This is a genomic window from Xanthomonas sp. NCPPB 1754 (assembly GCF_041475725.2).
GTDB classification, from domain to species: Bacteria; Pseudomonadota; Gammaproteobacteria; order Xanthomonadales; family Xanthomonadaceae; genus Xanthomonas; species Xanthomonas euvesicatoria.
The window spans coordinates 4139774-4196012 of sequence record NZ_CM192982.1 but is presented as its reverse complement, the minus strand read 5'-3'; the positions used below and the strand labels follow the sequence as shown (position 1 = coordinate 4196012).

Genomic DNA, 56239 nt, shown 5'->3' with positions numbered 1-56239 from the left:
GGACCGCCGATGGGAAGGTCGCAGGGTGCGACAAAATGCGTACAAAAGCAGGAGCCCCGGTCTCCCAGGGCTCCCAGACGCGGCCTGCGGCGCTACCTTTCGACGAGGATGTGCAGGCCTCGCAAGTTCTGACCGCTGGTTTGTGGCAAAGTTCCCACCCGCGACGGGGGCAGCCATGTGGTGCGTTGCAGCAAGCGATGACCTCTGCCGGTTGTCTCGCAATTTGTCCCATTGCTATACTTTCGCGGCTCGACGAGGCGCAGCTGCGCTTCCCACTCATTCACACGTAAGGTAACCGTAGTGCTGAACTCCGTTGACGCGGGTCGGCGGTTGATGCTGCGCGCTGCGGTATATCCGCTTGCCGCCGTAGCTATAACCAGTCTGGGGTTGCTGTTGGTCGGTCCCCGTTACGCTGCCGGTCTGGCATTGACCGGATTTGCGACGGTGCTGGGCGGTTGGGTTGCGGCACGTACCGCGCTAGGTGGCGGTATCCAGGCAGCGGGCATCGCCATGGTGCGGCTGATCCTGGCAATGGTGCTGAAGTGGGTGTTGGTTTTCGTGGCGCTGGCGCTGGGCTTCGGCCTGTGGCGGCTGCCTCCTCTGGCTTTGTTGGCGGGTATCGCCATCGGGCTGATTTTTCAGGTTCTGGCTCTGGCCAGGCGTTGATTCGAACTTAAAGGGCTCCGGACACATGGCGGGCGAGGCAGCAACACCTACCTCCTATATCCAGCATCACTTGCAGAACCTGATCGTTCCGGTTCGCGATGGTGGCGGCACGTTTTGGACCATCCACCTCGACACCCTGATCATGGCGGTGTTGATGGGCCTGGTCATGGTCCTGGCGTTCTGGACGGCGACCCGCAATGCCACGGCCGGCGTGCCGGGCAAGTGGCAGGCGTTCGTGGAAATCTGCCTGGAGTTCGTCGACCGCCAGGCCAAGGACACCTACCACGGCAGCAGCAAGCTGGTGACGCCGATCGCGATCACCATCTTCTTCTGGATCCTGTTGATGAACCTCATCAAGATGATCCCGGCCGATTTCATCGCCATTCCGCTGGGTTGGGCCGGCGTGCACGCCTGGAAGCCGGTGCCGACCGCCGACGTCAACGCCACCTTGGGCATGTCGATCAGCGTGTTCTTCCTGATGATCGTGTTCTCGCTGCGCTCCAAGGGCGTGGGCGGCATGACCAAGGAATTCCTGACGGCGCCGTTCGGCAAGTGGATGATGCCGTTCAACCTGCTTTTGAACATCGTCGAGTGGCTGAGCAAGCCGATTTCGTTGGCGATGCGACTGTTCGGCAACATGTTCGGCGGCGAGATCGTCTTCCTGCTGATCTGGGTGCTGGGCGGTGCAGGCATCGCCGGCATGGTTGCTGGCGGCGCATTCGGCCTGGGCTGGATGCTGTTCCACCTGCTGGTGATTCCGCTGCAGGCCTTCATTTTCATGATGCTGTCGATCGTGTACCTGAGCCTGGCTGAAGACAGTCACTGAGTTTGCGTCACCCTTCATCTGCTTTATTCCGCTTCATCCATCACCCTTAGAAACTTTCGTTCGGAGATCACCATGTACCTCGCCGTCCTGACCAACCTCGCTCAAGTCCAGAGCTCCACCGTCCTCGCCGTCGGCATCATGATCGGCCTGGCCGCGCTGGGTGCCGGCCTCGGTCTGGCCATCATGGCTGGCAAGTTCCTGGAATCGGCTGCGCGCCAGCCGGAACTGATCCCGGTGCTGCAGGTTCGTATGTTCATCACCGCCGGCCTGATCGACGCCGCGTTCATCATCAGCGTCGCCGTCGGCCTGCTGTTCGCCTTCGCCAACCCGCTGGCCCAGGTGTTCATCGAGCGTCTGTCGCAGGCTGCCGGCTGATCCAGCGGTAGCAGGATGTGGATGCGGCCCTTGGCGGTTGCATCCGCGGATGAAGGTCGGAAAGCGCCGCCCGCGCGGTGGCGCTTTCACCCCTAAACAGCGATTGAGCGACCCATGGATATCACCCTTACCATCTTTGCCCAGGCGCTGGCCTTCGCCGGTCTGATCTGGATCGTCGCGACCAAGATCTGGCCGCCGCTGCTGCAGGCGATCGAAGAGCGTCAGCAAAAGATTGCTGAAGGTCTGGCTGCGGCCGACCGGAGTCAGAAGGACCTGGCGCAGGCGCAGGAAAAGGTCAACGAAGCACTGAAGGACGCACGCACCAAGGCCAACGAGATCATCGATCAGGCCCATGCGCGCGCCAACCAGATCATCGAAGCGGCCAAGCTGGAGGCAATTGCCGAAGCCAACCGTCAGAAGGATCTGGCGCAGACCGAAATCGACGCATCCGCCACGCGTGCCCGCGAGGAGCTGCGCAAGCAGGTCTCGGTGCTGGCCGTCAGCGGTGCAGAAAAGCTGCTCAAGCGCGAAATCGATGCCAACGCCCACAAGGCGCTGCTCGACGAGCTGGCGGCGGAGATTTAAGCGATGAGTCAGGCCCTCACCCTTGCCCGTCCCTACGGCCGTGCCGCGTTTGCGATCGCGCGTGAGGGCGGCAACTTCGCGCCCTGGTCCGATGCGCTGGCCTTTTCGGCGCAGGTGGCCGGCGACCCGCGCGTGGCCGCATTGCTGCTCAACCCGGCCCTTGGCCAGGAACAGGCAGTTACGCTGCTGGCCCCGCCGCAGGCGGGCGAGGACTATCTGCGTTTCCTTGGCGTGCTTGCCGATGCGCAGCGGCTGTCGCTGCTGCCGGAAGTGGCAGGCTTGTACGAACAACTGCGTGCCGAGGCCGAACATGTCGTCAAGGCGACGGTGACCTCGGCCGCTGCAATGAGCCAGACCGAACTCGACACGATCGCTGCTGCGCTGAAGAAGCGCTTCGGCCGCGACGTGGGCATCACCACCGCAGTCGATGCGTCGCTGATCGGCGGCGCGGTGATCGACACCGGCGACGTGGTCATCGACGGCTCGCTGAAGGGCAAGCTTGCGCGTCTGCAAAGCTCGCTCGCCCACTGAATTCACATAAACGCACGGCCCTCGCGGCCGGCACCTAGGACTGAACGATGGCAACCACGCTCAACCCCTCCGAAATCAGCGACCTGATCAAGACCCGCATCGAAGCGGTCAAGCTGTCCGCAGAGTCGCGCAACGAAGGCTCCGTGACCAGCGTGTCCGACGGCATCGTGCGCATCTTCGGCCTGGCCGACGTGATGCAGGGCGAAATGATCGAACTGCCGAACAACACCTTCGCGCTGGCACTGAACCTGGAGCGCGATTCGGTCGGCGCCGTGGTGCTGGGCGACTACGAAAGCCTGCGCGAAGGCGACGTGGCCAAGACCACCGGCCGCATCCTGGAAGTGCCGGTCGGTCCGGAACTGCTGGGCCGCGTGGTCAACGCGCTGGGCGAGCCGATCGACGGCAAGGGCCCGCTGGGCGCCACCCAGACCGCACCGGTGGAGCGCGTTGCGCCCGGCGTGATCTGGCGCAAGTCGGTCGATCAGCCGGTGCAGACCGGCTACAAGTCGGTCGATGCGATGATTCCGATCGGCCGCGGCCAGCGCGAGCTGGTCATCGGTGACCGTCAGACCGGCAAGACCGCGCTGGCGATCGACGCGGTGATCAACCAGAAGGGCACCGGCATCAAGTGCGTGTACGTGGCGATCGGCCAGAAGGCCTCGACCGTCGCCAACATCGTGCGCAAGCTGGAAGAGAACGGCGCGCTGGCGCACACCGTGGTGGTTGCGGCGACCGCGTCCGAATCGGCTGCGATGCAGTACATCAGCCCGTACGCCGGCTGCACCATGGGCGAGTACTTCATGGATCGCGGCGAAGACGCGCTGATCGTGTACGACGATCTGTCCAAGCAGGCCGTGGCCTACCGCCAGATCTCGCTGCTGCTCAAGCGCCCGCCGGGTCGCGAAGCCTACCCGGGCGACGTGTTCTATCTGCACTCCCGCCTGCTCGAGCGCGCCGCGCGCGTGTCCGAGGAGTACGTGGAGAAGTTCACCAACGGCGCGGTGACCGGCAAGACCGGTTCGCTGACCGCGCTGCCGATCATCGAGACGCAGGCCGGCGACGTGTCTGCATTCGTGCCGACCAACGTGATCTCGATCACCGACGGCCAGATCTTCCTGGAAACCGACCTGTTCAACGCCGGTATCCGTCCGGCCGTCAACGCCGGTATCTCGGTGTCGCGCGTCGGTGGTGCCGCCCAGACCAAGATCATCAAGAAGCTGTCCGGCGGCATCCGTATCTCGCTGGCGCAGTACCGTGAGCTGGCGGCGTTCGCGCAGTTCGCCTCGGACCTGGACGAAGCCACCCGCAAGCAGCTCGAGCGCGGTCAGCGCGTCACCGAGCTGATGAAGCAGAAGCAGTACGCGCCGATGTCCATCGCCAACCAGGCGCTGTCGATCTACGCCGTCAACGAGGGCTACCTGGACGACGTGCCGGTCAACAAGCTGCTGGCGTTCGAGGAAGGCCTGCACGCGCACTTCGCCAACACCCAGGGCGAGCTGGTCTCCAAGATCAACAGCACCGGCGGTTGGGACAACGACATCGAAGCCAGCTTCAAGAAAGGCATCGAAGAGTTCAAGACCACGGGCAGCTGGTAAGCCAGTCGCCGGGATTTGGGATTGGGCATTCGGGATTCGTAGGAGCGATGGTTCGGGGCGTTGGCCGATTTCGAATCGTTGTTCCCATATCCCAGAAGTTAGGCATCCGGGGTTCGCGGAAGCGGTGAGGTAGGGAGGCTGTTGCCAATCCCCAATCCCGATTCCCGAATCTCACTAAGCGAGCGAAGCGAGCGAGTATGGCAGGCGGACGCGAAATCAAAACCAAGATCAAGAGCGTGCAGAACACCCGCAAGGTGACGCGCGCGCTCGAAATGGTCTCGGCCTCCAAGATCCGCAAGGCGCAGGACCGCATGAAGACCTCGCGTCCGTATGCGCAGGCGATGAAGCAGGTGATCGGGCATCTGGCGCAGGCCAGCACCGATTTCCAGCATCCGTTCCTGGTCGAGCGCGAACAGGTCAAGCGGGTCGGCTATATCGTGATCTCGTCCGACCGCGGCCTGGCCGGCGGTCTGAACAACAACCTGTTCCGCAAGATGCTGGGCGAAGTACGCCCGTGGCAGGACACCGGTGCCGAGATCGACGTGGTGACCATCGGCCAGAAGGCCTCGGCGTTCTTCCGTCGCATCAAGGTCAACATGGTCGGCAGCGTGACCCACCTGGGCGACAGCCCGCAGGTGGAGCAGCTGATCGGCGTGATCAAGGTGATGATCGATGCCTTCATCGAAGGCAAGGTGGACCGCGTCTACCTGGTCTACAACCGCTTCGTGAACACCATGACGCAGAAGGCCAGCTTCGATCAGCTGCTGCCGCTGCCGGCCGCCGAACACAAGGTGGCGCACCACGATTGGGACTACCTGTACGAACCCGATGCCGCCACCGTGCTGGAGCACGTGATGACGCGCTACATCGAGTCGCTGGTGTACCAGGCCGTGCTGGAAAACGTTGCGTCCGAACATGCCGCGCGCATGGTGGCGATGAAGGCCGCCAGCGACAACGCCAACAAGATGATCGGCACCTTGCAACTGGTCTACAACAAGGCACGTCAGGCGGCGATTACCCAGGAAATTTCGGAAATCGTCAGCGGCGCAGCGGCTGTATAAGTACGCCGGGATTGGGGATTCGGGATTGGTTGGAGCGCAGCGAAGTGCGCCCTTGCGAATCCCCAATCACGAATCCCAAATCACAAATTCCACGAGATGGCATCGGCCACTCGGACAGAACAAAGCTAACCGGAGCAGCAAAATGAGTCAGGGCAAGATCGTTCAGATCATCGGCGCGGTCGTCGACGTCGAATTCCCGCGCAATGAAGTGCCGAAGGTGTATCACGCGCTGAAGGTCGACGGCACCGAAATCACCCTGGAAGTGCAGCAGCAGCTCGGCGACGGCGTGGTGCGCACGATTGCGCTCGGCTCCACCGACGGCCTGAAGCGCAACCTGGTCGCCACCAACACCGAACGCGCCATCTCGGTGCCGGTCGGTGCCGGTACGCTGGGTCGCATCATGGACGTGCTGGGTCGCCCGATCGACGAAGCCGGCGACGTGCAGGCCTCGGACCACTGGGAAATCCATCGCGGCGCACCGTCGTATGAAGACCAGTCCTCCAGCACCGAATTGCTGGAAACCGGCATCAAGGTGATCGACCTGATGTGCCCGTTCGCCAAGGGCGGCAAGGTCGGCCTGTTCGGCGGCGCCGGCGTCGGCAAGACCGTCAACATGATGGAACTGATCAACAACATCGCCAAGGCGCACTCGGGTTTGTCCGTGTTCGCCGGCGTGGGCGAGCGTACCCGCGAGGGCAACGACTTCTACCACGAGATGAAGGACTCCAACGTCCTGGACAAGGTGGCGATGGTGTACGGCCAGATGAACGAGCCGCCGGGCAACCGTCTGCGCGTGGCGTTGACCGGCCTGACCATGGCCGAGTACTTCCGCGACGAGAAGGATGCCAGCGGCAAGGGCAAGGACGTGCTGTTGTTCGTGGACAACATCTACCGCTACACGCTGGCCGGCACCGAAGTGTCCGCGCTGCTCGGCCGCATGCCGTCGGCGGTGGGCTACCAGCCGACCCTGGCCGAGGAAATGGGCGTGCTGCAGGAGCGCATCACCTCGACCAAGAGCGGTTCGATCACCTCGATCCAGGCCGTGTACGTGCCTGCGGACGACCTGACCGACCCGTCGCCGGCGACCACCTTCGCCCACCTGGACTCGACCGTCACGCTGAGCCGTAACATCGCCTCGCTGGGTATCTACCCGGCGGTGGATCCGCTGGACTCGACCAGCCGCCAGATGGATCCGCTGGTGATCGGCCACGAGCATTACGACACCGCCCAGCGCGTCCAGCAGACCTTGCAGAAGTACAAGGAACTGAAGGACATCATCGCCATCCTGGGCATGGACGAGCTGAGCGAAGAAGACAAGCAGTCGGTGTCGCGCGCGCGCAAGATCGAGCGCTTCTTCAGCCAGCCCTTCCACGTGGCCGAAGTGTTCACCGGTTCGCCGGGCAAGTACGTGTCGCTGAAGGACACCATCCGCGGCTTCAAGGCGATCTGCGACGGCGAATACGACCACCTGCCGGAGCAGGCGTTCTACATGGTCGGCAGCATCGAAGAAGCGGTCGAGAAAGCTAACAAGATGAGCGCCAAGGCGTAAGAGCCGGGATTTGGCATTCGGGATTCGGGATTTGGTACGGCGGTAATTGGGGAGCGGAAACGAGGTGAGTGACCACAGTGAAAGCTGCGGTTGCCAATCCCGAATCCCGCATCCCCAATCCCCGCCTCACAGAGTGAGGCAGCATGAGCACTATCCGTTGCGACATCGTCAGCGCCGAGAAGGAAATCTTCCACGGTGAGGCGACGCTGGTCGTGGCTACCGGCGAGTTGGGCGAGCTGGGCATTGCGCCCAAGCACGCGCCGCTGATCACACGCCTGAAGCCGGGCAAGGTGGTGGTGACCACCGCCAATGGCGAACAGCTGGATTTCGCCATTTCCGGCGGCATCCTGGAAGTGCAGCCGCAGGTGGTGACCATCCTGGTCGACACCGCGGTGCGTGCGCAGGACATCGACGAGGCGGCCGTGCGCAAGGTCAAGGAAGAGGCCGAGCGGCTGCTGGCCAACCGTGGCAACACGGTGGACGTGGCCGAGGCACAGCGTCAGCTGGCCGAAGCGACAGTACAGCTGCAGGCGCTGGAGCGCTTGCGTCGCAACCTCAAGCACTAAGCGGTGGGCTGCCCACCTCCAGGGTGGGCGTGCACGTCCGACTGCTGCAAGTTCGTCTGCAGATATGAAGTTCGAAACGCCGACCATCGTGTCGGCGTTTTCGTTTTTGGAGCGCCGCGTGCGGGTGCGTGAATCCGCGGTGGCACGCGGCAGGCACACTGCGTGCCTTGGCGCACCGCTGCACCGCAGCGCTGCATGGCAAGCTTATCCCGGCACGTTGAGGAAGATGGCATGACCCGTTCGATCGATGGCATTCGCGCTTACATGGTGAGCGGCCTGTTGGCCGCCGGACTGCTGGGGTGCGCATGGCCGGCGCGCAGCCAGCCGCCGTTGGATCTGCTGATGGATCGCATCGTGCAGCGCAATGCCATTGGCGATGCGGTAGCGCTAAGCAAGTGGGACAGCGGCAAGCCGGTGCTGGATCAGGTGCGCGAGGCGGCGGTGCTGCAGAGCGTGCGCGATCAGGCGCCGGCGCATGGGCTGGATGCCGACGACGCGGCGCGGTTCTTCGGCGCGCAAATCGAGGCCAACAAGTCGGTGCAGTACGCGCTGCTCAACCATTGGCACGAGCGCGGACATGCGCCGAACACCGCACGTCCGGATCTCAGCGCGCTGCGCGCTCGCCTGGATCAACTGCAGAGCGAACTGCTCGATGCGCTGGCCGATGTGGCCTCGACGCGCAGCGCGCCCGACTGCCCGGCCAGCACCGCGCGTGCCGCTGCGCATTACGCAGAGCAGTGGCAGCTGGATGCGCTGCATCGTGCGGCACTGGTGCGCGGCCTGGGCGATTTTTGCCACTGATCCATAGCGGCAACGTGTCTGCGAGACCAACGCGCTGTCATGCGGTTGGAGCGGCCGACAACACGTGTGCGCGTTCGCTTGGTGGCGATTGCAGCGGTTTTGTCGGCCGCATCCTGGTGGATGCAGTCAGGCGTTCAGATCGAACGCTGAGCGTGTCCAAGGCGCGGTGCACTGGGCGCTCGCCAGGCGCGCCCTCAACCCGTCCTGGAAAGGCGATGACGGCATCCATGCCGTCAACTGTCATGCAATCGGCGAGGACGCTGTACGAGAAAGGTCGCTGGCAGCCTGGTTGAATGCCACGCACACCGGCCGACGCGACTGGTTTTTGTTCCCCGACCGGGTGTGGACCCGATGCAGCATGGATGCCGCATAAGAGCGACAAGGACATCCGCGCGATCGATCAGCACTGGAACAGATGCCGCGCCTGTGCTGCGCGATGTCTGCGCGCAAGCGGTGTCCCCTTTTGCGTCGTATCGCCACACGATCGAGCAATCGCTCGGCGCCTGCGCATGCCTCGATCAGCGATACACCACATGCCGGCCCAGGAAGAACGACACGACCGCCAGCCCGCCTTCGACCAGCGGTTTCGCCAGCCATGCCTGACGCAGGCCGAGTAGGTCTACCGTGGTCGAGAGCAGCCAGGTGCTGATCAGCGTGAGCGTCAGCCACATCACCGCAAAGCGGCCGAAGCGTCGCCAACCCAGTCGCGCATCGCCTTGCTGGGCGAAGGTGTAGCGGCCGTTGAGCCAGAAGCCGAGCATGGCGCCGCCGATGCGTCCGAGCAGATTGGCGGGCACCGCGGGCATGCCTGCGGCGGTTGCGGCGATGAAGATGCCGCAATCGACGACCAGCTGCAGGGCGCCAATGATCATGAACTGGCTGCCTTGGCGGAACAGACTCATGCGTGCGGGGTAAAGGAAAGGGGCGCCCATCCTAGCGGCAGCAAGGCGCAAACGTTGTTAGTGCGGGCGAACGCTGCATCCGGGCAACGACGTGAGGGGGCGCAGCGACTAGAATTTGGACATCTCCATGCCTGGAATGTCTTGATGACCCTGCCCCTGCACGTTGTGATCCTGGCCGCAGGCGAAGGCAAGCGCATGCGCTCGTCCCTGCCCAAGGTGCTGCAGCCGCTGGCGGGCCAGCCGATGCTGGCGCATGTGATCGCCACTGCGCGGCAGCTGCAGCCGGCGGCAATCCATATCGTGTACGGGCATGGTGGCGACCAGGTCCAGGCAGCCTTCGCCGATCAAAGCGATCTGCAGTGGGCCGAACAGCGCGAGCAGCTGGGCACCGGACATGCCGTGCAGCAGGCGATGCCTGCGATTCCCGATGCGGCAACGGTGCTGGTGTTGTATGGCGATGTGCCGCTGATCCGCAGCGAAAGCCTGTTGCAGTTGCTGCATGCACCGGGCCGCATGGCGGTGCTGGTTGCCGAACTGGCCAATCCCACCGGCTATGGGCGCATCCTGCGCGATGCGGAGGGCAAGGTGGCCGCGATCGTCGAGCAGAAGGACGCCAATGACGAGCAGCGCCGCATTCGTACCATCAATACCGGCATCCTCACCGCTGAATCCACTGCGCTGCGCCGTTGGCTGGCTGGTTTGTCCAACGACAATGCGCAGGGCGAGTTCTATCTCACCGACGTGTTCGCCAGCGCCGCAGCCGATTTCACGCCGGCCGACATGGTGCACGTGGCCGACCCGCAGGACGTGGAGGGTGCCAACGACCCGTGGCAACTCGCCCAGCTCGAACGTGCCTGGCAACTGCGCGCCGCGCGCACGCTTTGCCTGCAGGGCGTGCGCATGGCCGACCCGGCGCGTGTGGAGCAGCGCGGCAGCGTGCAGGTGGGGCGCGATGTGCAGCTGGATATCGATGTGATCCTGGAAGGCAATGTGACGCTGGGCGATGATGTGGTGATCGGCCCGTTCGTGCGCTTGCGCGACGTCACGCTCGGTGCCGGCACGCACGTGCGTGCGCACAGCGATCTGGAAGGCGTGGTCACCGAAGGCGCGGTGCAGATCGGCCCGTTCGCGCGTTTGCGCCCCGGCACCGTGTTGGCCGATGGCGTGCATATCGGCAATTTCGTGGAGACCAAAAAGGTCACCATGGGCGTCGGCAGCAAGGCCAACCATCTGACCTATCTGGGCGATGCGGTGATCGGCAGCAAGGTCAACATCGGCGCCGGCACCATCACCTGCAACTACGACGGGGTGAACAAGTCGCAGACCACCATCGGCGATGGTGCGTTTGTCGGCTCCAACAGCGCGTTGGTGGCACCGATCGAGATTGGCGCCAATTCCACCATCGGTGCCGGTTCGGTGATCACGAGCGATGCGCCAGCGGGCCAGCTCAGTGTGACGCGTGCGCGGCAGACCGTGATCGAAGGCTGGAAGCGGCCGACCAAGAAATAGGCTGCGGTGCACGCTGGATCGCAGGGAACAGCGCCGCATTGGCGCTGATTGCGCCTGTTGGCCCGATGCATGGGAAGTGCGCAACAGCTCCGCCGTTCTCGGAACGACGCATCAAGGCTGCTCGCGGGACCAGGCGGCCCGGCCGCTGGCGGAGCGCTGAACGTGCGGGAGCGCCCCCGGGCGCGATCGGCCGTCCATCGCGCCCAGGGGTGCTGCCATGACATGCGCGGGGCGCGTGCGCTGACGGAAGGCGTGATGCAACGCATGGATTGCATCGCAAGTCCTGCAAGCCTTGCTGCGTTCAAGCCGCCAATGGCAACAGCAAGGTCACGCACAGGCCGCCGTGTTCGCGGTTGTGCAGCGAGATGCGGCCGCCGTGCGCTTCGGCGATTTCGCGGGTGAGGGCAAGCCCAAGACCTGTGCCATTGCGCTTGGTCGAATAGAACGGCATCAGTGCGTTGTGCAGCACCGCTTCGTTCATGCCGTTGCCGCGGTCGAGCACTTCGATGCGTAGCCACTGCGGCACGCGCGTGACGCGTAGGGCGACATCGCTATTGGGCGGCTGTGCTTCGCTGCAGGCCTCGTGGGCATTTTTCAGCAGATTGAGCAGCGCCTGCTCGATCTGCGCTGCATCGATCCGGCTGGAGACATCGGTCAGCGTGCCCTGTACCTGGAACGGAATCTGCTGCTGCAAGCGCTGCAAAAACGGCGCCCATTCGATGGTCTGCAGCTGCGGTTGCGGCAATTTGGCAAAGCGCGCATAGCCGCGGATAAAGCCTTCCAGGTGACGCGCGCGTTCTTCGATGGTCTCGAACACCGTCCCCAGGCGATCGGTGCGTTCGCGGCGCAGCAGCTCGGCGCCCGAATGCGCCAGCGAGGCGATCGGTGCCAGCGAATTGTTCAATTCGTGGCTGATCACGCGGATGACTTTTTTCCAGGTCTGCACTTCCTGGCGGCGTAACTCGGTGGTCAAGGTGCGGATCAACAACAGCTCGTGCCCGCGCCCGTTGATGTGAAAGCTACGCCGCGACAGGTGATAGATCTGCTCGTCTTCTTCGTCGTCGCCATCTTCGCGTACCGCGAACAGGCAATCCCCGCCACGTGCCAGGGCGTCGCGCAATTCGGCCGGCATGCGGCCGAGCACATCGTCCAGATGCTGGCCTTCCAGCTTGCGTCCTTCGTACAGCAGCTTGCGTGCGGCATTGTTGGAAAACCCGATCCGCCGCAGGCCATCGCCGCCGGCGACCACCAGCAGCATGGCCACCGGTGTGTTCTGCAGCATGGTGTCGAGCATCAGCTCGCGCTGTACCAGATGGCTACGCTGCGCACGCAGCACATCGCCAAGCTCGGCATGCGCCTGCACCAGTTGCGCCAGTTCGTCGTTGCCGCGCCAATACACACCGAAGTTGTATTCGCCATCGCGGTAGCTGCTGGTGGTGCCGGCCAGCGCACGAAACAGCGAGCGCATCGGTGCGGTGGCGCGGTTGAGGCTGAACCACATCGCTGCCAGCAGGACGAGGACCGAAATCGCCGCCACCTGCCAGCCGTGGTCCAGCCAGTACGCCATGAACCATGGCAATGCAGCCGCCAGCGCAAGCACTGGCAGCAAGCGTAAAAACAGCGAAAACGTGAAAGAGCGGTTCCGCATGCGAAGGTTCATTCCGAGCTGATGCCGTAGCGGTCCATGCGCCGATACAGCGCCTGGCGGCTCAACCCCAGCTCGGCGGCCGCTTGTGCGATCACGCCTTGCGCGCGTGCCAGCGCCTGTTCGATACGCGCGCGATCCGGCTCGCCTGCAGCCGGCGTCGCCGGCCGTGGCGCGGCTGCACGCGGCAGGTTCAGATCGCCCGCTTCGATGCGCGCGCCCTGCGCGAGCAAGGCGGCGCGTTGCAGCACGTTGCGTAGCTCGCGCACGTTGCCGGGCCAGGCATGCCGTTGCAAGGCATCGCGCGCCTGCGCGGATAGCGGCTTTTCACCGGCAAGGAAGTGCTCGGCCAGCGGGCCGATATCGCCGGGGCGTTCGGCTAGTGCGGGCAGTGCGATTTCCACCGTGTTGAGCCGGTAATACAGATCCTCGCGAAAACTGCCGTCGCGGATCATCGCCGGCAGATCTGAATTGGTGGCGCTGATCACGCGCACCTTGGCGTGGCGTTCGCGGTTGGAACCCAGCCGCTCGTAACGGCCGGTTTCCAGCACGCGCAGCAACTTCATTTGACCCGCCAGCGGCAGGTTGCCGATCTCGTCGAGAAACAGCGTGCCGCCATCGGCCGCTTCGAACTTGCCCTCGCGCGCTTTGTTGGCGCCGGTGTAGGCGCCGGCTTCGGCCCCGAATAATTCGGCTTCGATCAATTCACCTGGCAAGGCGCCGCAGTTGAGTGCAATGAACGGGCCATGTTTGGTGGCCGAATTGGCCTGGATAATCTCGGCAATCTTTTCCTTGCCGCTGCCATTGGGGCCGGTGATCAGCACTGGCAAGTCCGAGCGTGCGACCTGGCAGGCCAGGGCGATTGCGCGCTCGCTGGCCGGATCGGCGAACACCGCGCCGCGCAGGTCGTAGCGCTGGGTCAGCTGCTCGCGGCCGCGGCGTTCGCGTTCGCGACGACGTTCCAGTTCGCGGCGTGCTTCGGACAGTTCCAGCAGGTTGTTGACCGTGGTCAGCAGCTTGGTGTCGTCCCAGGGCTTGGCGATGTAATCGGCCGCACCGGCCTTGACCAGGCCCACCGCGCTGCCCAGGTGCGTCCAGGCGGTGAGCAGGATCACCGGCAGGTCCGGATGACGCTGACGCAGTTGGGTAAACAGCGCCTCGCCTTCTTCGCCGGAGGTAGTGTCGGCGGTGAAGTTCATGTCCTGGATCACCAGATCGAACGCCTGCTCGTCCAGCAGCGCCAGCCCGGCCTTCGGCGAATGCGCGTGCCGCGCCTCGATGTCGTGCAACGAAAACAGCACTTCCAATGCAGTGGCCACGGCCGTGTTGTCGTCGATGATCAGGATGTGCGGCATCGCATTGCTCAAGAAGGCGCGGGATGGGATCGGCACAGAATACTGGCAACACGCAGCGACAACGCGCTGCTCGGCGGGGGCGGCAGATCGCCGGGCGGCAAGGTCGGCGGACTCAAGCGGCCGATGCAGGGTGCATCGGCTGTTGCCGGCACGGCGCTGGTTATGGAGCCGCGGGCGGCAACAGCGGTGTGTACGTGGCCGCTGTCCAGATCAGGTGCACCTGCACACCATCGCGCATGACATCCACAGCGATGGGGTTGCCTGCAGCAGCCTGCAGTGCGGCCAGCAATGTTGCGATTGTGGTGATCTGGGTTCGGCCTGCCGTGCGCACGCGGTCGCCACGTTGCAACTGCAGGCTGAGCGACGCGCTGGCCTGGGTCACCAGCAATCCGTCGCTACTGGCGACGAGCTCCAGAATTTGATCGTCATGGCGCCAGTTCAGCCGGGTGTCGTCGATGGCGAGCACCTCTTGCGTCGAAGTGCTGGACGAGGCCGACGCCGCGTGCGCCCGCGTTGCCGCATCGGCCTGGCCGGGGTGAAGGAGGCAGCAGGCGGTCAGGGCGATCAGTGCCGATGATGCAAGAGAGCAAGGCATGAGGGAATCCGGTTCGTAACGATGGTGGAAACGCACGGTGGATGGCGAGCCGGGTTGCTTCCCCACTGCCAAGCGACGGGGAAGCAACGCCGGCCATCATGCACTGCGGGTGGCAACAGCCGGGGGCACTGCGGCTGCGCGGCGGGCCGGCCAGAACACCGCCAGCTGGCCGAGCATCCATAGCAGCAGCGCGCCAATCGGCAGGTAGATTGCCGGCAGTCGCGGCAATTCATAGCGTGCCATCAGCCAGACGTTGATCGAGTAGGCCATCAGCATGCCGAGCACGATGCCGACCGAGGCGAGCAGGAAATTCTCGATCTGGAAGTAGCGCAGGATCTGGCTGCGCGTTGCACCCAGCGCACGGCGGATACCGATCTGCTTGGTGCGTTGCTGCACCCAGAAACTCGCCAGGCCGACGATGCCCAAGGCGGTGACGATCAGTAGTGCGATGCACACCGCTCCAAGCAGCCAGATCATGGCGCGATCATTGCGGAAATACTTTTCGCGGATTTCGGTGTAGGTCTCTTGTTTCAGCACCAACCGGCTGTTGTCCACTTTCATCAAGACCGCCACTGCCGCCTTCAGCACTTCCGCCCGACGCAAGGGATCGGTGACACGTAAGATGTATTGCCCGTTGTTATACGGTGGACGGATGGGCAGCAGCATCGAATAGTCCTTTGCCGACAGTCCATTGACATTGTTCGGCCGCGCCAGGGTGCGCACGATTCCGACGATACGCAGCGGGACATCGCCAGAGTAGATGGTCTTGCCGAGCGCGCTGTGGTCGGGGAACATCTTGTCCGCTGCCCCCTGCGTCAGAATGACCGCCGCACCCTTCTTGCGGACTTCATCGTCGTTATCAGCCTTTTCCTGGCTGATGTATTCGTCGGGGCTGAAGTCGCGGCCGGCATTCAATTGCAGACCCAGCGCGCTCAGGCTGCCTTCGCTGACCAGATACTGCGCGGCATTGAGCGTGGGGCGTTCCTGCTCCGGGGTCAGGGTCAGCCCCGTGTTGGACGAGTAATTGACGAAGGGGATCTGATTGGTGATGACCGCATTGCGCACGCCGGGTACCGCGCGTAGCGCTGCCAGATCCTCCCGGGTACGTGCATCGGCATTGGCCTGCGGGCCGATGCCGTCCAGCTGGATGCTCAGCAACTCCTGTTCGGCGATGCCGCTGGGAGTCCGGAGCGTGTCCAGACGATTGCCGATCAAAAACAGCGAATTGCAGATGATGGCGCAAGCCAGTGCGATCTCGAGCACGATCAGTGCAGCGGCCGTCTTATGGCGGCGCAAGGTGGAGATGATGGGTCGGATGTCCATGGGCTGACCTTGAAGATAGGAAGCGTGGCTCGCCGCGATGCGGCGGGCAGGAGGTTCAGGACGACTTCAACTGCAGTGCCGGTGCGACCTGGATGGCGCGCCAGGACGGCAGGATGCCGGCGAGCAGGCTCGCGGCGATCGCAATGGCGAATGTCAGCAGCAGCATCGTGATATCCAGATGCGCCAGCGCGGCGTAATCCACCGGTTGCTGACGCACGGCCCACAGCCCCAGCCACGCCAGCCCAAGTCCGCCGATGCCGCCGGCCAGGCCGATGGTCCCTGCCTCCACCAGGCACTGCGCAAAGATTGCGCCACGCGACGCGCCAAGCGCACGCCGCACGCCAATCTCTCCGCTGCGGCGCAGGAATTTCGCCAGCAACAGGCCGACCGTGTTGAGCAGGCACACCAGCAGAAAGCCCATGGCCAGCCACAACTGCAGACGGACGTCGCTGGGAACCACCTTGTTGTAGTCCAGCCACTGCATCACGTTGCGCAGGCGCACATTGTTGGGCCGGGTAAAGCGCCCGGCGGCACGTTGTTGATCGGAATAGTTTTCGAGGTAGGCCTTGTAGTCGCCCGCTTGCTTGGCATTTTCCAGCTCCACCCAGTACTGCACCCAGGTGCAGGGCGCATTCAGCGCGGTGGTGTCGCCCGCCTCGACCTTGCCGGAGCAGTTGGTCCCGCCGGCGTGGGCCAATTTCAGATCCATCGCCGTACTGAACGGCACATACAGCTGTTCGTTCGAGCCGTAGGTGTCTGTGATGTCGTAGAAGCGTGGGTCGATCTTCCAGGTATCCAGGACGCCGACGATACGGAAGGTGTTCTTGTCCACGCGCACTTCGCGCCCGACGCTGTTGCCACCGTCGAACAGCTTTTCGTTCAGCGACTTGCTGATCACCGCGACACGTTCGTGCCGCTCGTCGCTTGTGCCGGACCACGCTTGGCCGTAGAGCAAGGGCACGTCGAACATCGCAAAGAAATCGGCCGAAGTGAAACGAGCGTTTAGCTTGAAAGGACTCAATCCACTGCGCTGTGGCTCGATCGCGACACTTCCGCCTGACATCATCGCCTGACGCATGGCGCGCTTCTCACGCAGCAGCGCCTCGGCGTCGAAGCGGGTGGACTGGTAATCGGGCTCGTCTCCCGGCTGATAGCCGGACTTCGGTTCCGCATCCACCTGCACATAGAACAACCGATCGCTCTTTTGCGGAATCGGGTCGCCCGACAACACATGGAACACCGTCAGCGTGGTCATGCTGGCGCCGATACCCAGCGCGATGGCCAGCACCATCAGTGCGGTCAGCACCTTGTTGCGGCGGAAGCTGCGTACCGCAAGATTGAAGTAGTAGCCGAACATGGGTGGGCTCCTCAGTCGGCCAGGGTTGCAACGGCGGCAGGCGTGCGCATCAGGCTGGGATTGCGTTCCAGGTCGGTGGCCTGCCCGTCGACGATGTGCACGTTGCGCTGCGCGCGTGCGGCCAGTTCCGGATCGTGGGTGACCATGACGATGGTGGTGCCCTGGCTGTTGATCTCTTCCAGCAGTTCCATCACCCCGCGCGCCATTTGCGAATCGAGGTTGCCGGTGGGTTCGTCGGCCAGCAGCAAGCGTGGACTGCCGGCCAGTGCGCGCGCAATCGCAGCGCGCTGCTGTTGCCCACCGGAGAGTTCGGTGGGGTAGTGACGCAGGCGCGAGCCCAGGCCGACCTTGGTCAGTGCCTCTTCGATGCGCTGCTTGCGCTCGGCTGCCGCCATACCGCGATACCGCAGCGGCACATCGACGTTGTCGAACAGGTTGAGGTCGGGAATCAGATTGAAGCCCTGGAAGATGAAGCCGATCTTGCGGTTGCGCAGGCGCGAACGTGCATCGTCGGACAGATGGCTGACGTCTTCGCCATCGAGCAGATACTGCCCGCTGGTGAAGGTTTCCAGCAGCCCGGCCAGGTTGAGGAAGGTGGTCTTGCCCGAGCCGGAGGGGCCGGTGACCGCGACGAACTCGCCTTCGCGCACATGCAGGTCCAGCGACCGCAGCGCATGCGTTTCCACCTGTTCGGTGCGGAAGACCTTGGAGACCGCTTGCATCTTGAGCATTGCCGATTCCTTTGCGAAGAGAGTGTGCGACGAGTGGAAATGAGTGAATCAGTGGACGGTGACGCGCGGTGCGTCGCCAAAGTTGTCTGCACCGGAGACCACCACGCGGTCGCCGACCTGTAGCCCGGAGAGCACCTGCACTTCGCCCAGGCTGCTGACACCGAGCGTGACCGGGCGCCGCGCGGCGGTGTTGCCATCCATCACATAGGCATAGCTGCCGCCGGATTGTTCGACAAACGGGCCGCGTTCGACCTTGAGCACGTTGCGGCGCGTGTCCATCAACACGCGTGCGCTCATGCGCTGGCTCTGGCGCAGGCCTGGCGGCTGCTTGTCGGTGAAGCGGATGCGCGCGGTGACTTCGCCATTGACCACTTCCGGCGACACTGCCGAGATGGCGCCGGCGAACGGTTGGCCGCTGCCGCTGGTGAGCTGGGCCGGCATGCCGATCGCCAGATCGCGGGCGAAACTCTCCGGCACCTTGATCTCCACTTCGAACTTGGACAGATCCACCACGCCCAGAATCGGCGCGTTCGCCGCCACCTGGGTGTGCTGCACCGCCTGCACCTGGCCGACCTGGCCATCGAAGGGCGAGCGCAGCGTGAGCGCGTCCACCTGGCGCTGCACTTCGGCCACCACTGCGCGTTGGCGGTCTGCCAGCAGGCGCTTGTTGCGCGAATCCAGGTCCGCACCCTGGCTCTTCAACGCGGCATCGCGCTGGGCGTGCTGCAGGTCGATATCGGTCTTCTTCAAGGTGTCCTGCGCCTTGGCCAGTTCCACCTGCGGCACGGCGCCACCGTCGTAGCCGCGTTGGTAGCGCTCCAGGTCGCGTGCGGCAGCCTGCTTGTCGATCTGGGCCTGGTCGGTGAGCTTGCTGGCGTTGGCACGCGCCAGGGTGGCATCCAGGGCCGCGCGGCTGGATTCGGCCTCCAGGCCGGCCAGGGTGGCCTGCTCCTGCGCCAGCTTGCTACGCAGCTCGGGGCTGTCGATGCGCGCCAGTTCCTGGCCCTGCTTGACGACGTCGCCAGCCACCACGCTCAGCGTCACCGTGCCGGCAGAGATGGCGTACAGCACCGGGCTGTTGGCGGCGATCACGCGGCCGTCGGCGGCGATGTCGCGTACCAGGTCGCCTCGGGTGACGGTGGCAACGCGCACGCGGCTGGCGTCGAACGAGCGGCTGCCGGCGCTCCACGCAGTCACGGCCCAGCCGATCCCGGCAAGCACCGTCACCGCGGCGACGCCAGGCCACAGCCAACGGCGCCATGGCGCGCGCTGGGCGGGTGTGCGGAGAACCTGGTCCTGGGCAGAGGTATCGCGAATCATGGTCGGCTGGCTCGGTGGCGTCACTGCGATAAAGCAGGACCCGTGCCAACGTTCAAGTCATTGAAATGGATGGTTTTGTTGGCGTGGCGACCGGTGTCCGCAGTGTCCGCGGACACTGGGGGCGGACACGCTGTCCGGGCACGGTCATGCAGCGGACAAGAGCGGACACGCTAAAATGTCCGACTTCTTTTGCGAGAGCTGTCCTATGTGCGGCATTGTCGGAGCGATCGCCGGGCGCGATGTGGTCCCGGTCCTGATCGAAGGACTCAAGCGCCTGGAGTACCGCGGCTACGATTCCTCCGGCATTGCAGTGCTCGACGGCGTACAGGTGCGCCGGGTGCGCCGCACCGGGCGGGTGGCCGAGATGGCGCAGGCCGCGCAGGCCGAACAGTTCGGCGCCACGCTGGGGATCGGCCACACCCGCTGGGCCACCCATGGCGGCGTCACCGAAGCCAACGCGCACCCGCACATCAGCGCCGGCGTGGCGCTGGTGCACAACGGCATTATCGAAAACCACGAGGAGCAGCGCGAAAAATTGCGCGCGCTTGGCTACACCTTCGAGTCGCAGACCGACACCGAGGTCATCGCGCATCTGATCCATCATCATCTGGGCAGCGCCGGCGACCTGCTCACCGCGCTGCAGCGCACCGTCAAGGAACTCACCGGTGCCTATGCGCTGGCGGTGATGAGCCAGGCCGAACCGGAACGCTTCGTCTGCGCGCGCATGGGCTGCCCGTTGCTGATCGGGGTGGGTGAGGGGGAAAACTTCGTCGCTTCCGACGTGTCGGCGATCGTGCAGGCCACGCGCCAGGTGATCTTCCTCGAAGAAGGCGACACCGCCGAATTGCACCGCGAAGGCGTGCGCATCTTCGACGGCAACGATGCACCGGTGGAGCGCCCGCTGCACCTGTCGGACGTGTCGCTGGCCTCGCTGGAACTGGGCCCGTTCCGGCATTTCATGCAGAAGGAAATCCACGAGCAGCCGCGCGCCTTGGCCGACACCATCGAGGCGGCGATCGATGCCAAGGGTTTCCCGGCATCGCTGTTCGGCGCCAACGCAGAAGCGGTGTTGCGCGACATTGAAGGCGTGCAGATCCTGGCCTGCGGTACCAGCTACTACGCCGGCATGACCGCCCGTTACTGGATCGAAGCCATTGCGGGGCTGCCGTGCAGCGTGGAGATCGCCAGCGAATACCGCTACCGCGCCGCGTATGCCAACCCGAAGCATCTGATCGTGACCATCTCCCAGTCCGGCGAAACGCTGGACACGATGGAAGCGCTGAAATACGCCAAATCGCTGGGGCATTTGCACACGCTGTCGATCTGCAATGTGCCGGAAAGTGCGATCCCGCGCGCCAGCGAGCTGGTCTGCTACACGCGTGCCGGCGCCGAGATCGGCGTGGCCTCGACCAAGGCCTTCACCACCCAGCTGGCGGTGTTGTTCCAGCTCACCATGGTGTTGGGGAAGTTGCAGGGCCGCATCAGTGACGCCGAAGAAGCCGAGTATCTGGAGCAGCTGCGCTTTTTGCCCGGCAGCGTGCAGCATGCATTGAATCTTGAACCGCAGATCATGGCCTGGGCCGAACGATTTTCGCCGAAGGAGAATGCGCTGTTCCTCGGTCGCGGCCTGCATTATCCGATTGCATTAGAAGGCGCGCTCAAGCTCAAGGAAATCTCATATATCCACGCCGAAGCGTATCCGGCCGGCGAGTTGAAGCATGGGCCGCTGGCACTGGTGGATGCGGCGATGCCGGTGGTGGTGATCGCACCGAACGACCGCCTGCTGGAAAAGGTCAAATCCAACATGCAGGAAGTGCGCGCACGCGGCGGCGAGCTGTTCGTGTTCGCCGACCAGGACAGCCACTTCAGCGACTCCGAAGGCGTGCATGTCATCCGCACCCCACGCCATGCCGGCGTGCTGTCGCCGGTGATCCACACCATCCCGGTGCAGCTGCTGGCTTACCACACCGCCCTGGCACGCGGCACCGATGTGGACAAGCCGCGCAATCTGGCCAAGTCGGTGACGGTGGAGTAAGCGCTGCCGCGGTGCCGTCTGCGCGCACTGCCAGCTGCATGCAGTCGGTGCATGCACGCAGTGCATGTTCGGCTCTGTCGCTGTCATGTTCCAGGATGGCGATTGCGTGCGACGTCGTGCTGGTTGCGCTGACGCGCAACGCGCGAGGTTCAGCTCCTCGCAAAGCAGTCGCCGACGTCCTGCCTATGCACGTGGCGATGCCGCTTCCAGGAGTGGCCGTATCCGTCTGGCGAAGGCGCGGTCGCACTGCCAGCGGCCGGTCCTTAGCGCTCCACCACAGCCTCTGCCAACGCAGTGGCCCAAGTTATGCATAAGCTCCTGGCGAGGGTCCACACCACGCAGGAGGACGTATGCACGAGTCTTTCAAACAGGGGGCGCCGGCCGAGTTGTGGCAGGCGTTGGTGCGCGAGGCGGGGCAGCGGATTGCGCGTCCGCTGGACGAATCGCGCGAGCATTATCTGGTGTTCGTGTTGCTGCGCTTCCAGCGCGATGCGCATCTGCTTTCGCGCACGCAGGCGCTGGCATGGCTGCATGCGCAGGACCAGATCGGTAGCGTGCGGGCCGACGCATTGCGTGACGTGGGAGACGGTTGCCTGCTGATTGCAGGCCTGTTTCCGGGCGTGGCGCAACGCCGGCGCCTCAGTGTGGATTACTTCATCGATCTGGGCAGGGGCGCGTATTCCGAAGTGGCCGACACCCGCTGCAGCGATGCAGGTCTGTTCGCGCAACTGGCCCAGAGCTATCGCGAGCTGGTGCGTATATTGGCCGCATTGCGCACGCCACGCGATTGGCAACCAGGCCCAGGCGGAATCTTGCATGCCTAAGCAGTGAGCATCTGAGGGGCGGTCCCCACACATGCGTGGGGACTGCCCCGACTGCGATGGCGGCCGTGTGCGGGCACACTATCCCTGCAGGACGAACGGCCGGGTGCGTTGTGCCATTACCCGTCGATCAGCGCCCTGCATGTTGGAAGCCGTCGTGTGCGAGCGGTGGCGCATCGGTCGCGCTGCATGGGGGACATGCAGCGCGTCGCACTTATCCATAGGGACAGGGATTCATGAAGACGTGTATCGCGGCGGTGCTATTGGCACTGCCGGGGCTTGCTGTTGCGCAAGACGTGCCGCTGGGCTATGCCGGACAGGGCGGAATGACGCTGCAGGAGATCGACCCTGCCATTTATGCGTATCACTACGACCACGGATTCGTGGGCGAAGATGCGATGGGCTGGGATCCTGCGCTGCAATTCGCCTGGTCGCGCATCGCAGCCGCCAAGGTCTGCGCACAGCAATCGCCGTCCGATGCATTGATCGGCAAGGTGGTGGAGCAGTACGGCAAGGATGCCGGCGTGCACCAGATCAACGGCATTGGCTTCCATGAGGCACAGATGCGGGCGGCTGGTATCTTCTGTACCGCTGCGCGCGTGACCGAAGCCACTGCGGTGGTGCATGCGTTTGCAGGCGGGGATTTCTCCACGGCAACTGCATATGCGGCTGCTGCAGTTGCAGGCACTGTGGCGGTTGCCGCAACACAGGCGCAACCAAGTCTGCAGTCCGATGCAGGCGTTGCCATGACGCCCTCGGCAGATTGGGCCTTGCAGCTCCCATTGCATTCGAGCATGCGGGTGGGCTCGAACGGCCTGCCCAACGGCGACGAAATGCTGCGTGTCGTCCGCCGCGGACATACCGGGATGGTCGTCGGTTTGCAAATTGCCACCAGCCTGTTCGCGCGCGGTGTTGCGGTCTCTGCCTTCGGAAAAGATCAGCTGAAAGGCGAAAAGATGGAGGCCCTGGGGAATCCCGGCTATCAATTGCAGCGCGATGCGGTCAACGCGCATTTGAAGACCTACTTCACCGGGCATCCGCGGGCCGTACCCGCAGAACCGTTCCCGTTGCAGGTGTTGATGTCGGACTGGCTGCTGGTGTATCAGAGCCTGGCCGATACCAAGTCGCCTTACGAGCTGCGCTACGCAGTGACGATCGGTGGGGAGCGCAGCGGCTTCTTGAAGCGCAAGGCGAGCCCGGTCAGTCTGGACTGCGCGCCGACACCGCGTACTGCCTCGCTGGAAGAATGGGAAGCCAACGATTACGCGTTGGTCAAAGCAGCCGCACAAGCCTACAGCGACGAATGCGCAGCGAAATTCGCCGAGCAGTTGCCGCAGTGGTTCCCTGACAGAGAAGCTGTTGCGACGTCCAACTGACGGACCAGTGCTGGTGGCGCCGGATATCCGGCGCCCGATGTGATGGGAAACAGCGCGTAATGCAGGCGTAAACCAGAAGAGGCACCGATCCATCGATCGGTGCCTCTTCTGTGTTTGTGTTGCGCGACGATCAACCGACGCTGCGCGCCTGGCTGCGTTGTTGCTCGTGCTGATCTTGAACCTGCGTCTGCGTCTGCGCTTCCTGCCGCACAGCATTGCTGCTCTGCTCCAGCGGCCGTTCCGCAGCGGTTGCCTTGTCGGTGTAGATCCGCTGATGCGCCGGGTCGGTTGGCTGACCCTGCACGGCAAACAGTCCGTTGCCGTCCTTGCTTTGCGCCACCATGTCGATGCGTTGCATGCCGCTGACCTTGGCTTCGAAGGTCATGTGGCCGGCCGCATTTACCAACTGCTGCCGATTGGCGAAGGCATTCGGACCGAGCTGCTCCAGCTTGTTGACGGCCTGATTGAACAGCGGGTGGTCGGGATTGGTTTTCTCCGAGAGCAGGGGCGTCTTTTCCGCCTGCTTCAACGCAGCCTGCGTATCGCGGCCAACCACGCCATCGTCCTGCAGCCCATGCGCACGCTGGAATGCCTTGACCGCCTCGCTGGTCCGTTGGCCATAGGCGCCGTCAGCCTTGAGTTCGTTACCGCCTGCGTCCTTGTAACCCAGTTGCTGCAGCGCCTGCTGCAATGTGCGCACTTCTGCGCCACGCGCATTTTCGCGCAGGACACCCGGCGCATCAGCGGCGGCGTGTGCCTGGCTGGGTTTGTGCTCGGTCGCTGCGTGAGATTGCTGCTTGTTCTGGCTGCGCTCCTGCAGCAGGTCGCGCGCCTCAGACAGCGGGTCGCTCGCATACAGCTTGACGCCCTTGGCGTGCTTGCGCTCGAGGTAGGAATCCAGCGAACTGAGCTCGACACCCTCGCCGCCACGGGATTGGCTGATCTTGAGCTGGCCATCCTTGGGGTCACGCACCACCATCGTGATGTGGTCGATGCCCTTGTAGCGCCCCTTGTCCCAACTCTGCGGGCCATTGTCCTCGCCGATGATCATGCCTTCCTTGAGGGTCTGGGCAGTCACATCCTTGCCTTGGATCAGCACGCCGGAGCGCAGCTCGGCCTTGCGCAGCAGTTCGGATGCACTGTCGAAACCCGGACTGAACTTTTCGTCCTTGGTGAAGATGGCCTTGCCGGCGCCCTTGTTGATCTCGTCCATGGTCGCGTTCTGCATCTCGACCACCCAGCCAGAACAATCGACCCTGCCTTTGTCGGGATCTTTCGCGCCCAGGCCGTATTTGACGTGATCGTATTTGTTGGTGAGGTCATAGGCTGCGTGAAGCGCAATGCCTTGCGCTGCGGGTTTTTCCGGCTGGGCAGGCGCAGAGTGCGCTGGCGCAGCGTGCGAGGGTGCCTGCTGCGTGGTCGAAATCGGCTCGATGCCTTTTTCAGGAATCCGGATACGGTCCATCTTCGTATCCCAGTACTGCACGAAGGTCTGTGCCATGTCCTTGTCGGACATGCGCCGGAACGTCGCCGAATCGACGCCGGTCAGGGACTTCAGCTCTTTCTCGCCGACATTGTTGAGAATGTTGGCGCGTGTGCTTTCCAGGCCAAAAGATCCCGTGGCGATCGCGGTCTGCAAAGAGCGATAGCCACCGGCGCCTTGCTGATGGGCCAGATACATATCCAGGCCATCGGGCTCGGGCTTGCCCGAAAGGTACGGCCGCCCATCGCGTTCGTGCCGATTGACCAGGCTCGTCCGGTTGTCCAGATACAGCCGCGCTGCTGCGTCGGTATTGGCCACCGCGTCCAGCTCGCGTCCGGCAATGCCGTACTGCTGGGCAGTTGGCGGCGTGAACTGGAATAGTCCTTTCGCACCGCCGGGGCCGCGACTGGCCAACTCGTCGAAGGCGCCGCCAGTCTCTACGTGGGCAAAACGCAGGAAGTCGTCACGCGGAATATTCCGCTCGGCCGCTTCGCGTTCGATGATGTCGAGCACTTGGGCTCGTGAGTAGTTCGTCGGCATCGCTCAAGGTCCTTGATTGAGTGCTGCAGCCACGCGGCTGCAGCGGTACGCCGCCCGAACCAATTCCTTTGGTCCTGTATCAAGGGGTCGGCAAATACGATTTGCTGGCGGCATCGTAGCGGTATTCAACCGTCGCGTCACCCCCGCTCGTCGGGGGAACGGCAGAGACCGTTACCCGCAATGCGGGCAGTCCTGGCTGCTTCACGAACGCAAGCGTGCTGGTGTTCTTGACGCAGGCAATCTTGCCGGGCGCATCTTCGCCACAGTTGGCGCTGTTGTCCTCACCCGCCGGAATGTTGCCGATATAGGTCCAATGCTTGTCGTTGACGTTATCGGTTTCTTTCGGGTTGAACACGAGTGCGTCGTAGGAAAGGATGCGCACGCCCGACTGCAGGCTCCACGTCGGCACGGCCAGCACCAGCCTGCCGTCATCGGTGACAAAGGTCTGTGGTTGACGCGTCGTGTCGACGGTGTTGCCCTGCTCCATACCGCCGAATTCGCCGATGTAAGGCTCTGCGCCAAGCAGCTTCCATGGAGACTTGCTCCCCGGTTCGCTGGCCACAAACGTGGCGTGAGCAAGCGTCACCTTGGTACCAGGGGCAGCATCGTGATTCTCGCGCTCGGCGCCATAGAGCTCGGGCGTTTCCCAGGCGAAGCCGGTGTAATACCGCGTACCGCCGAGTTCGAATTGAAAGCCGTACCAATAATTGATCCAGCTGCCATTGGCGACCTCGTAGGAGGTTGCGCCATCGCCGTCCACGTTGCTGATGAAATACAACACGCTGTCGGTCCGCGGCGGCTGCAATTGCTGGGTCGATCCCTGGGTTGCGTCCTGCATGGGAGGTGCATCCTTTTCTGACGGTTTTGGAGGAGTGCCGGCCGCGGCTGCGGCGGTCTTCGGAGCGGTGGCGTCCGGTGTCGCCTGTGTGCAGGCGGCGATCGTTGCTAGCGCAAGGACAAGTGAAATCTTCCTGACGAGCATTGGGGTGCATCCATTGCGGAGGGCGGCGAAAGTCTACTCCAGCCCGCCGTTGTGTCCAGTCGTTGCACCGGGCCTGGCGGCTCCCGCACGTCGTTGCGGCGCGGGGCTTCCACGTCGCGGATGCGCTGCGTTCGGCCTGTGCATCCGCTGACGCGCCAGCTTGCCGCTGAGCGGCGGACTTACGCCAAGGGCGTATTGGAAATGATCTCCACCCAGTAACCGTCCGGGTCCTTGATGAAGGCCAGGTGCTTCATGCGGCCGTCTTCCAGGCGTTTCTGATACGGCACGTTGAGGCTGTCGAAGCGTGCGCAGGCAGCATGGATGTCTGGCACCGAGATACAGATATGGCCGAAGCCGCGTGGGTCGCTGTTGCCGTCGTGATAGACCGGGCCATCCTGGTTTTCGGTGCCATGGTTGTGGGTGAGTTCGAGCACGCCGGGGATGCCGGCCATCCACAGGCGACGCTGCGCATCGTCATCGGGAATGGCCATGTCTTCGGGCAGCAGCGCGAGAAAATACAGGCTGAATTTTGCGTCGGCAAAATCGCGTGCGTCGAGCAGGCGGAAGCCCAGGACACGGGTATAGAAATCCAGCGACTGTGTTGCGTCCTTGACGCGCAGCATGGTGTGGTTGAACACGAAGCCGTGCGTGTCGGCGGGCGCGGCATTGGCGCCTGGCACGTGTTGCAGATCGTTCAAAGGCATGGCGGTCTCCTGGTGTGGATTGCGGGTGGGGGGTGTTGCGCGAAGGGGGATGGTAGCCAGGGCAGGGTTGTCGGCGTGTCATGGCGAAATGGCAGCGGTTCGAATGCGCTGGCGTTGGAGGAGAGGGCCAACTGCATCTGCCCGTGCCACGATGCCATCGCCTCAAAACCACACGCGCACACCGGCAACAAAGCGGTTGTCGCGTGCGGGCGGATCGTCCATCGCGGCGCGTTGTGCGCTATCGCCGAAGCTGCGGCTGTGCACCCAGCCGATGTACGGCGCGAAGCGGCGGGTAATCTCGTAGCGCAGGCGCAAGCCAAGTTCCACCGCTTCCAGACCGCTGCCAATGCCGCGGCGGTTGTCGTCGGTAAGCGCGATGTCAGCTTCCGCACGCGGCTGCAGGATCAGACGGTTGGTCAGCAGTACCTCGTATTCGCCTTCCAGCCGCAGCGCCGCGCGGCTGCCAGTGCCCACATACAGCGTGGCTTCGGTTTCGAACTTGTAGGGCGCCAGGCCTTGCACGCCGAAAGCCGCCCAGCTGCGATGTTCGCCTGCACCGATGTCCTGGCGCGCGCCGATGAGTACATCCCACCATGGCGAAATGGCATGGCCATAGAACGCTTCCAGCGAGGCAGGTTCGGTGCGCCCGTCGTGCCGTTCACCCTCGCTGCGCAGCCAGAGCCGGTCGATGTCGCCGCCGATCCATGCGCGTGATTCCCAGGCCTGGCCGCTACCGCGATGCGTGTTGGACGCTTCAAGCCGATCGAGCAGGACATAGTGGTTGATACCTGCCGAGTGCATCGTATGCGTGTGCAATGGTGCGAATGCGGCGGCGATGTCGTCCGCCGTGGGTGGGGGAATGGGGTCGCGAGGGAGTGGGTGACTGCGTGTCTCGGCGGGTGATGCAGGAGTTTGTGCAGCGTGTGTGGGCTGCGTGTGGTGCATCTTGGAGTGATCCATCGACGCGTGATCCATCGCCTGGTGGTGCATGGATGCATCGCCCATGGATCCATGCTTCATCGATTCATCGTCCATGGGGCCGGTACCCGTGTCAGCGTGCGCCATGTGAGCGTGGTCCATGTGAGCGGCCTGAGATGAGGCAGGGGTCGTCTGCATGCCATCGGTCACTTGCATCGCATGGTCCTGCATGTCCTGCGGTGCGTCCTCCAGCGCATCGTGCTGATGCTCCTGCGCAAGTGCAGATGCGCTCGCCAGGAACGCAGCAGCCAACCAGGCCTGTGTGCGAAAGCGACTCATGCCTCCACCCGCACTTCGCGCATCATTCCTGCTTCCATGTGGTACAGCAGATGACAGTGATAGGCCCAGCGGCCGAGCGCATCGGCACGCACGCGGTAGGTGCGGCGGGTGCCCGGCGGCATGTCGATGGTGTGCTTGCGTACCTGGAAGTTGCCGTGTGCATCTTCCAGGTCGCTCCACATGCCATGCAGGTGAATCGGGTGCTGCATCATGGTGTCGTTGACCAGCACGATACGCAGCCGCTCGCCGTATTGCAGACGCAAGGGTTGCGCGGAAGCGAACGCGATGCCATCGAAGGACCAGGCGAATTTTTCCATATGCCCGGTCAGATGCAGCTCGATGTCGCGCCCGGGTTCGCGCCCATCCGGATCCTCGAACACGCTATGCAGATCGGCGTAGCACAGCACGCGGCGGCCGTTGTCGCGCAGGCCCACGCCGGGGTCGTCCAGGCGCGGTGCGGTGGCATTGCTGCGCATGTCGATCAGCGGGTTGCCGGTTTCGCTGGCGGGATGATGCGGCGCCTTGTCGTGTGCCTGGGCATCGTCGTGCGAGTGCATGGTGTGCGTCCCATGCGCCGCCAACATCCCGGGCGCGCCGTGCATTGCGGGTAGCGCGTGGTGCATCCCATCGCCATGTCCCATGTCCTGCATGGTCAGGATGGCGCGCCGATCCAGTGCGGGAATCGGCGCCTGCAAGCCGTGTTGCACTGCCAGCGTGCCACAGGCAAAGCCGGTGCGGCCCATGTCCTGCGCGAATAACGTAAACGCATCCTGGCCGAGCGGTTCGACGATCACGTCGAAGGTCTCGGCCGCGGCGATGCGCAGTTCGTCCACGCTGACCGGATGCACGTACTGCCCGTCGGCGGCCACCACGGTCATGCGCAGGCCGGGAATACGGATGTCGAAGTAGGTCATCGACGAGCCGTTGATGAAACGCAGCAACACCTTTTCGCCTGGCTTGAACAACCCGGTCCAGTTGCCGGCCGGCGCCACGCCGTTGAGCAGGTAGGTGTAGGTGTTGGCGTTGACGTCGGACAGGTCGGTCGGGGTCATGCGCATGCGCCCCCACATGCCGCGGTCGGCCAGCGTGGCGCGCAGGCCGTCGTCGCGCGCATCGCGCAGGAAATCGACGACCGTGCGCTGCGCGTAATTGTCGTGGCTGGGCATCTGCTTGAGCCGGCGGAACAGGGCGGCCGGGTCCAGGTCGGTCCAGTCCGAGAGCAGCACCACATGCTCGCGATCGTGCCGGTACGGCGGCGGCGTCAGCGGGTCGATGACGATGGCGCCATACAGCCCGGACTGCTCCTGAAACATCGAATGGCTGTGGTACCAGTAGGTGCCGGACTGGCGCAGCGCAAAGCGGTAGTGATACTCCTGGCCCGGCGCGATGCCGTCGAAACTCATCCCCGGCACGCCGTCCATGTTGGCCGGCAGCAACAGGCCATGCCAATGCACCGAGGTGGGTTGGTCGGTCAGCGCGTTACGCACGCGCACGCCCACCGTGTCGCCCTCGCGCCAGCGCAGGGTAGGCGCCGGCAGGCTCTGGTTGACCGTGATTGCGGAGCGGGTGTGTCCGGTGAAGTTCACCGGCAGGCGGCCGATCTGCAGCGACTGGCTGCTTCCACGTAGCACCGGCGTGGTGGCCTGGGCGGCGGCGCGCGCGTCGTAGCGCCACAGGCCGCTGGCTGCGGCGACGCCGCCCAGGGCCAGGCCCTGGACGAAGCGGCGCCGGCTCAGGCCGCTGGCGGTTGAGCCGTGGGAAAACGGGGGATCGAAAGACATGACATCTCCTGCGCGCTCCATCGGCAAGATGGAGCGCAGCGCAAAACTGAGGAAACCCGCGCAAGCACGCGCGGGGCCGAGGACGGCCAAGGCAGGGCCGTCGGCGCTCAGGCGATGGGAGGTCGTACCGGTTGGTCGGGCAGCGGGCTGCTGCGCCCCTCGGTCAGGGTGTCCGGCACCGCCGGGTGGCCGAGCAGGCCGGCGGCTACGGCAGGCAAGGTCAACAAGGCGAGGCTGGCGTGCTGCAGGCAATCGCAGCTGCCCAGCTTGCAGCAGTCGGGCGCGTGCGCACGCGTGGCCTTGTCGTGCCACTGCATGGCTGTCGGCGTAGGCATCGCCTCATGGCACGGCACGGCTGCCGGTGACTCGCTCTGGGTCGCGGCGGTGCCTCCCGCCATGGTCACGGCGGGCATCGCGCCCGACGCCATTGCCGGCATGGCCATGCCCACCGACGCCCACGCGCCGGTGGCCGTATTGGCAACCAGGCTCAGGCACAGCAGCAGGCGGAGCAGGCGATGCAGCACAGGTAGTCGCGGCAGTGACAGGTGCAGCGAGCATAGCATCGGCCCCCAGCTGTCCGCCCGATGCGCTGGGTGCGTAAGCGGGCAGGTGGGGGCGGTAGAATTGAGGCTACTTTTGCAGCCAAGTCCTGCCATGTCGCAGCGCCAGTGGGTGGCCGCCGCCATCCGGAAGATCGAGGCCGATTTCAATCGTTCGGCCGACACCCACCTGATTCCGATGGAACTGCCGGGCTATCCAGGCATCGACCTGTACTTCAAGGACGAGTCCAGCCACCCGACCGGCAGCCTCAAGCACCGCCTGGCGCGCTCGCTGTTCCTGTACGCGCTCACCAATGGCTGGCTGCGCGCCGGGCGCCCGGTGATCGAGGCGTCCAGTGGCTCCACGGCCATTTCCGAAGCATATTTCGCGCGCCTGCTGGGCGTGCCCTTCATCGCGGTGATGCCCGCCTCGACCTCGCCGGAGAAGATCGCCGCGATTCAATTCCAGGGCGGCCGCTGCCACCTGGTCGAACGCGCCTGCGACCTGGACAGCGCCTCGCACCAGCTCGCACGCGAGACCGGCGGGCACTTCATGGACCAGTTCACCTATGCCGAGCGTGCCACTGACTGGCGCGCCAACAACAACATCGCCGAATCGATCTTCAAGCAACTGGCCGAAGAGCCGCACCCGATCCCGGACTGGATCGTCTGCAGCCCCGGCACCGGCGGTACCAGCGCCACCCTGGGCCGCTACGTGCGCTATCGGCGCCATGCCACCCGCATCCTGTGCGCCGACCCGGAAGTGTCGGTGTTCTTCGACGGCTATTGCCGCGCAGTGGACGGCCAATGCCCCAAGGAGCTGGCCACCACCGGCGGTTCGCGCATCGAAGGCATCGGCCGCCCGCGGGTGGAATCGAGCTTCATTGCCAGCTGCGTGGATGTGATGATCAAGGTGCCCGATGCGCTGAGCCTGGCGGCCATGCGCCACGTCAGCGCCACGCTGGGCCGCCGCGTGGGCGGCTCCACCGGCACCAACTTCGTCGGCGTGCTGCAGGCTGCCCGGCGCATGCGCGACGAAGGCCGGCACGGTTCCATCGTCACCATCCTGTGCGATGCCGGCGAACGATACGCGCACAGTTATTACGACCCGGCCTGGTACCAGGCGCGCGCGATCGATGTCAGCGACAGCGATACAGCCATTGCGCTGGCCGTGAACGGCGGCGATTTGCCTGCCTTGCCTTGTGCGGCGCTGGAATGACCGCCATATCCGGGACGTAGGCATCAAGGCGCTGCGCTCACCGCCACGCCTGTGCGATCGGTGTTCGCAGTCGGCAGGTGAGCACGGCACCGTGCCCTCGGTGCCGTGCTCACCTGCTGACGGTTGCCTGCCACGTTTGCCGATCCTTGAATCCACTCATCCAGTCCATTGCCGGAGCGCTCCATGACCAACCCGCTGCTCGATCTGTCCGGACTGCCGTCCTTCGATGCGATCGGCCCCGAACACGTGGGCCCGGCGATCGACCAATTGCTCGCCGAGGCCGAGGCGGCGGTGAAGGCGGCCGAGCAGGTCAGCCCGGTGCGCTGGGACAGCTTCGTCACGCCGCTGGACGATGCCACCGAGCGGCTATGGCGTGCGTGGGGGCAGGTGGGTCACCTGCAGGCGGTGGTCAACACGCCCGAGCTGCGCGAGGCCTATAACAGCAACCTGCCCAAGGTGAGCCGCTTCGGCAGCGCGCTGGCGCAGAATCTGGCGCTGTATGCGCAATACAAGGCGCTGGCGCAATCGCCGGAAGCCGCACACTTCGATGAGGCGCGTCGCAAGGTGCTGGAAAATGCGCTACGCGATTTCCGCTTGGGCGGTGCAGAACTCGATGATGCCTCCAAGGCGCGGTTCGCACAGATCCAGGAAGAACTCTCGGCGTTGGCAGCCAGGTTCTCGCAGAACGTACTCGACGCCACCGATGCGTGGTCGTACGTGACCGAAGACCAGACCCAGCTGTCGGGCCTGCCGGCAGAAGTGATTGCCGCCGCACGCGCCGCCGCCGAAAAGGACGGCGTGCCGGGCTGGAAATTCACCTTGCAGATGCCGTGCTATCTACCGGTGCAGAGCGATGCCGACAGCCGCGACCTGCGCGCGCGGCTGTATCGCGCCAATGCCGAGCGTGCGTCCGAATTCGGCGATGCCACGCTGGACAACAGCGCCAACATCGATCGCATCCTGGCCCTGCGCGCCGAGTTGGCGCAGCTGCTCGGCTTTGCCAGTTACGCCGACTATTCGGTTGCCACCAAGATGGCGCAGAGCCCCGACGAGGTGATGGGCTTCCTGCGCGATCTGGCCGCGCGCGCCAAGCCGCATGCACAGCGCGACCGCGCCGAGCTGGAAGCCTTTGCGCGCGACGAGTTGGGTCTGGATGAACTGCAGGCCTGGGACCTGGCCTACGCCTCGGAAAAACTCAAGCAGGCGCGTTACAGCTTTTCCGAGCAGGAGGTGAAGCAGTACTTCACCGAACCGAAGGTACTGGCCGGCCTGTTCGATGTGATCCACAGCCTGTACGGGCTCACCGTCAAACCCGACAGCGCGCCGGTGTGGCACCCGGACGTGCGGTTCTACCGGGTGGAAGATGCGCAAGGCACCCTGGTTGGCCAGTTCTATCTGGACTTGTACGCGCGCGAAGGCAAACGCGGCGGCGCGTGGATGGACGATTGCCGCAATCGCCGCGACACCGCCAACGGCGTGCAGACGCCGCTGGTGTATCTGGTGTGCAACTTCGGGCGCGGCAGCGGCGATGCACCGGCCACCTTCCGCCACGGCGAAGTCACCACGCTGTTCCATGAAATGGGCCACGGCCTGCATCAGTTGCTCACGCAGATTGGCGAGCTGGGCGTGGCCGGCATCAATGGCGTGGAATGGGACGCGGTAGAGCTGCCCAGCCAGTTCATGGAAAACTTCTGCTGGGAGTGGGAGCGCGTGCAGGCGATGACCGCGCACGTTCAGACCGGCGAACCGCTGCCGCGGAACCTGTTCGATCGCCTGCTGGCGGCGCGCAATTTCCAGAGCGGCATGTTCACCGTGCGTCAGCTGGAATTCGCCTTGTTCGACATGCAACTGCACAGCACCTACGACCCCTCGCAGGACAACGTGCTGCAATTGATCGAGCGCGTGCGCGACGAAGTGGCGGTCAATCGGCCGCCGGCATGGAATCGCTTCCCGCATCAGTTCAGCCATATTTTTGCAGGTGGCTATGCGGCCGGCTATTACAGCTACAAGTGGGCCGAAGTGCTCAGCGCCGATGCCTATGCCGCATTCGAAGAGGCGCCCGACCAACTGGAGCAGACCGGCGCACGGTTCCGCGCCGAGGTGCTTGCGCGTGGCGGCAGTCGTCCGGCAGCGGAGAACTTCCGCGCGTTCCGCGGTCGGGCCCCGACCATCGATGCGCTGCTACGGCATAACGGCATGGCGGGCTGACGGCGCCGATGGCGCAGTCGTCACCTGCTACCGTCGCCACGGCGTTCGCATTGCATTGAGGTGAGCTGTCCTATAACCGCGACCTGGCGCCTCTTCGGGAGGCGCAGCATGCGGTGGGATAGGGCACAAGGAGAGCGCAATGCAGCGACGTTTTTCATGGAGTGCACTATGGCTGATGGCCGCGGCCCTGCCGGTTTGGGCGCAGCACACCGGCCACGCCAACGGTCTGGTTGGCCTGCGCGCCGGACCTTCCGAAGAGTACCGGCGCGTGGGCGAAGTTCAGCCCGGCGGTACGCTGCAGGTCTATGGCTGTCTCAAGAGTGGCGCCTGGTGCGATGTGCGTTCACCGGAGGCACGTGGCTGGCTTCCTGCGGCCTCGATCGTGCTCGCTCACGGCGCCCTGAATCAGGTGGTGCCGAAGCTGACGTTTTCGCTGGATGCCTACTGGGACACGCATTATCGCGGCCGCGAATGGACCGTCGAGAGCGAGCGCGCCTACTGGCGCGATCACACTCCAGGGGACTCGCTGCCACTAGAGCTGCTGGCACCTGGCGAGGGCGTGACGGCGGACGGAGTACAGTCCCTGGCAAGGCGCGCCAAGGCCGAAACACGCGCAGAAACCGAGCGCACCCAGCGCGAGCGGGCCGTGATAGACCGGGCTGCGCTGAATCGGATAGATGCCGACAGGCGGGACGACAAGATACATCGATGCGAACGCTCGGGAAGTCAGGACAGCACCGTGCAGAGCTGTATCTCCCAGGCACGCAGCGATTACGAGCAATCGGTTCGGCAACGGTGCGAAAATTCACGCAACCAGGATGACGCGCTACAGCGTTGCATCGATTAGGCACGCATCGAGTGCGACAAATTGCCTCGGCAATGGAAATTGGTGGCCGTCACGATTGCCAGCCGACCGCTCGTCGAACCAGGCCCGGCGTGCACTAGGAGGATACGCGCGGTTGGCCCCTGGGCCGGCATCAGCGGCGCAAGCGTGCGCTTGCTACGGCAGGCCTGACGCTTCGGCTGAGTGCCTGCAAGACCCTGGCAGCATTGCGTGATCTAGGCGCGCGTTGCCGCATCGCAGGCGAGCCACCGCAGCGTGATCGCGGCGGTGGCGCCAGTGGTTACACCCGGCCGAAGACCAGTGCCGCATTGGTGCCACCAAAGCCGAAACTGTTGGACATCACCGTGTTCAAGGTCGCGTCCTGTGTCTGCCGCAAGATAGGAAAGCCTTCGGCACGCGGGTCGAGTTCGTCGATATGCGCCGAGCCGGCCATGAAGCCATCGCGCAGCATCAGCAGGCTGTAGATCGCCTCGTGCACGCTGGCCGCGCCCAGCGAGTGCCCGGAGAGCCCCTTGGTCGAAGACAGCGGCGGCACGTTGTCGCCGAATACCTCGCGCACCGCGCCCAGTTCGGTGACATCGCCCAACGGCGTGGACGTGCCATGCGTGTTGAGGTAATCGATCGGGCGCTGCAAGCCATGCATGGCCATGTGCATGCAGCGCACGGCGCCTTCGCCGCTGGGCGCGACCATGTCGGCACCGTCGGAGGTCACGCCATAGCCGAGCAGTTCGGCATGGATGCGTGCGCCACGCGCGATGGCGTGGTCGTAGTCTTCCAGCACCAGCATGCCGCCGCCGCTGCCGATGACGAAGCCATCGCGCTGCGCATCGTACGGGCGCGAGGCCACGGCAGGGCGATCGTTGAAGCCGGTGGACAGCGCGCCCATCGCATCGAACATGACGCTCATGGTCCAGTGCAGTTCTTCGCCGCCACCGGCGAACATCACGTCCTGCGCGCCATGCCGGATCAGATCTGCCGCTGCACCGATGCAATGCGCAGACGTCGCGCACGCGGCCGACAGCGAGTAGCTCAGCCCGCGTATTTTGAACGCGGTGGCCAGCGATGCGGACACCGACGAACACATCGTGCGCGGCACCATGTATGGGCCTACTTTGCGCACGCCACGGTTGCGCAGCAGGTCGGCGGTTTCCACCTGCCATTGGCTGGAGCCGCCACCGGAGCCGGCAATCACGCCGGTGCGCAGGCCGCTGACCTGCTCGGCATCCAGGCCCGCATCGGCGATCGCATCGCGCATTGCCAGGTATGCGTAGGCCGAGGCATCGCCCATGAAGCGTTTGAGCTTGCGGTCGATCAGGCTGTCCAAATCCAGCGCCACCGCACCGCCGACCTGGCTCCGCAGGCCTGCTTCGGCGTGATCGGGCAGCGCGGTGATACCGGAGCGGCTCTCGCGCAGTGCGCTGGAGACGGTGTCCAGCTCGTTGCCCAGGCATGAGGTGATGCCCATTCCGGTAATGACGACGCGACGCATCAGAAATTCTCCGTTGAAGTGAACATGCCCACACGCAGATCCTTGGCGGTGTAGATCTCGCGCCCATCCACCAGCATGCGTGCATCGGTCTGCGCCATCACCAGCTTGCGGTTGATGACGCGGCTGACATCGACCTCGTAGCGCACCAGCCTGGCGCTGGGCAGCACCTGGCCGGTGAACTTGACCTCGCCGCAGCCCAACGCGCGGCCACGGCCCGGTGCGCCGATCCAGGTGAGGAAAAAGCCGGTCAGTTGCCACATCGCATCCAGGCCCAGGCAGCCTGGCATCACCGGGTCGCCGATGAAGTGGCAGCCGAAGAACCACAGGTCCGGGCGGATATCCAGTTCGGCACGAATCAGCCCCTTGCCATGTGCACCGCCGGCGTCGCTGATCTCGGTGATGCGGTCGAACATCAGCATCGGATCGTTGGGCAGACGGCCGCTGTCGGGCGCAAACAATTCCCCACGCGCGCTGGCCAGCAATTGGTCGCGCGAGTACGTACTTTGACGAGTCATGACGAACGTGTCCTGCAAGGAGCGAGAGGCGAGGCGGGGAAGGGTGCATGAGGTCGCGCGGTTCAATCAAACGTTTTATCCGTACGCATGCGTGCTGTTTTCCGCTGAGTGCCCAGTGCGCAGATGCACTGTTGCAGGCGAAGTCACGGTGCTCGGGACCGCCGTCGGCACATGCGTGGCAGGCCTGCATGGTTGGCCGTGCAGGCGCTGTCGTCGGATGCGTTACCTTTGCTATTGAGGACGCGCTCGTGTTCGCTTTGCCAATCCGTGGCGATGTCTCTCGACGCAAGGGGTGAGACGGCGCTGGCTTATCATGGGCGCAGACCTGCGACAGAGAACCCCGCTTGATGCGCAAGATCGTGCACGTGGACATGGATGCGTTCTACGCGTCCGTGGAGCAGCGTGACGACCCGGGCCTGCGCGGCAAGCCGGTAGTGGTGGCCTGGCGCGGCGCGCGCTCGGTGGTGTGCGCGGCCTCCTACGAAGCGCGGACCTTCGGTATTCGCTCGGCGATGCCGGCCGTGCGTGCCGAGCGCCTGTGCCCGGACGCGATCTTCGTGCCGCCGGATTTTGCGCGCTACAAGGCGGTGTCGCGGCAAGTACGCGAGATTTTCCATCGTCATACCGACTTGGTGGAGCCGTTGTCGCTGGACGAGGCCTATCTGGACGTCACGCACGCCAAAACCGGCATGCAGTTGGCCACCGAGGTCGCGCAGTTGATCCGTACGCAGATCCGCGAGGAAACCCAGCTCACCGCATCGGCCGGCATCGCGCCGAACAAGTTCCTGGCCAAGATTGCGTCGGATTGGCGCAAGCCCGATGGCCAGTTCGTGATTGCGCCCAGCCGCGTGGATGCATTTTTGCTGCCGCTCAAGGTCAATCGCATTCCCGGCGTAGGCAAGGTGATGGATGGCAAGTTGGCGGCGCTGGGCATCGTCACCGTGGCCGATCTGCGCCAGCGGCCATTGGAGGAACTGCAGGCGCATTTCGGCGGTTTCGGTCAGAGCCTGTATCGCCGCGCGCGCGGCATCGACGAGCGCCCGGTCGAGCCGGATCAGGAAGTGCAATCGGTCTCCTCGGAAGACACCTTCAGCGAAGATCTGGCGCTTGATGCACTGGACCCGCACATCCTGCGGCTGGCCGAAAAGACCTGGCTCGCCACGCGCCGCACCGAACGCATCGGGCGCACGGTCGTGCTGAAATTGAAGACCTCGAATTTTCGCATCCTGACGCGCTCCTACACGCCCGAGCAGCCGCCTACCTCGCAGGAGGCGCTGGCGCAGATTGCCCTGGCATTGACCCGCCGCGTGGAGCTGCCCACGCAGACGCGCTATCGCCTGGTCGGTGTGGGCCTGAGCGGTTTCAGCGATGTCGAGGATGGCGCCGTGCAGGGGCAGTTGTTCGGCCAGATGCCGCCGTTGGAGTGAGCGGCCCGTGCTGCATTGCGTCTCGCATGCGGCGATGACTGCATCTAACGCAGGTGGCGAGCAATCCACGGCGCTTGGCAGTGACACGTGCTGAATCTTGTGCTGCGTACACTGCGGCTCTCCCACGCACGAGGCCGTCCGAATGTTTCCGTATCCGCTGGTGATCTTCGACCTGGATGGCACGCTGGTGGACAGCGCACCCAATATCGCCGAGGCTCTCAACGGCACATTGCAGGAGCTGGGGCTACAGCAGTTCAGCCAAGCCACGATCCGCAGCTGGATCGGCGAAGGCGTCAAGGTATTGCTTGCCACCGCATTGCGCGAAGCCGGCAGCACGCGCGATGCCGATGCCGAAATGCCGGTGATGATGCGCCATTACGAGGCGAGCCTGCTGCACGACCCGCAGTTGTACCCGGGCGTTGCCGAGGCGCTGGCCGGCCTGCGCGATGCGGGCGCCACGCTGGCCTTGTGCACCAACAAACCTGCGCGTTTTATCGCGCCGTTGCTGGAGCATCTGGGTATCGCCGCGCATTTCAGCCGTGTGCTCGGGGGCGATTCGTTGCCACAGCGCAAGCCCGACCCGGCACCGCTGCTGCAGCTTGCCAGTCACTTTCAACGCAGCCCGCAACAGTGTCTGATGGTCGGCGATTCGGCCACCGATGCCGCCGCCGCAAACGCCGCGAACATGCCGCTGGCGATGGTGCGTTACGGCTACCTGCGCGGTTTCGATGTGCAACGCGCCGGTGCCGTGACCATCGTCGACGACATGCGTGAACTGCTCGCGTTGCGCTGACCTACGCGCGCACCACGGATCGACCGATGCGGCGGCGTGCGTTACGGCCGCAGGCGTAAGCTCGGGCGTCTGCGCTGAAGCGGGAGATTGTGCAACAGCGACCTGTGCCGCTGAGCGGCCAGCACCCAAGACACGGTGGTGAGCCATGCATGCCGACCGGTGCGTGTCGTCGCAGGACCTTGCGCTTCAGGCTCTGAAACGAGCCATGCGTAGTGCGACGCGAGGCTGCATGCATGAGCGCGCGCATGGGCCAGCTGCATCGATCAGCCGATTGCCGGGCGCTGCCGGCCGATTCAATCCTCGCCTGCTCGCTCTGCATCCGCAGCGTCGTAAAGGTCGGTTGCCGTAGCCGCGTCGCCGTGCGTATCGTCGTTGTCGGCGCGCGCATAGTGCACGGTTTCCACCGGCCCGCCGACGGCACGCCCGCGCACCGGCAGCAGCGCGCTGGCCGCTTCGTACTCGGCGAGCAAGGCATGCCGGCGCGCTTCGGGCACGTCCTGCCAATGGCAATCGGCCAACGCGCCTTCCAACGAATACAGCAGGTTGAGGCTGGGCTTGAAGCCCGCGCGGCGCACCTTGACGAATGCGCCCACCGCACCCACCGCTTGCAGGTCCTGCTGCGTGCGCAGCCCGACCTGGCGCAGCCATGCCGCGCTTTTGGGCCCGATGTTGCGCATCCGCTCGGTGGTCACGCCAGCGCGTCTACGAAGAGTTGCGCAATGGCTTCCAGGCCACGTTGATCGTCGGCATCGAAGCGGTCCAGCTCCGGGCTATCCAGGTCCAGCACGCCGATCAGCGCATCGCCTTTGACCAGTGGAATCACCAGCTCCGAGCGCGATGCCGAATCGCAGGCAATATGCCCGGGGAACGCGTCCACATCGGCAATGCGCTGGCTCTGCCGGGTGCTGGCAGCCGCACCGCACACGCCCTTGTCCAGCGGAATGCGCACGCACGCCGGCAGGCCCTGGAACGGCCCCACCACCAGCTCGCGGCCGTCGTAGAAGTAGAAGCCGGCCCAGTTGAGCGACGGCAACGAATGGAAGATCAGCGCGGCCAGATTGGCGGCATTGGCGATCCGGTCCGGCTCGCCGTGCACCAGTGCCTGGGCCTGGGCGGTGAGCTGGGCATATTGTTCCGGCTTGCTGCCGGTCAGCGAAGAGGTGGCGAACATCGGCAAAGTTTAGCAGTGGCCGTCTTGCAGCGTGGTTGCGACGGGCAGGTAACGCGCAGGAGCTTTCCAGCACTGAATCGCGATCATTGGCCAAGGCAGCCAGGGCCCCGCACAGGGGCAACGTGGCCTCGCAGGCAAACGACACCAACCGTCCTCAGCCGCACGTGCAGTGCGCACGCTATGCTGCGCGCCCTCACGGCAATGGCGGCGCGGCCGCAGGATCAGGCGTATGCAGCATCCAGCTTTTTATGTCACCGGCACCGATACCGGCATCGGCAAGACCATGGGCAGCACCGCGCTGTTGCACGCCTTGCGCGCACGCGGCCATCGCGCCGTCGGCATGAAGCCGGTGGCCAGCGGCTGCGAGCACACGCCGCAGGGTTGGCGTAACGAAGACGCGCTGGCGCTGCAGGCGGCCAGCGATCCGCAGCCGGACTACGCCACGCTCAATCCCTACGCCTTGCCGGCGCCGCTGGCACCGGAACTGGCGGCGGCTGATGTCGGCGTGACGCTGGCGCTGGAGCCCATCGCACAAGCGTTTGCGCAATTGCGCACGCAGGCCGAGGTGGTGGTGGTGGAAGGGGTGGGCGGTTGGGCCGCGCCGCTGAGCGCGACCCTGGACCAAGCCCATCTGGTGCGCGCCTTGCAGCTGCCGGTGGTGCTGGTGGTCGGCGTGCGGCTGGGCTGCATCAACCACGCGCGGCTCACTGCTGCGGCCATCGCTGCCGATGGGCTGCAGTGCATCGGGTGGATCGCCAATGAAATCGATCCGCAGATGGAGCGCATCGAAGAGAACATCGGCATGCTGCGCCAGCGCCTGGCGATGCCGTGCTGGGGCCGGATCCCGTGGCGGCCGGGCGCCGACGCTGCCGCCCAGGCACACGGGCTGCAATTGCCGCGCTAGCTGGCACGGCGCGCTCGCGCGGGCAATAAAAAAGCCCGACAGAGGGAGGGATCTGTCGGGCCGGATTGCACGGGGGGAGGGACCCATGCAAAGACGCTGAATTTATTGGCGCTTACTTACGCCGGGTCTTGCCAGATGCGCCGGCCTGGTCGCTGCCGTTTTCGAACTGCTGCTTGGCAAACTGCCCAAGCTCGCTGGACATCTTCAATCCCAGCCCGACCACTTCCTGATTGACCGAGGCCAGGCGTTCCAGGTTGTCGCGCGCAACCTGCAAGCCTTTCGGCCAGAGCGTCTGGTAGGCGCCCAGATCGCGCGCCTGCGCGAACTCGCCGAAGAAGCTGCTGGTCGCGTTGACGTTGCGTTCCAGCGTCTCCAAGGCCAACTGGTTGGCACGTGCTGCGACAGACGCGAACTGACTGGTGAAGCTGTTTTCGAACTGCGCCGACATTGCGAACCCCTTGGGGAAAGCCGTGACCGTTTGTTGCGTTGCAGCATACGCCGAAGTTGCTGCGATGCAACACGTTTCCTGAAGATTTTCCAAATGTGCGTAGAAGCGCTTTAACATCAACAGCTTAGCCGGCCGCTCAAATGAGAAAAGCCGCCAGCTGGCGGCTTTAGGTCACTCCACTGCGCTGCCGCTCAGCCGCGATAGCGACAGCCGGAGGTGCAGGTCTCGTGCACCACGATCTCGCTCAGCTGCGGCAGTGCCGGCTTGAGCTGCTGCCAGATCCAGATCGCCAGGCGTTCGCTGGTGGGGTTTTCCAACCCTTCGATGTCGTTGAGGTAATGGTGGTCCAGGCGGTCGTAGATCGGCTGGAAGGCCGCCTTGATGTCACCGAAATCCATGATCCAGCCGGTCTCGGCGCCGGGTTCGCCGCTGACATGCAGCTCAACGCGAAACGAATGGCCGTGCAGGCGCGCGCATTTATGCCCAGGCGGCACGTTGGGAAGCCGGTGCGCGGCTTCCAGGGTGAAGACCTTGAAGATGTCCATGATGGTGATTCGGCAAGCAGGAAGAAGGAGAGATGCGTGACTGCACAGGGCAGGATCCCGCAAGAGCCCGGGCAGGCCGGGACGGACAGAACAAGGGCCGCATCGCGGCCCTTGTTCTCAGCGCATGCCCAGCGCTCAGGCGCCGCGGTTGGCCGGACGGCCATTGCCGCCACGTCCACCATCGCGACGGCCTGCGCCCGCGCCAGCGTTGGCCTGACGCGGCCCGCCGCTGCGCTGGCCACCCGGCTTCTTCGGGCCGGCATGCGCATGCGCCTGACGCGGTGCATCGCCATGCGGACGACGGGCGTGGCTCTTGCGCGGCGCGCGCTCGCCACCCGGCTGCTCGGCGCGACCCGGCGCGCTGTTGCCCCAACGGATCGGGGTCTGCGGCTCGTAGCCCGGCACGTCGCGGATTTCCACGTCGCGGCCCAGCATGCGCACGATCTGGCGCAGCAGCTTGGCTTCGTCCTGCGCCACCAGCGAAATCGCCTCGCCGGTGGAGCCGTTACGGCCGGTGCGGCCGATGCGGTGCACGTAGTCCTCGGCCACCATCGGCAGGTCGTAGTTGATGACCTTCGGCAGCTGGTCGATATCGATCCCGCGCGCGGCGATATCGGTGGCCACCAGCACGGTCACGCGGCCTGCCTTGAAGTCGCTCAGCGCGCGCATGCGCTGACCCTGGCTCTTGTTGCCATGGATCGCCGCGGTCTTGATGCCGGACTTCTCCAGGAACAGCGCCAGCTTGTCGCTGCCGTGCTTGGTGCGCGCGAACACCAGGGTCTGCTCGCGGCTGTCCTGCGCCAGCAGGTGCAGCAGCAGATCGCGCTTGCGCGCGCCGTCGACCGGGTGCACGCGGTGGGTGATGCTCTCGGCCACGGTGTTGCTCGGGGTGACCTGGATCTGCATCGGGTTGCGCATGAACTCCAGCGCCAACTGCTTGATGTTCTCTTCGAAGGTGGCCGAGAACAGCAGCGTCTGACGGTCCTGGCGCGGCAGCTTGGTCAGGATGCGCTTGATCGACGGCAGGAAGCCCATGTCGAGCATGCGATCGGCTTCGTCCAGGATCAGTACTTCGATACCGGACAGGTCCACGCTGCGACGTTCGATATGGTCGATCAGGCGGCCCGGGCAGGCGATCAGCAGGTCTACGCCACGACGCAGCGCATCGAGCTGGTTGCCCATGCCCACGCCGCCATAGATCACCGCGCTGGGGATGCGCAGGTACTTGCTGTAGCCGCGCAGGCTGTCGTGCACCTGGGTGGCCAGTTCGCGGGTGGGGGTCAGGATCAGCGCGCGAGGCTTGCGCGGGCCGTTGACGGTCTGCGGCGCGGTGCCCAGGTGCTGCAGCAGCGGCAGGCCGAAGGCAGCGGTCTTGCCGGTGCCGGTCTGCGCGCCGGCCAGCAGGTCGTGACCGGCCAGCACCAACGGGATCGCCTGCTGCTGGATCGGGGTGGGGGTTTCGTAGCCCTGCTCGGCCAACGCGCGCAGCAGGAAGGGCGCAAGGCCCAGGGATTCAAAAGACATCAGGAAGCTCCAAGTAAAGCGTCGCCGCCAAGCCAAGCCCGGAGCGCAAACGCATTGCAGATGCAAGAAGGTGAGGCTCGGAGCGTTCCCGTGAACCGCGCTGCGAGATGGTGGATCAACCCGATCAAGGAGCGATGGGTTTGTCGGCACCACGAAAGGCGTCGGGTGGGGCGGGCGAGCGGATCGATCGATCCTGGCCTCGCCGGCTGTCCCTAAGGGAAACGGACGGCCGCATGCAGACCCGGCAAGTGTACTCGCGTTTGGCGCGCTGCACAAAATCGCGGTTTCGCGGTTGTGGCCACGGTCAGTTGTTTCAGGTGCAACCAGTAGTGCGGCAGGCCGTACAATCGTCCGATCAGCCACAGCACAGGATGGTCATGAAGCTAGGTTCCCTGAAGGAAGGCGGCCGCGACGGCAGCCTGATCGTGGTTTCGCGCGACCTGCGCACCGCCGTGCGCGCCACCGGCATCGCGCCCACGCTGCAGCGCGCGCTGGAGGACTGGAGCAATGTGGCGCCGCGCCTGAATGCCTTGTCGGCCTCGCTCAACGATGGCAGCGCCGACGGCGTGTTCGATCTGGATGTGCAGGCCTTGGCCGCCCCCTTGCCGCGCGCCTACGAGTTCGTCGACGGCAGTGCCTACCTGCCGCATGTGGAGCGGGTGCGCCGCGCACGCAATGCCGAAGTGCCGGAAAGCTTCTACACCGACCCGCTGATGTACCAGGCCACCAGCGCCGGCTTCTATGGCCCGCGCGATGCCATCAAGGTGATCAGCGAGGACTACGGCATCGACCTGGAGGCGGAGATTGTGGTCATCACCGACGACGTGCCGATGGGCGCCTCGCCCGAGCAGGCGGCCGCGCATATCCAGTTGGTGGGCCTGGTCAACGATGTCTCGCTGCGCAACCTGATTCCGGCCGAGCTCGCCAAGGGCTTTGGTTTCGTGCAATCCAAGCCGCGTTCGGCGATGTCGCCGGTGTTCGTCACCCCCGACGAGCTGGACGATGCCTGGCGCGACAACAAGGTGCATCTTCCGCTGGTCACGCACGTCAACGGCGCCTGGTTCGGCGCGCCCGAAGCCGGCAACGACATGCAGTTCGACTTCGCCCAACTGATCGCCCACGCCGCCAAGACCCGTCCGCTGTCGGCCGGCACCATCGTGGGCTCGGGCACCATCGCCAACCAGGACACCGCCTTGGGCGCCTCGTGTTTTGCCGAGCAACGCGTGGTCGAGACGCTGCGCGACGGCAAGCCCAGCACGCCGTTCATGGCGTTCGGGGACATGGTGCGGATCGAGATGTTCGATGCCAGTGGCGCCAGCATCTTCGGTGCGATCGAACAGCGCGTCGAGCGGCAGCCGCTGCCATGACCTGCGGCGCAGCGACGACAGGCGGTCGCGTATGAGCGCGGCCCTGGAGCTGTTTTCGTACTGGCGCTCCAGCGCGGCGTATCGCGTGCGCATCGGTCTTGGGCTGAAGGTGCTGGATTACATCGCCCGCCCGGTGCATCTGGTGCGCGATGGGGGCGAGCAGCACGCGCCGGCCTATGCGCAACTCAATCCGCAGGAACTGGTGCCGACGTTGCGGCATGGCGATGTGGTCATCACGCAGTCGCTGGCGATTCTGGAGTATCTGGAAGAGGCATTCGCGCGCACCACGGCGCTGCTGCCGCGCGCGCCTGCCGAACGCGCCCGGGTGCGCGCATTGGCGCAGCTCATCGCCTGCGATGTGCACCCGCTCAACAACCTGCGCGTCATGCAGGTGCTGGAGCGCGAGTTCGCGCTGGAGGGCGCACAACGCCAGCAGTGGACACGGCGCTGGATGGAGCGGGGCTTTGCGGCACTGGAAACGCAGCTGGCGCGCGATGCGCAGACCGGGTGCTTCTGCCACGGCGATGCACCGGGCTTGGCCGATTGCGTGCTGATCCCGCAGCTCTACAACGCGCACCGGTTCGAGGTCGATCTGGCGCCGTATCCGACCCTGCGGCGCATCGAGCAGGCCTGCCTGCAGTTACCGGCCTTCGACGCGGCGCGCCCGGAGATGCAGGCCGACGCGGTGGGCTGAGGGCAGGCTGTCACAGCCCTCATCCGCCCTTCGGGCGCCTTCTCCCATGGCACGGGAGAAGGGCAGGCAATCACCCGGTTCGGGCAGTCGGCGTCACGCCAGGCGAATAGGAATGCAAGTTTGAGAGCTTCGGCACCGGCACCTGAAAGCACCGTGCGAGCGCCGATCTCGTCCTTCTCCCGCAAGCGGGAGAAGGTGGCGCGCAGCGCCGGATGAGGGCGCCGGTTGCATCGGCATCGCGAATGCGGAGCACGTCGCAGAGTTCGCTCTTAACCACCAGGATCCAGCAGCCCCCGGTGACGCAAGATCACCGATCGTCGCCGCCAAACCGATTAGATGAACCCGTGACTGATCTTCGGTGCCGCGGCCGCTTCGTAATCCGCATACGGGTCGTGCTCGCCGGAGCCGCCCTCGGAGAGACGGAACTTCAGCGCCAGGCCGTCGCGCGAGTCGGCCGCGCGCAGTGCTTCTTCCTGCTCGATTTCGCCCGACTTCACCATCCGGAACAGGCATTGGTCGAAGGTCTGCATGCCTTCTTCCAGCGACTCTTCCATCGCTGCCTTGACCTCGTGCACCTGGCCGCGCCGTAGCAGGTCGCGGATCATCGGGGTATTGAGCAACACCTCGGTGGCGGGGCGGCGGCGCCCGTCCACGCCCTTGACCAGGCGCTGGGAGACCACTGCGCGCAGATTCAGCGCCAGGTTCATCAGCACGTTCTTGTGCGCGCTTTCCGGGAAGAAATTGAGGATGCGCTCGATGGTCTGGTCGGCGTTGTTGGAGTGCAGCGTGGCCAGGCACAGGTGGCCGGTTTCGGCGAAGGCGATCGCCGCCTCCATGGTTTCGGCGTCCAGGATCTCGCCGATCAGGATCACGTCCGGCGCCTCGCGCATGGCGTTCTTCAGCGCGCTCTGGAAGGCGTGCGTGTCCAGGCCCACCTCGCGCTGGTTCACGATCGACATCTTGTGCTTGTGCAGGTATTCGATCGGGTCCTCGATGGTGAGGATGTGCCCGGTGGTGGTGCTGTTGCGGTGGTCGATCATCGACGCCAGCGAGGTCGACTTGCCCGAACCGGTCGAACCCACCACCAGCACCAGCCCGCGCGGGGTCATGATGACGTCCTTGAGCACCTGCGGCAGGTTGAGCTCTTCGATGCTGGGAATCCGGCTGCGAATGGCGCGAATCACCATGCCCACCTCGCCGCGCTGCTTGAACACGTTCACGCGGAAACGGCCGGCATCGGGCAGGGCGATGGCCATGTTGAGCTCGAGCTCGCGTTCGAACTGCGGCACCTGGCCTTCGTCCATCAACGAGTAGGCGATTTTCTTGACCATTCCCGGCGGCAACCCCGTATTGCCGAGCGGGTAAAGCTTGCCCTCGATCTTGATGTACACCGGCGCGCCGGTGGTCAAGAACATGTCCGAGGCATTCTTTTCGGTCATCAGCTTCAGGAAGTAGCCGATATCCATGCGCAATGGTTCCCCAACAAACAGCAGCGTCTCGTTGCAAGTCCGCCGCAGGCTTCCGACAATGGCCGTGCTCGAGACTTCTCGCTACGGCTCCCCTAATGACGGCTAGCTTCGCATACTTGCGGCGATCCCTGTATGGCATCGCCTGTTTCATGGTCCTTTCCTCTCCGGCCGCCGCCCAGGTGGCACCGGAGCTCACCGCCGCCGAACAGGCCGTGCAACGCGCCACCCAGGCCGATGCCGACCAATACGCCCCGGATCTGGTCAACCTGGCCCGCCAGGAATTGATGCAGGCCCAGCAGGCGCAACTGGACAAGCGCCAGCGCAAGCAAGTGCCCCAGATCGCCTTGCGCGCCGCCGCCGACGCCGACCTGGCCAAGGCCCGCAGCGAAGAAGCGGTGGTCACCGCTCAACTGGAACAGCGCAGGAAGGAAGTGGCGCAGTTGCAGAACACCCTCAATACCGGGGAGGGCGGCCGATGAAACTGCGCCCCCTGCTGTATCTCGGTGTGTTGAGCCTGGCCACGTTGCCGCCGCTGGCGATGGCGGCCAAGGACGACCCGCAGGCCGACGCGCTCAACCGGCGCCTGGCCGCACTACAGAACGACCCGCAGACCAATGATCTGGCGCGCTTTGAGCGGCTGCAGGCGCAGCAAAGCGTGGCTGCGCTGGCCGAGGCCAAACGCCGTGACCGCGACGAGCTGGTGTTCCTGGCCGACCGGCGGGTCGAAATCGCCGAACTCACGGCCCGTACCGCGCTGGCGCGGCGCGAATTGGACCGCCTGGAAGGCACGCGCAACGACTTGCTGATCGAAGCCAGTCGCCGCGATGCCGCACGGGCGCGCCAGGAAGCCGAACGCCTGCGCGTGCAGGCGCAGATCCAGGCCGAGGCCGCCGAGCAGGCACGCCAGGCCGCCGAACAGGAAGCGCTCGCCCGCCAGGACGCCGAGCTGGCGTTGACCAGCGTGGCCGGCAAGCAGACCGCCAAGCTCAACGCGGCCCAGCAGAAGGCGGTGCAACTGGCGCATGAGGAGGCCGAGCTGGTCGCCGGGGCCAAGCTGCCGGCCGCCAAGTTCGACAGCCGCGGCGAAGTGTTTTCCCTGGGCAGTGGCGCCTTCGGTGGCAAGGCGGCGTTGTCCGGGGATGCCGCCGGGCAGGCCAAGGCATTGGCCGAATATCTGAACATCGGCAAGAAGGGCCGGGTCAGCATCGTCGGCTTCGACACCGATCCAGCCATTGCCAAGAAGCGTGCCGAAGCACTGCGCGATGCGTTGGTGGCAGGCGGCGTGTCGGCCTCGCGGCTGCAGGTCACCGGCACCAAAGGCGCGGCCAGCAAGACCCGCGCGGCCGAGGTCGTTGTCGCGCCCTGATGTCATTCGTTGCAAGTGATTGGAAGTTAAGGTCTTTTAACCCGTGCATGACGCCTGGTTGAACCGCGGTCACTGATTGAGGCAGGGAACGGCAAATGCGGCCGTTTCGGTCTTGAACCCCCTGGGCGACCGGCGTAGGGTCGTACCTCCGGGCAGCAACTCCGCGGCCCGGGAAGTACGGAGGGCCGGGCCAGTGATGCAGAGGCACGCAACGAGACAACATGGTGGAGCAGTTGTTGGTGGTTCCGCCGGTGTGTCGGCCTTTGCAACGCGTTGGTCTTCCATCCCCAAGCTGCGCCCCGTGCCTTCGCTGGCCGGGGCGTTCTTGTTTTAAGTGAAGGAGGTAACGCCATGTTCGAAGGGCAACCGCAGACCGAAATCGACGCATTGATGAAGTCCGATCCCCAGTTCAAGCAGCTCTACCAACGCCACAAGCTATTGAACAAGAAATGCATGGATGCCGAACTCGGGGTGCTCCCGATCGACGACGTGACCTTGGGCCAGATGAAGCGCGAGAAGTTGCAGGCAAAAGAAAAGCTCACCCGGATGTACGACCAGCTCACCCACTGATCCTTCCCCACCGTTAGAACAAGTTCACCGTCGCGGGCGGTGGCGGCCTCCTCGTCGGCTTGCCACCGTCCGCGTCTTTAGTTGGAGCGGCGTTTGCTGGCGGGGGCACATCGGCGAACGGTTGAGCCTGTTCGTTCATCGGCCCGTGCAATCGGTTCAATGCTGAATGAGCATTCCCCGGCGGTTCGTCGGATAATGACCGGTCTAGCCCGCGTGGCGCAGCGACGATATCCCGATGGCGATTCATTCCTCCGTACTCGAACTGATTGGCAACACGCCGATTGTCAAGGCCCAGCGCCTGGACACCGGCGTCTGCGAGCTGTTCCTCAAGCTGGAGGCGAATAATCCTGGCGGATCGATCAAGGACCGCATCGGTCTGTCGATGATCGAAGCGGCCGAGCAGCGCGGCGATCTCAAGCCCGGCGCCACCCTGGTGGAGGGTACCGCCGGCAACACCGGTCTGGGCTTGGCCCTGGTGGCGCAGCAGAAGGGCTACCAGTTGATCCTGGTGGTGCCGGACAAGATGAGCCGCGAGAAGATCTTCAATCTCAAGGCCATGGGCGCCAACGTAGTGCTGACGCGCTCGGATGTGGCCAAGGGCCACCCCGAGTACTACCAGGACCTCGCTGCCAGGATCGCAGCCGAGACTCCCGGCGCCTACTTCATCAACCAGTTCGGCAACCCGGACAACCCGGCCGCGCACGAATTCGGCACCGGCCCGGAAATCCTGGCGCAGATGGGCGGCCAACTGGACGCCATCGTGTTCGGTTGCGGCAGCTCCGGCACCATGACCGGCCTGTCGCGCGCCTTCGCCAGCGCCTCGCCCCACACCGAACTGGTATTGGCCGACCCGGTCGGTTCGATCCTGACCCAGTACATCGAAGAGGGCACGGTCAGCGAAAAGTCCGGCAGCTGGTTGGTCGAAGGCATCGGCGAGGATTTCCTGCCGGATATCTCCGACTTTTCGCGGGTCAAGAAGGCTTATTCCATCAGCGACGCGGAAAGCTTCCATACCGCGCGCGAGCTGCTGGCCAAGGAGGGCATCCTCGGTGGCTCGTCCACCGGCACCCTGCTGGCTGCGGCGCTGAAGTATTGCCGCGAGCAGACCACGCCCAAGCGCGTGCTGGTGTTCGTCTGCGATACCGGCAACAAGTACCTGTCGAAGATGTACAACGACTACTGGATGCTCGACAACGGCTTTTTGGAGCGCCCGCAACATGGCGATCTGCGCGACCTGATCCTGCGCCCTTACAACAAGCGCGACACCGTGGTGGTGGGCCCGAAGGATCTGCTGACCACCGCCTACCAGCGCATGAAGCTGTACGACGTCTCGCAGTTGCCGGTGATCGACGATGGCGAGCTGGTAGGCATCGTGGACGAAAGCGACGTGCTGCTGCATGTCTATGGCGACGAATCCCGTTTCCGCGACCCGATTTCCACTGCCATGGTCAGCAAGCTGGATCGTCTGGACGTCGCGTCGCCGATCGAAGCGCTGCTGCCGGTGTTCGACCGTGGCCAGGTCGCCATCGTCATGGACGGCACGCAATTTCTTGGCTTGATCACCCGCATCGACCTGCTCAACTACCTGCGCCGTCGCGTGCAGTGATCGTGCAGTAATCCGGCACTGCCGCGCGCTCGGATGAGACGCGCGGCACGGGCCATTCAGACCTGCTTGTTACAATCGCCCACTTTTTCGGGAACCTCCATGTCCAATCGCACCACTCATAGCCATGACGGCGAGCGCGCGCTGTCGCTCGCAACGCTGGCGATCCATGGAGGGCAGTCGCCAGATCCGAGCACCGGCGCGGTGATGCCGCCGATCTATGCGACGTCCACCTATGCGCAGTCCAGCCCCGGCGAGCATCAGGGCTTCGAATATTCGCGCACCCACAACCCCACGCGCTTCGCCTACGAGCGTTGCGTTGCCGCGCTGGAAGGCGGTACGCGCGCATTTGCGTTCGCTTCCGGCATGGCTGCCACCTCGACGGTGATGGAGTTGCTGGATGCCGGCAGCCACGTGGTGGCGATGGACGACCTGTACGGCGGCACCTTCCGCCTGTTCGAGCGCGTGCGCCGTCGCACCGCCGGCCTGGATTTCAGCTTCGTCGACCTGACCGACCCGGCTGCCTTCGAAGCTGCAATCCGCCCCGACACCAAGATGGTGTGGATCGAAACCCCGACCAACCCGATGCTCAAGCTGGTCGATATCGCTGCCATTGCCGCGATCGCGCGCAAGCACGGCCTGTTGATCGTGGTCGACAACACGTTCGCTTCCCCGATGCTGCAGCGCCCGCTCAGCCTGGGTGCGGATATCGTCGTGCACTCGGCCACCAAGTATCTCAACGGCCACTCGGACATGGTCGGCGGCATCGCGGTGGTTGGCGACAACGCCGAGCTCGCCGAGCAGATGGCGTTCCTGCAGAACTCCATCGGTGGCGTCCAGGGCCCGTTCGACAGCTTCCTTGCCCTGCGCGGCCTCAAGACCCTGCCGCTGCGCATGCGCGCGCATTGCGAGAATGCCCTGGCGCTCGCGCAATGGCTGGAAACCCACCCTGCGATCGAAAAGGTCATCTACCCCGGCCTTGCTTCGCACCCGCAGCATGCGCTCGCGAAAACCCAGATGTCCGGCTTCGGCGGCATCGTCTCCATCGTCCTCAAGGGCGGCTTCGACGCAGCCAAGCGTTTCTGCGAAAAGACCGAATTGTTCACCCTGGCCGAATCGCTCGGCGGCGTGGAAAGCCTGCTCAACCATCCCGCCGTCATGACCCACGCCTCCATTCCGGTTGCCCGCCGTGACCAGCTTGGTATCAGCGATGCGCTGGTGCGGTTGAGCGTGGGGATTGAAGATGTGGGGGATTTGCGTGGGGATTTGGAGTGGGCGCTTGCGCGTTAAGCAGCACATCCACGTAACGGAAACCTGGCGCTCATCGCGCGGCTTGGCAGTGGCCAAATGAAGGCGCGCATGTCGCGAGTTTTGCCGAGCACCGGGTTTCTACGTGCGGTCCTGGCTGGGGCAATTCGCTATGTCCTTGTGCGACCGTCGCTGAAACGCCGGTTGATGCGTGCGCTGTCAGCGACACCGGGCCTACTCATGGCGATCAAACGCCTTGGGGTACGTTTCGGATTTGGCGGCCTGATGGGGCCCGGTCACCTGGCGATCAATGGAAGGGCGAGTGGTCTGGCGTCGCAAGGACGCATGACTGCGCGTGCCGCCCGGATCTACGAAGATCTGCGTCGGGCGATGGCCGCCAGGGATCGTTGAGTCGTGCGCATCGCCATCGATCTACAGGCAGCCCAGACCGCCAGCAGGCATAGAGGGATCGGGCGTTATTCGCTTGCATTGGCTGAGGCGATGCTGCGTGAGCCGCGCGCGCATGAGTTCTGGTTGGTCATCAATGGCGATATTGCCAGCGACGCGATCGATTCGCTTGCTGCTCTGTTGCCACGCGAGCGCGTGGTGGCGTTCCGCACGGCTCAGCCCGTGCATTGGCGCGATCCGGCAAACGCGTGGCGGCGAACGGCCTCCGAGCATATGCGCGAGTCGTTCCTGCAGGCCTTGCAGCCGGATATCGTCCACGTCACTAGCGTGATCGAGGGTGCGAGCGATGGAGCGGTGACCTCCATCGGTCGTGGAACGGGGGGGGCACGCACTGCTGCAACCTTGTACGACCTCATCCCGCTCCATGATCCGCGATACATTGCCACCCCATGGGCCGCAGAATGGTATGCAGATAAGGTCGCCTCGCTGCAGCGGGCCGATGTATTGCTCTCGATCTCCGATTACGTTCGGAACGATGCAATCGAGCGGTTGTCGGTAGCGCCGGAGCGCGTGGTCAATATCTCGTCTGCGGCCTCGCAGATCTTCAGGCCGATCCATGTCGATAGCGTGCTGCGTGGACGATTTGCGCACGAGCATGGGATTGTCGGCGGGTACGTGATGTACAGCGGGGCAATGGATCCTCGCAAGAATCTCGAGGCCTTGGTCGCAGCCTATGCGCTGCTGGGTAAAGAGAAGCAGGAACGTTATCAGCTGGTGGTCACCGGCCACCTGGACGAGTTGGAGCGCGCGCGGCTTGCGCTAGTTGCGCGTCGATTGAAGTTGTCGCCGGACCGGATCGTCTGTACGGGACACGTGACTGATCAGTCGCTGGTCGAACTGTATTGCGGTGCTGAGCTGTTCGTCCTGCCTTCTTTGCAGGAAGGATTCGGCCTACCGTTGCTCGAGGCGATGGCCTGTGGAACCGCCGTGATTGGTGCACGCGCAAGTAGCATTCCGGAGGTGATCGGGCGCGACGATGCCTTGTTCGATCCGACCGATCCTGCAGCTATCGCTGGAGCGATGCGGCGCGTTCTGGAAGACACGGACTTTGCGCGCAGCCTCCGCCACCATGGGCCACAACGCGCCCGTGCATTCTCATGGGCAGGCAGTGCGTCGCGCGCGCTAGATGCGTTCGAGGCCTACGGCCAGTTACATCCGGCCGCTAAGTGGGGCTGGCGAGAGACGAGCGAGGCGTTGCAGAAAAAGCGTGCTGCGCTCGTCACGGACTTGGCGCACGCATGCGGCAGCCGCGTGCCAGTTGCGGATACGGACCTGGTGCAAGTGGCCGTCGCCATGGATGCAAATGAAGATCTGCTGCGCGACGTGTTGCGAAGGCAACATCCGCTCCCCCAGTTCCCCTCGTGGCGTGTGGAAGGGCCGTTTGACAGCAGTTATAGCCTCGCCCTGGTAAATCGTGAACTGGCGCGTGCGCTTGATGCGCAGGGGCTGAATGTGCTCTTGCATTCGACCGATGGCTCGGGAGACTTCGACGCCGATCCAGAATTCCTCGCTTCCGATCAGCAGATTGCGCGGCTTCATTCGCGCGCATCTGGAAGCGCGCCGGTTGCGGCCGACGTGTGCAGCAGGCTGCTGTATCCGCCTCGCGTTGCCGACATGGACTCCCGCTTCAACCTGCTGCATGCCTATGCCTGGGAAGAATCGGCCGTGCCCGAGGCTTGGGTTGCCGATTTCAACGAGTTCGTCCAAGGCATTTCCGCGCTTTCCACACATGTGGTCAAGGCATTGGTGGACAGTGGGGTCGCGATCCCACTCGGCGTTTGTGGCGCCGGGGTGGATCACTGGGAATCAATTGCTGCGGCAGAGGGTACTTCGTTGCAGCAACGTGGTTTCAGTTTTCTCCATGTGTCTTCCTGCCTTCCTCGCAAGGGTGTGGACGTCCTGTTGCAGTCCTACGGCGATGCCTTCAGCGATCGCGACGACGTATCGCTGATCATCAAGACCTTCGCCAACCCTCAGAACGAAGTTCGTCGTTTGCTGCATGGCGCACGACGCGCCCGGGCCGACTTTCCTCATGTGATTCTGATCGAGGAAGATCTCGACAGTGCCAGCTTGAAACGTCTTTACTCGCAGTGCGACGTGATGGTTGCGCCAAGCCGGGCCGAGGGCTTTGGGCTGCCATTGGCAGAGGCGATGTTGTCTGGTCTTGCTGTCATCACCACTGCGTGGGGTGGTCAATGCGATTTCTGCAACGACCAGACCGCCTGGTTGATTGATTACACATTCGCGCCTGCTGAGACGGTATTTGGGCTCCCTCACTCGGTCTGGGCTGAACCCTCCCGGACAGGGCTAAGCCGACTTTTGCGCGAAGTGCACCGTCTCCCCGCCGAGCAGCGCAACGAGCGGACCCGTCGTGGTCGACAGCTCCTGCAGGGCCACTTCAAATGGGCGGATGTGGCGCAGCGGCTCCTGGCGTTTGTTCGCGACCTGTGGGCTCGGCCGATTCGCACTGCCACGCCTCTCATCGCGTGGATTGCGCCCTCCGCGCCAGCTCAGAGCTCGGGTGGCGTTTTCGCTGAGCTCAGTGGCCTAGCTGGCGAGTTAACGCTATTTGAGATCGACGCATCGATCATATATTCAGGCGCGACGATGCCGGCAGGCCTGGTTTCCCTGTCTGAACCGCGCCATTGCCCAACCCGCTCCCTTCCTGTCATCGGCCATCAGCTGACCAATGCGGTGGTAATCGATTATCCTCACATCCTGCATCATGGTCATTGGTTCGCTGGCCTGTTGGAGGATCAACTCGATCGTGGTCGGATTGTCGTTGTGCTGTTGCGTCGAGTTGCCGCATCCGATCCTTGGGAGCCTGCGCTGATTCGTGCACTCAGGCGATGCGATCGCGTCCTGGTCGAGGGGTTTGCCGATCTCAATCTGCTCAAGAGCCAGGGCGTCAGTGCGAACACGGCGATCCTCCCCACCCTTGGGGACAACGTGGAGATCCAGCAATCTGCGTTGCGTGTATGGAGCATCGTCCGTGCGCTGCTGTGGCAGCGGCATGCTGATCCTTCGATTTTCTCGCCGCGGCCTGCAGAGGTAGTCTGCTCGTGACAGTCATTCTTTTCGGCCTCTCTCTTTCGGTTTCCGCGATCGTGACAATTCTGATCCCGCTCTCTTCGGTAAGCTTAATCTCATGAAAGACCTGCTGCGCCCCCTATGGGTATACCGATACTTCATCTTCTCTTCGATCAAGAACGAATTGAGGATGCGCTTTATCCAAAGCAAGCTTGGTGCGTTGTGGATGATCATCCATCCGCTGATGCAGGTACTGATCTTCGCAACGATCCTCTCCGAGGTTCTCGCGGCGAAGCTGCCTGGAATCGACAATAAATATGCCTATGCGCTGTACTTGATGTCTGGAACACTATGCTGGAGCCTGTTTAACGAGACTATCAATAAATGTGTCTCGCTATTCGTGGAAAACGGAAACCTGATGAAGAAAATGGCATTCCCAAGGATATGCCTTCCCTTCATTGCCGCAGGAGCAATGCTGGTTAACAACCTTCTGCTGCTGCTCGCCATCTTCATCGTGTTTGCGGTGC

52 protein-coding genes (1 of these 52 only partly in view) are annotated in these 56239 nt (G+C 64.3%); 30 read left to right on the top strand and 22 right to left on the bottom strand.

Going from position 1 to position 56239, the window contains the following annotated elements:
* Nucleotides 1-300 precede the first annotated feature (300 nt).
* The 11 genes from ACCQ15_RS17985 (at nt 301) to ACCQ15_RS17935 (ending at nt 8555) form a co-directional block, all read left to right on the top strand.
* Nucleotides 301-666, top strand: coding sequence for a hypothetical protein (locus ACCQ15_RS17985; RefSeq protein WP_005920882.1), 366 nt, complete (start codon nt 301-303; stop codon nt 664-666).
* A gap of 25 nt (nt 667-691) precedes the next feature.
* The gene (gene atpB / locus ACCQ15_RS17980) at nt 692-1492 is read left to right on the top strand and encodes a F0F1 ATP synthase subunit A (RefSeq protein WP_005914709.1); all 801 of its coding nucleotides are present in this window, start codon (nt 692-694) and stop codon (nt 1490-1492) included.
* A gap of 72 nt (nt 1493-1564) precedes the next feature.
* Nucleotides 1565-1867, top strand: a complete 303-nt coding sequence (gene atpE / locus ACCQ15_RS17975; protein WP_002814105.1) for a F0F1 ATP synthase subunit C — start codon at nt 1565-1567, stop codon at nt 1865-1867.
* A gap of 114 nt (nt 1868-1981) precedes the next feature.
* Nucleotides 1982-2452, top strand: a complete 471-nt coding sequence (locus ACCQ15_RS17970; protein ID WP_003483999.1) for a F0F1 ATP synthase subunit B — start codon at nt 1982-1984, stop codon at nt 2450-2452.
* Nucleotides 2453-2455: 3 nt separating this feature from the next.
* Nucleotides 2456-2983, top strand: a complete 528-nt coding sequence (locus tag ACCQ15_RS17965; protein ID WP_218489795.1) for a F0F1 ATP synthase subunit delta — start codon at nt 2456-2458, stop codon at nt 2981-2983.
* A gap of 47 nt (nt 2984-3030) precedes the next feature.
* Nucleotides 3031-4578, top strand: a complete 1548-nt coding sequence (atpA, locus tag ACCQ15_RS17960) for a F0F1 ATP synthase subunit alpha (protein WP_003484004.1) — start codon at nt 3031-3033, stop codon at nt 4576-4578.
* Nucleotides 4579-4775: 197 nt separating this feature from the next.
* Nucleotides 4776-5639, top strand: a complete 864-nt coding sequence (gene atpG / locus ACCQ15_RS17955) for a F0F1 ATP synthase subunit gamma (RefSeq protein ID WP_064510223.1) — start codon at nt 4776-4778, stop codon at nt 5637-5639.
* 142 nt (nt 5640-5781) lie between these two features.
* The gene (gene atpD / locus ACCQ15_RS17950) at nt 5782-7188 is read left to right on the top strand and encodes a F0F1 ATP synthase subunit beta (RefSeq protein ID WP_003484008.1); all 1407 of its coding nucleotides are present in this window, start codon (nt 5782-5784) and stop codon (nt 7186-7188) included.
* A 143-nt stretch (nt 7189-7331) separates the two neighbouring features.
* Nucleotides 7332-7754, top strand: coding sequence for a F0F1 ATP synthase subunit epsilon (locus ACCQ15_RS17945; RefSeq protein ID WP_003484011.1), 423 nt, complete (start codon nt 7332-7334; stop codon nt 7752-7754).
* 64 nt (nt 7755-7818) lie between these two features.
* On the top strand, nt 7819-7989 hold the full coding sequence (locus ACCQ15_RS17940; RefSeq protein ID WP_154671624.1) for a hypothetical protein: 171 nt from the start codon (nt 7819-7821) through the stop codon (nt 7987-7989).
* On the top strand, nt 7986-8555 hold the full coding sequence (locus ACCQ15_RS17935) for a chorismate mutase (RefSeq protein WP_218497227.1): 570 nt from the start codon (nt 7986-7988) through the stop codon (nt 8553-8555). Before ACCQ15_RS17940 ends, ACCQ15_RS17935 begins: the two co-directional genes overlap by 4 nt.
* Before the next feature lie 518 nt (nt 8556-9073).
* On the opposite strand, the gene ACCQ15_RS17930 is transcribed toward ACCQ15_RS17935, so the two are convergent.
* Nucleotides 9074-9457 carry a GtrA family protein gene (locus tag ACCQ15_RS17930; protein WP_008571035.1) on the bottom strand — a complete coding sequence of 128 codons (384 nt, stop codon included), beginning with the start codon at nt 9455-9457 and terminating at the stop codon, nt 9074-9076.
* Between the two features lie 144 nt (nt 9458-9601).
* On the opposite strand from ACCQ15_RS17930, the gene glmU reads away from it, so the two are divergent.
* Nucleotides 9602-10966: a bifunctional UDP-N-acetylglucosamine diphosphorylase/glucosamine-1-phosphate N-acetyltransferase GlmU gene (gene glmU, locus ACCQ15_RS17925; RefSeq protein ID WP_136733231.1), complete on the top strand. Its 1365-nt coding sequence runs from the start codon at nt 9602-9604 to the stop codon at nt 10964-10966.
* A gap of 301 nt (nt 10967-11267) precedes the next feature.
* Here the strand turns inward: glmU and ACCQ15_RS17920 are convergent, their stop codons facing one another.
* From ACCQ15_RS17920 to ACCQ15_RS17890, 7 genes are all read right to left on the bottom strand, one after another.
* The gene (locus ACCQ15_RS17920; RefSeq protein ID WP_029820332.1) at nt 11268-12614 is read right to left on the bottom strand and encodes a sensor histidine kinase; all 1347 of its coding nucleotides are present in this window, start codon (nt 12612-12614) and stop codon (nt 11268-11270) included.
* 8 nt (nt 12615-12622) lie between these two features.
* Complete coding sequence (locus tag ACCQ15_RS17915; protein ID WP_014091120.1) at nt 12623-13966, bottom strand: sigma-54-dependent transcriptional regulator; 1344 nt, start codon at nt 13964-13966, stop codon at nt 12623-12625.
* Nucleotides 13967-14126: 160 nt separating this feature from the next.
* Nucleotides 14127-14432, bottom strand: coding sequence for a hypothetical protein (locus tag ACCQ15_RS17910; RefSeq protein WP_031424968.1), 306 nt, complete (start codon nt 14430-14432; stop codon nt 14127-14129).
* A gap of 225 nt (nt 14433-14657) precedes the next feature.
* On the bottom strand, nt 14658-15884 hold the full coding sequence (locus tag ACCQ15_RS17905) for an ABC transporter permease (protein WP_372380869.1): 1227 nt from the start codon (nt 15882-15884) through the stop codon (nt 14658-14660).
* 55 nt (nt 15885-15939) lie between these two features.
* On the bottom strand, nt 15940-17241 hold the full coding sequence (locus ACCQ15_RS17900) for an ABC transporter permease (RefSeq protein ID WP_029820328.1): 1302 nt from the start codon (nt 17239-17241) through the stop codon (nt 15940-15942).
* 11 nt (nt 17242-17252) lie between these two features.
* Nucleotides 17253-17972 (bottom strand): ABC transporter ATP-binding protein, encoded by a 720-nt coding sequence (locus tag ACCQ15_RS17895; RefSeq protein ID WP_011348648.1) that lies wholly within the window; start codon nt 17970-17972, stop codon nt 17253-17255.
* A 48-nt stretch (nt 17973-18020) separates the two neighbouring features.
* Nucleotides 18021-19292: an efflux RND transporter periplasmic adaptor subunit gene (locus ACCQ15_RS17890; RefSeq protein ID WP_008571028.1), complete on the bottom strand. Its 1272-nt coding sequence runs from the start codon at nt 19290-19292 to the stop codon at nt 18021-18023.
* A 205-nt stretch (nt 19293-19497) separates the two neighbouring features.
* Between ACCQ15_RS17890 and glmS the strand changes: the two genes are divergently transcribed.
* The 3 genes from glmS to ACCQ15_RS17875 all read left to right on the top strand — a co-directional run bounded on the left by glmS (nt 19498) and on the right by ACCQ15_RS17875 (nt 23524).
* The gene (gene glmS, locus ACCQ15_RS17885) at nt 19498-21327 is read left to right on the top strand and encodes a glutamine--fructose-6-phosphate transaminase (isomerizing) (protein ID WP_005914722.1); all 1830 of its coding nucleotides are present in this window, start codon (nt 19498-19500) and stop codon (nt 21325-21327) included.
* A 350-nt stretch (nt 21328-21677) separates the two neighbouring features.
* A complete protein-coding gene (locus ACCQ15_RS17880) occupies nt 21678-22151 on the top strand; it encodes a hypothetical protein (RefSeq protein WP_005914723.1) in 474 nt (157 codons plus the stop codon).
* Between the two features lie 233 nt (nt 22152-22384).
* Nucleotides 22385-23524 carry a hypothetical protein gene (locus ACCQ15_RS17875; protein ID WP_372380868.1) on the top strand — a complete coding sequence of 380 codons (1140 nt, stop codon included), beginning with the start codon at nt 22385-22387 and terminating at the stop codon, nt 23522-23524.
* A gap of 130 nt (nt 23525-23654) precedes the next feature.
* On the opposite strand, the gene ACCQ15_RS17870 is transcribed toward ACCQ15_RS17875, so the two are convergent.
* The 6 genes from ACCQ15_RS17870 to ACCQ15_RS17845 all read right to left on the bottom strand — a co-directional run bounded on the left by ACCQ15_RS17870 (nt 23655) and on the right by ACCQ15_RS17845 (nt 30834).
* Nucleotides 23655-25520 (bottom strand): XVIPCD domain-containing protein, encoded by a 1866-nt coding sequence (locus ACCQ15_RS17870; RefSeq protein WP_372381578.1) that lies wholly within the window; start codon nt 25518-25520, stop codon nt 23655-23657.
* Between the two features lie 106 nt (nt 25521-25626).
* Nucleotides 25627-26385, bottom strand: a complete 759-nt coding sequence (locus ACCQ15_RS17865; protein ID WP_008571024.1) for a hypothetical protein — start codon at nt 26383-26385, stop codon at nt 25627-25629.
* Nucleotides 26386-26708: 323 nt separating this feature from the next.
* On the bottom strand, nt 26709-27233 hold the full coding sequence (gene gloA / locus ACCQ15_RS17860; RefSeq protein WP_014091113.1) for a lactoylglutathione lyase: 525 nt from the start codon (nt 27231-27233) through the stop codon (nt 26709-26711).
* A gap of 162 nt (nt 27234-27395) precedes the next feature.
* Nucleotides 27396-28490: a copper resistance protein B gene (locus ACCQ15_RS17855; RefSeq protein ID WP_014091112.1), complete on the bottom strand. Its 1095-nt coding sequence runs from the start codon at nt 28488-28490 to the stop codon at nt 27396-27398.
* Nucleotides 28487-30292 carry a copper resistance system multicopper oxidase gene (locus ACCQ15_RS17850; RefSeq protein ID WP_122272308.1) on the bottom strand — a complete coding sequence of 602 codons (1806 nt, stop codon included), beginning with the start codon at nt 30290-30292 and terminating at the stop codon, nt 28487-28489. The genes ACCQ15_RS17855 and ACCQ15_RS17850 overlap by 4 nt, the downstream gene beginning before the upstream one ends.
* A gap of 86 nt (nt 30293-30378) precedes the next feature.
* Nucleotides 30379-30834, bottom strand: a complete 456-nt coding sequence (locus ACCQ15_RS17845) for a CopL family metal-binding regulatory protein (RefSeq protein ID WP_122272309.1) — start codon at nt 30832-30834, stop codon at nt 30379-30381.
* A 91-nt stretch (nt 30835-30925) separates the two neighbouring features.
* On the opposite strand from ACCQ15_RS17845, the gene ACCQ15_RS17840 reads away from it, so the two are divergent.
* The 3 genes from ACCQ15_RS17840 (at nt 30926) to ACCQ15_RS17830 (ending at nt 35084) form a co-directional block, all read left to right on the top strand.
* Nucleotides 30926-32029, top strand: a complete 1104-nt coding sequence (locus tag ACCQ15_RS17840; protein ID WP_372380867.1) for a PLP-dependent cysteine synthase family protein — start codon at nt 30926-30928, stop codon at nt 32027-32029.
* A 183-nt stretch (nt 32030-32212) separates the two neighbouring features.
* On the top strand, nt 32213-34237 hold the full coding sequence (locus ACCQ15_RS17835) for a M3 family metallopeptidase (RefSeq protein ID WP_372380866.1): 2025 nt from the start codon (nt 32213-32215) through the stop codon (nt 34235-34237).
* A 139-nt stretch (nt 34238-34376) separates the two neighbouring features.
* The gene (locus ACCQ15_RS17830) at nt 34377-35084 is read left to right on the top strand and encodes an SH3 domain-containing protein (protein ID WP_122272312.1); all 708 of its coding nucleotides are present in this window, start codon (nt 34377-34379) and stop codon (nt 35082-35084) included.
* Between the two features lie 277 nt (nt 35085-35361).
* Here ACCQ15_RS17830 and fabB read toward each other — a convergent pair whose 3' ends face one another.
* Both fabB and fabA read right to left on the bottom strand, forming a co-directional pair.
* Complete coding sequence (gene fabB / locus ACCQ15_RS17825; RefSeq protein WP_372380865.1) at nt 35362-36570, bottom strand: beta-ketoacyl-ACP synthase I; 1209 nt, start codon at nt 36568-36570, stop codon at nt 35362-35364.
* Complete coding sequence (fabA, locus tag ACCQ15_RS17820; protein WP_014091107.1) at nt 36570-37085, bottom strand: 3-hydroxyacyl-[acyl-carrier-protein] dehydratase FabA; 516 nt, start codon at nt 37083-37085, stop codon at nt 36570-36572. Before fabA ends, fabB begins: the two co-directional genes overlap by 1 nt.
* Nucleotides 37086-37432: 347 nt before the next feature.
* Here fabA and dinB point away from each other — a divergent pair, with 347 nt between their 5' ends.
* Nucleotides 37433-38512 (top strand): DNA polymerase IV, encoded by a 1080-nt coding sequence (gene dinB, locus ACCQ15_RS17815; protein WP_372380864.1) that lies wholly within the window; start codon nt 37433-37435, stop codon nt 38510-38512.
* A 142-nt stretch (nt 38513-38654) separates the two neighbouring features.
* On the top strand, nt 38655-39305 hold the full coding sequence (gene gph, locus ACCQ15_RS17810; RefSeq protein WP_031424958.1) for a phosphoglycolate phosphatase: 651 nt from the start codon (nt 38655-38657) through the stop codon (nt 39303-39305).
* Between the two features lie 293 nt (nt 39306-39598).
* Here gph and ACCQ15_RS17805 read toward each other — a convergent pair whose 3' ends face one another.
* Together ACCQ15_RS17805 and msrC are read right to left on the bottom strand one after the other, a co-directional pair.
* On the bottom strand, nt 39599-39997 hold the full coding sequence (locus ACCQ15_RS17805; protein WP_031424957.1) for a TfoX/Sxy family protein: 399 nt from the start codon (nt 39995-39997) through the stop codon (nt 39599-39601).
* On the bottom strand, nt 39994-40476 hold the full coding sequence (gene msrC, locus ACCQ15_RS17800) for a free L-methionine (R)-S-oxide reductase MsrC (protein WP_005920832.1): 483 nt from the start codon (nt 40474-40476) through the stop codon (nt 39994-39996). The genes ACCQ15_RS17805 and msrC overlap by 4 nt, the downstream gene beginning before the upstream one ends.
* Nucleotides 40477-40705: 229 nt before the next feature.
* Between msrC and bioD the strand changes: the two genes are divergently transcribed.
* A complete protein-coding gene (gene bioD, locus ACCQ15_RS17795; RefSeq protein WP_372380863.1) occupies nt 40706-41380 on the top strand; it encodes a dethiobiotin synthase in 675 nt (224 codons plus the stop codon).
* A gap of 112 nt (nt 41381-41492) precedes the next feature.
* Here the strand turns inward: bioD and ACCQ15_RS17790 are convergent, their stop codons facing one another.
* The 3 genes from ACCQ15_RS17790 to ACCQ15_RS17780 form a co-directional block, all read right to left on the bottom strand.
* Nucleotides 41493-41828 carry a phasin family protein gene (locus ACCQ15_RS17790; RefSeq protein ID WP_008576902.1) on the bottom strand — a complete coding sequence of 112 codons (336 nt, stop codon included), beginning with the start codon at nt 41826-41828 and terminating at the stop codon, nt 41493-41495.
* Nucleotides 41829-42019: 191 nt separating this feature from the next.
* Nucleotides 42020-42373, bottom strand: a complete 354-nt coding sequence (queD, locus tag ACCQ15_RS17785) for a 6-carboxytetrahydropterin synthase QueD (protein ID WP_008576903.1) — start codon at nt 42371-42373, stop codon at nt 42020-42022.
* 135 nt (nt 42374-42508) lie between these two features.
* A complete protein-coding gene (locus ACCQ15_RS17780; protein WP_008576904.1) occupies nt 42509-43897 on the bottom strand; it encodes a DEAD/DEAH box helicase in 1389 nt (462 codons plus the stop codon).
* A gap of 308 nt (nt 43898-44205) precedes the next feature.
* Between ACCQ15_RS17780 and ACCQ15_RS17775 the strand changes: the two genes are divergently transcribed.
* The gene (locus ACCQ15_RS17775) at nt 44206-45264 is read left to right on the top strand and encodes a fumarylacetoacetate hydrolase family protein (RefSeq protein ID WP_372380862.1); all 1059 of its coding nucleotides are present in this window, start codon (nt 44206-44208) and stop codon (nt 45262-45264) included.
* 31 nt (nt 45265-45295) lie between these two features.
* Nucleotides 45296-45958, top strand: a complete 663-nt coding sequence (maiA, locus tag ACCQ15_RS17770; protein WP_008576906.1) for a maleylacetoacetate isomerase — start codon at nt 45296-45298, stop codon at nt 45956-45958.
* Between the two features lie 332 nt (nt 45959-46290).
* Here maiA and ACCQ15_RS17765 read toward each other — a convergent pair whose 3' ends face one another.
* Entirely contained in the window at nt 46291-47424 is a 1134-nt protein-coding gene (locus ACCQ15_RS17765; RefSeq protein WP_008576907.1) for a PilT/PilU family type 4a pilus ATPase, read from the bottom strand.
* A 98-nt stretch (nt 47425-47522) separates the two neighbouring features.
* On the opposite strand from ACCQ15_RS17765, the gene ACCQ15_RS17760 reads away from it, so the two are divergent.
* The 7 genes from ACCQ15_RS17760 to ACCQ15_RS17730 form a co-directional block, all read left to right on the top strand.
* Nucleotides 47523-47906, top strand: coding sequence for a DUF4398 domain-containing protein (locus ACCQ15_RS17760; RefSeq protein ID WP_005914753.1), 384 nt, complete (start codon nt 47523-47525; stop codon nt 47904-47906).
* The gene (locus ACCQ15_RS17755) at nt 47903-48793 is read left to right on the top strand and encodes an OmpA family protein (RefSeq protein WP_011348629.1); all 891 of its coding nucleotides are present in this window, start codon (nt 47903-47905) and stop codon (nt 48791-48793) included. The genes ACCQ15_RS17760 and ACCQ15_RS17755 overlap by 4 nt, the downstream gene beginning before the upstream one ends.
* 351 nt (nt 48794-49144) lie before the next feature.
* Nucleotides 49145-49363: an HP1242/YdcH family protein gene (locus tag ACCQ15_RS17750; protein WP_003484103.1), complete on the top strand. Its 219-nt coding sequence runs from the start codon at nt 49145-49147 to the stop codon at nt 49361-49363.
* Between the two features lie 235 nt (nt 49364-49598).
* Nucleotides 49599-50969, top strand: a complete 1371-nt coding sequence (locus ACCQ15_RS17745; RefSeq protein WP_008576911.1) for a pyridoxal-phosphate dependent enzyme — start codon at nt 49599-49601, stop codon at nt 50967-50969.
* A 99-nt stretch (nt 50970-51068) separates the two neighbouring features.
* Nucleotides 51069-52256 (top strand): cystathionine gamma-synthase, encoded by a 1188-nt coding sequence (locus ACCQ15_RS17740; protein ID WP_136733944.1) that lies wholly within the window; start codon nt 51069-51071, stop codon nt 52254-52256.
* Nucleotides 52257-52628: 372 nt separating this feature from the next.
* Nucleotides 52629-55748, top strand: a complete 3120-nt coding sequence (locus tag ACCQ15_RS17735; protein ID WP_046939788.1) for a glycosyltransferase — start codon at nt 52629-52631, stop codon at nt 55746-55748.
* An 82-nt stretch (nt 55749-55830) separates the two neighbouring features.
* Nucleotides 55831-56239: the 5' portion of an ABC transporter permease gene (locus ACCQ15_RS17730; protein WP_372380861.1), read on the top strand. Its footprint extends 386 nt past the window's final position; the window shows 409 of its 795 coding nt (coding positions 1-409); the start codon lies at nt 55831-55833; its stop codon lies beyond the right edge, outside the window.

Bases quoted from the DNA above. Each gene is read 5' to 3' on its own strand.
- atpB (WP_005914709.1), top strand. From the start codon at position 692: ATGGCGGGCGAGGCAGCAACACCTACCTCCTATATCCAGCATCACTTG.
- ACCQ15_RS17845 (WP_122272309.1), bottom strand. From the start codon at position 30,834: ATGCTATGCTCGCTGCACCTGTCACTGCCGCGACTACCTGTGCTGCAT.
- glmS (WP_005914722.1), top strand. From the start codon at position 19,498: ATGTGCGGCATTGTCGGAGCGATCGCCGGGCGCGATGTGGTCCCGGTC.
- gloA (WP_014091113.1), bottom strand. From the start codon at position 27,233: ATGCCTTTGAACGATCTGCAACACGTGCCAGGCGCCAATGCCGCGCCC.
- ACCQ15_RS17780 (WP_008576904.1), bottom strand. From the start codon at position 43,897: ATGTCTTTTGAATCCCTGGGCCTTGCGCCCTTCCTGCTGCGCGCGTTG.
- msrC (WP_005920832.1), bottom strand. From the start codon at position 40,476: ATGTTCGCCACCTCTTCGCTGACCGGCAGCAAGCCGGAACAATATGCC.
- ACCQ15_RS17915 (WP_014091120.1), bottom strand. From the start codon at position 13,966: ATGCCGCACATCCTGATCATCGACGACAACACGGCCGTGGCCACTGCA.
- ACCQ15_RS17940 (WP_154671624.1), top strand. From the start codon at position 7,819: ATGAAGTTCGAAACGCCGACCATCGTGTCGGCGTTTTCGTTTTTGGAG.
- ACCQ15_RS17875 (WP_372380868.1), top strand. From the start codon at position 22,385: ATGAAGACGTGTATCGCGGCGGTGCTATTGGCACTGCCGGGGCTTGCT.
- ACCQ15_RS17920 (WP_029820332.1), bottom strand. From the start codon at position 12,614: ATGCGGAACCGCTCTTTCACGTTTTCGCTGTTTTTACGCTTGCTGCCA.
- ACCQ15_RS17865 (WP_008571024.1), bottom strand. From the start codon at position 26,385: ATGCAGGACGCAACCCAGGGATCGACCCAGCAATTGCAGCCGCCGCGG.
- ACCQ15_RS17890 (WP_008571028.1), bottom strand. From the start codon at position 19,292: ATGATTCGCGATACCTCTGCCCAGGACCAGGTTCTCCGCACACCCGCC.
- ACCQ15_RS17880 (WP_005914723.1), top strand. From the start codon at position 21,678: ATGCACGAGTCTTTCAAACAGGGGGCGCCGGCCGAGTTGTGGCAGGCG.
- atpA (WP_003484004.1), top strand. From the start codon at position 3,031: ATGGCAACCACGCTCAACCCCTCCGAAATCAGCGACCTGATCAAGACC.
- ACCQ15_RS17905 (WP_372380869.1), bottom strand. From the start codon at position 15,884: ATGGACATCCGACCCATCATCTCCACCTTGCGCCGCCATAAGACGGCC.
- ACCQ15_RS17755 (WP_011348629.1), top strand. From the start codon at position 47,903: ATGAAACTGCGCCCCCTGCTGTATCTCGGTGTGTTGAGCCTGGCCACG.
- ACCQ15_RS17895 (WP_011348648.1), bottom strand. From the start codon at position 17,972: ATGCTCAAGATGCAAGCGGTCTCCAAGGTCTTCCGCACCGAACAGGTG.
- ACCQ15_RS17840 (WP_372380867.1), top strand. From the start codon at position 30,926: ATGTCGCAGCGCCAGTGGGTGGCCGCCGCCATCCGGAAGATCGAGGCC.
- ACCQ15_RS17830 (WP_122272312.1), top strand. From the start codon at position 34,377: ATGCAGCGACGTTTTTCATGGAGTGCACTATGGCTGATGGCCGCGGCC.
- dinB (WP_372380864.1), top strand. From the start codon at position 37,433: ATGCGCAAGATCGTGCACGTGGACATGGATGCGTTCTACGCGTCCGTG.
- atpG (WP_064510223.1), top strand. From the start codon at position 4,776: ATGGCAGGCGGACGCGAAATCAAAACCAAGATCAAGAGCGTGCAGAAC.
- ACCQ15_RS17930 (WP_008571035.1), bottom strand. From the start codon at position 9,457: ATGAGTCTGTTCCGCCAAGGCAGCCAGTTCATGATCATTGGCGCCCTG.
- bioD (WP_372380863.1), top strand. From the start codon at position 40,706: ATGCAGCATCCAGCTTTTTATGTCACCGGCACCGATACCGGCATCGGC.
- queD (WP_008576903.1), bottom strand. From the start codon at position 42,373: ATGGACATCTTCAAGGTCTTCACCCTGGAAGCCGCGCACCGGCTTCCC.
- ACCQ15_RS17850 (WP_122272308.1), bottom strand. From the start codon at position 30,292: ATGGAGCGCGCAGGAGATGTCATGTCTTTCGATCCCCCGTTTTCCCAC.
- ACCQ15_RS17855 (WP_014091112.1), bottom strand. From the start codon at position 28,490: ATGAGTCGCTTTCGCACACAGGCCTGGTTGGCTGCTGCGTTCCTGGCG.
- ACCQ15_RS17790 (WP_008576902.1), bottom strand. From the start codon at position 41,828: ATGTCGGCGCAGTTCGAAAACAGCTTCACCAGTCAGTTCGCGTCTGTC.
- ACCQ15_RS17965 (WP_218489795.1), top strand. From the start codon at position 2,456: ATGAGTCAGGCCCTCACCCTTGCCCGTCCCTACGGCCGTGCCGCGTTT.
- fabA (WP_014091107.1), bottom strand. From the start codon at position 37,085: ATGACTCGTCAAAGTACGTACTCGCGCGACCAATTGCTGGCCAGCGCG.
- maiA (WP_008576906.1), top strand. From the start codon at position 45,296: ATGAGCGCGGCCCTGGAGCTGTTTTCGTACTGGCGCTCCAGCGCGGCG.
- ACCQ15_RS17745 (WP_008576911.1), top strand. From the start codon at position 49,599: ATGGCGATTCATTCCTCCGTACTCGAACTGATTGGCAACACGCCGATT.
- fabB (WP_372380865.1), bottom strand. From the start codon at position 36,570: ATGCGTCGCGTCGTCATTACCGGAATGGGCATCACCTCATGCCTGGGC.
- atpE (WP_002814105.1), top strand. From the start codon at position 1,565: ATGTACCTCGCCGTCCTGACCAACCTCGCTCAAGTCCAGAGCTCCACC.
- ACCQ15_RS17760 (WP_005914753.1), top strand. From the start codon at position 47,523: ATGACGGCTAGCTTCGCATACTTGCGGCGATCCCTGTATGGCATCGCC.
- ACCQ15_RS17970 (WP_003483999.1), top strand. From the start codon at position 1,982: ATGGATATCACCCTTACCATCTTTGCCCAGGCGCTGGCCTTCGCCGGT.
- ACCQ15_RS17750 (WP_003484103.1), top strand. From the start codon at position 49,145: ATGTTCGAAGGGCAACCGCAGACCGAAATCGACGCATTGATGAAGTCC.
- gph (WP_031424958.1), top strand. From the start codon at position 38,655: ATGTTTCCGTATCCGCTGGTGATCTTCGACCTGGATGGCACGCTGGTG.
- atpD (WP_003484008.1), top strand. From the start codon at position 5,782: ATGAGTCAGGGCAAGATCGTTCAGATCATCGGCGCGGTCGTCGACGTC.
- ACCQ15_RS17900 (WP_029820328.1), bottom strand. From the start codon at position 17,241: ATGTTCGGCTACTACTTCAATCTTGCGGTACGCAGCTTCCGCCGCAAC.
- ACCQ15_RS17765 (WP_008576907.1), bottom strand. From the start codon at position 47,424: ATGGATATCGGCTACTTCCTGAAGCTGATGACCGAAAAGAATGCCTCG.
- ACCQ15_RS17935 (WP_218497227.1), top strand. From the start codon at position 7,986: ATGACCCGTTCGATCGATGGCATTCGCGCTTACATGGTGAGCGGCCTG.
- ACCQ15_RS17945 (WP_003484011.1), top strand. From the start codon at position 7,332: ATGAGCACTATCCGTTGCGACATCGTCAGCGCCGAGAAGGAAATCTTC.
- ACCQ15_RS17740 (WP_136733944.1), top strand. From the start codon at position 51,069: ATGTCCAATCGCACCACTCATAGCCATGACGGCGAGCGCGCGCTGTCG.
- ACCQ15_RS17835 (WP_372380866.1), top strand. From the start codon at position 32,213: ATGACCAACCCGCTGCTCGATCTGTCCGGACTGCCGTCCTTCGATGCG.
- glmU (WP_136733231.1), top strand. From the start codon at position 9,602: ATGACCCTGCCCCTGCACGTTGTGATCCTGGCCGCAGGCGAAGGCAAG.